Raw genomic sequence first — 57,671 nt, 5'->3', positions numbered from 1 at the left:
CGATGCACTGGCGGCGCAAGTTGGTGGCATTGGTATTGCCCCTGGTGCCAACATTGGTGACGGTGTGGCGCTGTTTGAAGCTACCCACGGCACGGCGCCGAAATACGCCGGTCAAGACAAGGTGAACCCAGGTTCACTCATTCTTTCTGCAGAAATGATGCTGCGCCATATGGGCTGGTTTGAAGCCGCTGATCTGGTGATCAAAGCAATGGAAAAAGCGATTGCGAACAAAACAGTGACCTATGACTTTGAGCGCCTGATGGAAGGTGCAAGCCTGCGTAAGTGCTCTGAGTTTGCAGACGACATGATTGCGCAAATGTAATCGCATTATCGCACGATGATAAAACCCGGCATGGTCGCCGGGTTTTTTGTTTGTGGTCTCGGGAATAACCCACTCAGGCTATCAGTCTATATCTTCCCACGACAACGGAGTGCCTTTGGTTAACGCGCGTGTTGCGCGCTTTCCGAGCACGGTATCATAGTGTTTCGGTGCCAACCCAAAGCCCGGACGAATACTGCGCACATTATTGGGCGTCAGTGGCTCACCGGGTGCGATATCCTCACAGACATACAAAGAACGCCTAAATTGACGGTTGCTCGACTCGGCCTCTCGTGTGGTTAGGGCGCTTTGTCCTAATGCTCGCCACGCCGCGTGGGTTTGCTCACAAAGCGCACTGAGTGCAGGTGGCGTAAGCGAGAAAGCAGCATCCGGACCTCCCGAATCTTCAGAGAGCATCACATGTTTTTCAATCACGCACGCGCCGAGTGCGACGGCTGCGATCGCGGCGGTGTTGGTCAGCGAATGATCGGATAAGCCCGCCAAGGTTTGATAGCGGGTGGCTAAGGTTGGAATGGTTCGCAGATGGCTTTGTTCAATCGGCGCAGGGTAGGCGCTGATACAATGAAGCAACACCAGCTCACGACAGCCGTTATCACGGGCGGTCGCCACCGCCTCGGCGATCTCTGTCTCGTCAGCCATGCCGGTTGAGATGATCATCGGTTTACCAGTTTGCGCGGCATAGCGAATCAAGGGCAAATCAATCGCCTCGAACGAGGCAATTTTATAGGCAGGAGCGTTAAGATCTTCGAGCAAATCAATCGCTGAGCAATCAAAAGGCGAGGAGAATAAGGTGATGCCTTCTTTTCTGGCGTGATCAAATAACGGCTTGTGCCATTCAAACGGGGTTTGTGCCCAGCGATATAGCTGGTGGAGACTATAACCATCCCACAGTCCGCCTTTGATCTGAAACTCATCGTGGTCGCAATCAAGGGTAATGGTATCGGCGGTATAGCTTTGCATTTTGACGGCATCGGCACCGCAAGCTTTTGCCATGGAAATGGTTTGTTTGGCAAGCTCAAGGCTACCATTATGGTTCGCCGACATTTCGGCAATGATATAAGGAGGATGCTGGGGACCGATCAAACGGCCTGCAATCTTAATGTCGTTGTTCATAAACCGCGTCGATATTCAGTTTGGTTTGAAGGGCACTGGCGCCTTGCTGCCACTCATCAGCGGACAAAGACAGGCACACAATCTCGACTGTTTTTCCCTCAGGCAGGGAAAAGGTGCGTTGCCGACTTTGCGGCGTTTCATGAAAGCCAAAGCGTTGATGTAGCCGAACCACCCCCTGATTATGACTGAGCACTTCACAGTTCAATTGGGTCACACCCAAGGTCTCAAATGCTAAACTTAATGCGCCAAACTCCATGAGTGCGCCGCTGCCACGCGGTGCATTCGGAGCCGCATAAAAAGCCCAGGTCGCACTTGTCCTATTCTCGCTATCGAGGTCAAGGTTGACCACGCCAAGTGGCTTGTCCGGTTGGCCGTCTACGCGTTTGTAAACGATATAGAAATAACGGTGTGTGTTGGCGAGCATATGGCTGAACCATGCTTGGTGCTCATCATGGCTTATTTCATGTTGGGTGTACATAAACTGGCGGACAGCGGGACGATTGCGCCAATGCCATAAAGTGTCACTGTCCGCGTGAGTCACCGCTCTAAAAATCAGTTGCATAAGTCATGCTCCAAGGCCGCGACGACACGCTCTGCGCCTTTTCCATCAGTGATCGCTGGTAGGGTAGGAAGCTGATGCCAGTTTGCCGCAAGATGCTGCAGTGCAGACGCGTAATCTTGCCAGCGGGTGTGCTCACCGCGTCCTAAGTATTGATAGCCCGGCTGTCCGGCGAGATACTCGGCCATGGCGTGTTGGTTTTCCGCCACACATACCAAGGTACTAGGCACTCCCAAGCAGCTGCGCTCAATGGCAGTAACGCCGGCGGCTCCAAATGCGTAGCGTGCCCGTGCCATGTGGGCATCAAAGTCCGACAGTGCTTCCACCACACGAACCCCATCGGAGACAGGCGCTTTACACAATGCGTCGCGGTCTGGGTTTCGCCGGCCGGTGACAAGTAACAGTGAGAAAGGCAGCCTCTCGATCTTCTGCTCTTGTTCTAGGTGTTTCACCGCGTCCACGAGCTTGACGCTTTCACCGGTCGGATCCGTGCCGGAGAAAAAGGCGATCACTTTATCTTCCCGCGGCGGCGGATACTGATGTAAGGCGGCAAATGCTGGACGCAATAGTGCATAGTCTGGTCCCAATAAGCATCGGGTCTGTGGATTTAAAAGCTGTGACGCGTAGCGCGTAGTCAGGTCAGGCCAAGGGTTTTGATCGAGCAAAAACGCGCAATCGTGGGGCCGATTGGCTAAATCATCAACCACCATCACCGGACAGCCCAATTGGGTGTGAATCGATTGTTCCCAGCGGGCATCGAGGGCGTAATGATCCACCACCATCAAATCCACCAGCTGGTTAGCCACGTACGCGGTTGTCTCTTCGGCATCTTGCTGCTGGCTCACACCAAGCCAATCGGTGTTGCTGAGCGAGTTTTTGGGGGCAGGCAACACCGCCACCGTTAAGCCTTGTTCATGGCTGACCGCTATCAAATTGCCGGGCAAGTCGCGACACACCAAGGTTACTTGATGGCCCGACGTTTGTAGCATGTTAGCCAACACGTGCATGCGGCTGACGTGCCCGGTGCCTATCGCTTGGGAGGCATCGACTCGAATGGCAATATGGCTCATAGCAAGGCCTGTTTCTCCAACAGTTGATACATTAGCTCAGCGCGTAGCCAGTCATCCGGCTCATCAATGTCTTGCACGCGGTAATGAGGGATCAACACAGCTTTCGAGTGGGGCGCAAAAACCGGCTCGCGCGCTAAAAACGCACTTGGCGTGCCCCAGTAAAACATTCCCGCATCGTGGTACGCCGGTTGTAAGTCTTGGGAGCGTGTAGTGAAATGCTCTGGCCATAACATACTGACACTGCCATCGGCATCGACATGAATACTGCGCTGAATCGGAAAGGCGTAGCGGGTGGCGGCAAAACTGTATTTGACGGTGTCGCCGTCCAGTAACGCTAAGCCTTGGCGCAAGTCATCCGCGGTGACAAAGGGGGTGGTAGCATACAGGCAGCATACCGCGTGCAAAGGCGTTTGCTGTGGCGACGGGTTGAGCCACTGGATAGCATGCTCAAGCACATCCAAGGTCGTAGCGTGATCGCCGGCAATCTCGGCGGGACGCACAAAAGGCACCTCAGCCCCTGCATCGCGCGCCACACTGGCAATGTCCTCGCAATCGGTGGAAACCAAGACGCGATCGAATAGCCCACTTTGACGTGCTGTCGCAATGGCATAAGTGATAATGGGCGCCCCGTTAAACCGTTTGAGGTTCTTGCCCGGAATGCGTTTGCTTCCACCGCGGGCGGGAATAATACATACATTCATCGGTCACGCATCCTCAATGGCTTTTTGTAGCGCAGCAATCACCGTATCTTGCTGTTGCTCGGTTAAATCGGGGTAAAGCGGTAAAGTGAGTGCCCCCGCGTAATACTGCTCGGCAAGCGGGAAGTCTCCGGGCTGGAAGCCCTGTGCCTGATAGTAAGGTTGCGTATGCACAGGAATATAGTGCACGTTCACGCCAATGCCTTGCACACGCATAGCCTCAAAAACGGTGCGGCGTGTGTCGGCGTGATCAAGCTCAATCAAATACAAATGCCATGCCGACTCAGGATCTAAAATGGGTCGCTTAACGGGCAAATCCGCCAGCGCTTGGTGGTAGCGTTCAGCGAGTGCAAACCGWCTGGTGATAAAGGAACGAAGCTGGGTTAGTTGTGAACGGCCAAGCGCGGCATGAATATCCGAGAGGCGATAGTTCATCCCCAATGCATGCTGTTCATAACCCCAAGGTGGCAGGGCAGCGTGGCTGTCTTCTGCATCACGGGTGATCCCGTGGCTACGCAACTGACGCAGCGCTTTCGCCAATGTGGCATGTTGGGTGGTGGCAACCCCGGCTTCTCCCGCGGTAACCACTTTGACCGGATGAAAACTAAACACGCTAATATCGCTGTACTGGCATCCACCCACTGCCGCGCCTTGATAGTGTGCGCCCATCGCATGTGACGCATCCTCAATAATGGCCACCTGATAACGCTTAGCGAGCGCGGCAATCTCGGCCATTGGCGCACTGGCACCGGCCATATGCACCACCACCAGCACTTTGGGTAAGGTGTGAGTAGCGGCCGCTTGCGCCAGTTTTTTCGCGAGCTGCTGGGGGCATAGGTTACGAGTGTCTGGGTCGATATCGACAAAATCCACTTCGGCACCACAGTATCGACCACAATTGGCTGACGCGACAAAGGTAATGGGCGAGGTCCATAAACGATCGCCTGGGCCTAACCCTAACGCCAGACAAGCGAGATGCAGGGCAGATGTGGCGCTATTAACAGCGACCGCATGCGCAGCCCCGGTGAGTTCGGCGACGGCGGCTTCAAAAGCCGGAACTTGCGGGCCTTGGGTCAGATAATCACTTTTTAGCACCTCAAGCACAGCGGCATAGTCTTGCTCACTAAGATGCTGCTTTCCGTATGGGATCAACGCCATACTCCTTTACTGCTCGGTGTCGAGTTGCAAAATGGCCTCGACGGTTAACACATCTGGGTTAGTGCCTGATTGATACTCAAAGCCCTCTGGCACGGGCTGTCCTTTTTCCCCCAACGCATTTTCTCGATAGTCATCATCGGCATCGTAGAACTTAATGGTGGGGCAAATCACGTAATGATCGGCAAATTCGAGCGTCAGATGCGCATCGTCAGCCGGACACATCACTTCATGCATTTTCTCGCCGGGACGAATGCCTATTACCTTGACCGGCGTGTTCGGGGCATAGGCGCTGGCGAGATCCGTCAGGCGAACCGATGGGATCTTAGGAACAAATATTTCCCCGCCATACATGCGCGAAAAGTTTTTCAGCACAAAATCCACCCCTTGCTGCAAGGTAATCCAAAAGCGGGTCATTTCAGGATGGGTAATGGGCAAATGATCCGCACCTTCCGCTGCCTTTTTCTTAAACAAAGGCACCACAGAGCCGCGCGAGCCGACTACATTGCCATAGCGCACCACCGAAAAACGTGTCTTTTGGCCCCCGGTCATATTGTTAGCGGCGACAAACAATTTATCTGAACACAGTTTGGTGGCGCCATAGAGATTATTGGGGCTGGCGGCTTTATCGGTCGAGAGCGCAATCACCTTTTCCACCCCGTTGGCAATCGCAGCGCGAATCACATTCTCTGCGCCGTGAATGTTGGTCTTGATACATTCCATCGGGTTGTATTCGGCGGCAGGTACCTGCTTAAGTGCAGCAGCATGAATCACATAGTCAATGCCTTGCATCGCTTGCATTAAACGATCGCCATCACGCACATCGCCGATAAAATAGCGCATGCAAGGGGCGTTAAAGGTTTGCTGCATTTCATATTGCTTGAGCTCATCGCGAGAGAGCACCACGAGGCGACGTGGTTGATAGCGTTCAAGCAGGGTGCGGACGTACTTTTTACCAAAAGAACCAGTACCGCCGGTGATCAGAATGGATTTGCCGTTAAACATAGGACGCCTTGTCACTAACTGTCGGGAATACAGGCAGTTTAACTGATCTGAGCAGGATTTGGCGATCTGCTACGGTGTTCTGGTGCGGGATTGGCAAAATTCAATGGCTCCAAAGCGCCGCATGTGGGCGGCGCTTTGGAGCGACCATGTTTAGGTTAACGCGCGTGGCCGTTAGCCTTGATGGCGAGAGGCGAGGACTTCGGTCACTTGATGTAGGCTAAGCTCTTGGTCTTGCAGCAATACCAACAGGTGATAGAGCAAATCGGCGCTTTCGTTTAATAGCTCGGCTTTATCGCCTGCCGTGGCAGCGAGGGCGACTTCGACGCCTTCTTCCCCCACTTTTTGCGCGATACGCTTGGTGCCTTTGGCAAATAAGCTTGCGGTGTAAGAGTCATCAGGCGCGGCGTCTTTGCGGCTGGCAAGCACTTGCTCTAGGCTCGACAAAAAGCCGGGCCCCGTGTGTGGTGGTTTATTATCACTGTCAAAGCAGGTGGTCGTGCCGAGGTGACAGGTGGGCCCGTGTGGCGTCGCCGTGACCAACAAGGTGTCTTGATCGCAATCGAGTGCAATGTGCTCTAGGCTTAATACATGGCCGGAGCTTTCGCCTTTTACCCAAAGACGCGATTTACTGCGCGACCAAAAGGTGACGCGACCGGTTTCGAGCGTCGCGTTCAGTGCATCGGCATTCATGTAGCCCAGCATCAATACTTGGCCGCTATCGCTGTGTTGGATAATCGCAGGCACCAAGCCGGCGTTTTTCTCCCAATCGATACGTTCTACCCATGCTGCCGTCATACTCTTACCTCGATCCCTTGTTGTTTTAATGTTTGTTTTAATTCGCTTATCGCGATGATTTGCTTGTGAAACACCGAGGCGGCCAGTGCGCCATCGACATTCGCTTGTAAAAAGGCGTCGGCGAAATGCGAAATTTCACCGGCACCGCCGGAGGCAATCAGGGGTACCTGACAGCGCTCTCTTACCATTTTGAGTTGGGTTAAGTCATAGCCTTGGCGCACGCCATCGCGGTTCATCATATTGAGTACGATTTCGCCTGCGCCTCGCTGTTGGACCTCCTCAACCCAGGCAGCGGTTTGCCAAGGCGTAGCCTGAGTGCGGCTTTCATCGCCGGTAAATTGATAGACTTGATATTGCCCGGTCGCTTCATCGAAGAAGGAATCAATTCCGACCACCACGCACTGCACGCCAAACTTATTGGCCAGTCGCGTGATCAAGCTCGGGTCGGCCAAGGCGGGTGAATTAATGGATATCTTATCCGCGCCGAATTCCAAGATTTGCTGGGCATCGGCTTCGGATTTAATCCCACCGGCGACGCAAAAGGGGATATCAATTACTTCCGCGACGCGACTGACCCAACTTTTATCGACCACCCGGCTGTCACTGGAGGCGGTGATGTCATAAAACACCAGCTCGTCAGCGCCTTCTTCGGCGTAGCGTTTGGCGAGCGGGACGATATCGCCGATGATTTCGTGATTGCGAAATTGCACGCCTTTGACCACTTGTCCGTCGCGTACGTCCAAACAAGGAATTATCCGTTTTGCCAGCATGCGATCGCCTCCTCTGCGCTAAAGTTGCCTTCCAGCAGGGCGCGGCCGACGATCACACCTGCGACGCCAGTGTTGCGTAAGGCGCGAATATCCTCGAGACGGCCAATGCCGCCTGATGATTGAAACGCAATGCTCGGATAGCGCTGACACAAGTCGCGGTAGAGCGCCACATTGCTGCCTTGTAAGGTGCCATCGCGGGAGATATCGGTGCACAACACATGCTTTAGCCCGACGGACAAATAATCGTCGAGTAGCGCTTCAATGGTGACACCGGAGTCTTGTTGCCAGCCGGACACCGCCACGCGTCGCGTTCCGTCGCTGTCGATATGAATGTCGAGTGCCAATACAATGCGGTCAGGGCCGTAGGTTTGCATCCAGCCTTTGACCAAATCGGGCGATTTGACCGCGGTGGAGCCGATCACTACGCGCTGCGCACCGGTGTTTAGCAGCTCAATCACGTCCATTTCGGTGCGCACGCCACCGCCAATTTGGATGTTGGCAGGCGTGGATTGCAAAATCTCGGTGATTAAGTCGACCTGACGCGCGGTCGGATCTTTGGCACCAGTTAAATCCACGAGGTGCAACCAGTCCGCGCCTGCTTGATGGTAACGCGCAAACTGCTCACGCGGGTCAAAACCGTAGTCGGTTTTTTGCTGATAATCTCCTTGATAAAGGCGCACCACTTGGCCGTCTATCAAGTCGAGTGCTGGTATAATCATCCTTGCTTACATCTCCAAAAAATTCTGAATCAAACGCGCGCCCACTTTGCCCGAGCGCTCAGGGTGAAACTGAACCCCGTAGTAGTTGCCTTGATTGATAGCCGCACTGAAAGCATGGCCATAATGACATTGTGCCAAGGTGTAATCGCCGACCGGCATCGCGTAACTGTGGACAAAGTAAAAGTGGCTACCCGCGACAATGCCATCGAACAGAGGATGGTCATTAACGGTAGCAACCCGGTTCCAACCCATATGAGGCAGAGGCTGCCCAGCGGTATCCATCAGTTTGGTGGGCGCGGGGATGTGGCCGAGGCACTCGACCGGGCTGTCGCCTTCATCCGAGTAAGTGCCTAGCATTTGCATGCCAAGACAAATCCCCAGCAGCGGTTGCTCCACTTGCTTAACTAAATCCACCAAGCCGCGCTCGGTCAAGTTTTTCATCGCTTCGCTGGCCGTGCCGACACCGGGCAAAAAGAGCTTATCCGCCCCTAGCACTACGTCCGGATCGCGGCTTAATGTGGCTTGATACCCCAAACGCTCAACAGCAAAGCGTACCGAGGACACATTGGCGCAGCCGGTATCGATAATGACAGTCTGTTTGCGCATTACAGCACTCCTTTACTGCTTGGCAGGGCGTCGCCCTCGACCTTAATGGCTTGACGCAAGGTGCGGCCAAAGGCTTTGAACAAACTTTCCACCAAGTGGTGGGTGTTTTCGCCCGACACCGTCAGGTGTAGGGTACAGGCCAAGGTGTCGGTCAATGAGCGGAAAAAGTGTCCCACCATCTCGGTCGACATATCGCCCACTTGTGGCTGTGGGAAGTTGGCTTCAAATTTCAAATAGGGGCGTCCGGACAAATCCAATGCACATTGCGCCAAGCATTCATCCATCGGCAGGCTAAAGCCAAAGCGGCCAATACCGCGTTTATCTCCTAGCGCTCGTTTGAGAGCCTCGCCCAACGCGAGGGCGGTATCTTCAATGGTGTGGTGGTCGTCGATGTGCAAATCGCCTTTGACGCGAACGTTGAGCTGAAAGCCGCCGTGGGTGGCGATTTGATCCAACATGTGGTCAAAAAAGCCCAGTCCCGTTTCAATGCGACTGCCGCCACTCTTATCCAGGTTAACATCCACCTGAATATCGGTTTCTTTGGTGGTGCGAGTAACGCTGGCCAGTCGCGGCTGCTGGGTGAGGCGCTCGACAATCTGTGGCCAGCCCATCACGTCACGTTGATATTTGATGCCTTGTAGCGCCATATTGTTCGCTAAGGTGATATCGGTGTCGCGATCGCCAATCACAGCCGATTGGGCGAAATCAATCCGTCCTTGCTGTAGATAGTCTTTCACCAAGCCTAATTTGGGCTTGCGGCAGCTACAGTCATCGCTGTCAAAGTGCGGGCAAATCAGTACGTCTTCAAAATGGATCCCTTGCGAGCGAAACAGCGCCATCATCATGTTGTGTGGCGCATCAAAGTCCGCTTGCGGGAAGCTCTCGGTCCCTAGACCATCTTGATTGCTCACCATCACCAAGGTGTAACCCGCCGCTTGCAGGCTCAGCAACGCGGGGATCACGCCCGGTTCAAGGGCCAATTTATCCAGACGATCCACTTGATAGTCTTCAGGCGGCTCCACAATTAAGGTGCCATCACGGTCAATAAATAAAATCTTGTCTTTCACAGTGGTTGTCCTTATTCACTGAGTTGCTGGCGGATAAAGGCCAACACTTTTTCACATTCGTCACGGTTACCAATGCTGATGCGCAAGCTGTTGGCAACGGCGGTCTGGCGCACAATCATGCCTGCACGTCCTAAACGTGCGAACACCGCGTCGGCGTCATCCAGCGTGATGAGTAGATAATTACCAAAGCCCGGGTGTACCTCAACGCCTGGCAGCATACTGAGGCCGGCTTGCAAATAGGCACGGTTGGCGGTCAAATCCAAAACCTGATATTTCATCCGCGCCAAACCGGCTTCTGAGAGCGCTTGCTCGGCAATGTCTGCCACGGGGACTGGCACGGGATAAGGTGGGATCACCTTGAGCATCAAGTTAATGATAGCGGGATTAGCGAGGGTAAAGCCGCAACGCAGTCCAGCCAGAGCGAACGCTTTAGATAGGGTGCGCAGAATAGCCAGATTCTCAAAGCGTGCGAGCAAGTCGGTGCAGGTCGCTTCTGGGCTAAATTCAATATAGGCTTCATCCAACACCACAATCGCGCGATCTTGAGTGCGGGTGAGTAGCGCTTCTATGTCGTCGCGGTTAATGAGATTGCCGGTCGGATTATTGGGGCTACACACGAAGATAAGCTTGATGCTGACATCTGCCTCCAAGGCGGTATCAATCCCTGCCATGTCCAGCTGCCAGTCGGTGGTGAGCGGCACTTGGGTGGTGGCGATCCCTTGGTTTTCCGCACTGACCGCATACATGCCATAGGTAGGCGGGCAAATCAGCACGCTATCTTGGTTTGGCTCGCAAAAGGCACGCAGTAACAAATCAATCCCTTCATCGGCGCCACGAGTGGTGATGACTTGGTTCGTTGCTACGCCGGCATAGTCTGCATAGGCATTAATCAATGATGCCGGCTGGCAGCTGGAGTAGCGATTGAGCCCTTGGCCGCTTACGGTGTAAGCATTGTCAAAGGGTGACTCGTTGGCATTGAGCCAGACATCCCCGCTACCGCCGATACGGCGGGCTGACTGATAGGGAGTAAGCGCTTGTACTTGCTCACGGGCGAGTTTTTCGATGCTCATGCTAACGAGTCCTCTGAGGCTTGAGTTTGTTGTAGTTTAGTGAGACGAATTTCGACCGCTTGGCGGTGTGCATCCAAGCCTTCTGCTTCGGCAATACGCATCACTGTCGGGCCCAATGTTTGCAAACCGGTGTCGCTAAGCTCTTGTACCGTCATTCGCTTGGTAAAGTCGGCCAGCCCAAGGCTGCTGTAGGTGCGCGTATAACCATAGGTGGGGAGCACGTGATTGGTGCCAGAGGCGTAATCGCCCACAGACTCGGGCGAGTATGCGCCCAAGAAAATCGAGCCAGCATTATCCAACAGGGGCAACAAATCCCTTGGCTGTTGAGTTTGCACAATCAAGTGCTCCGGCCCATAACGGTTAGAAATCGACACGCATTGGGTGAGGGTGTCGGCAATGATAATCACACTGCTGCCCAGCGCTTGCTTGGCAATCTCTGCACGGCTTAACGTCGTTAATTGTTGCTGCACCGCATCCGCTACTTTCTCTGCCATCTCGGGCGCAGGGGTCACCAGCACCACTTGCGAATCGGGGCCGTGCTCCGCTTGGCTGAGTAAATCGGCGGCAACAAAGTCTGGATCCGCGCCGGCATCGGCAATCACTAACACTTCCGAGGGGCCGGCAGGCATATCCATTGCCGCGCCATTGGCGGCAAGGCTCACTTGACGTTTGGCTTCGGTGACATAGGCATTACCCGGGCCAAAGATCTTATCCACCTTGGTCACACTTTGGGTACCAAAGGCCATCGCCGCCACCGCCTGTGCGCCGCCCAAGGTATAAATCTCATCAATCTCACACAGTTTGGCACAGTATAAGATTTCATCGGCCACCGGCGGTGGGGTACACAGCACCACTTTACGGCAGCCTGCAATTTGCGCGGGTACGCCCAGCATCAATACGGTCGAGGGCAAGGGCGCGCTACCGCCAGGAATATACAGCCCCACGCGGTTAATCGGGCGGGTGATGGATTCGCACACCACCCCCGGCATGGTTTCTACTTTCAATGGCTGCGCTTTTTGCGCACGGTGAAAGGTACTGATGTTATCGTAGGCTTGGCGCAGGGATAGCTTGATATCTTCATCCAAGCGCGCTTCAGCGTCGGCCAAAGTCGCTTTGTCGAGTTTGATGCTATCAAGTTCGACACCATCAAACTTTTGGGTCAATGCTTTTAAGCTTTCATCTCCCCGCTCACGCACATCAGCGATGATCTCCGCGACGCTCGCTTGGGTTTGGGCGCCGGTTGTGATTGCAGGGCGGCGCATTAAGCCTTCTTTTTGTGACTCTCCGAGTGATTTCCAGACCACAGTACGCATCGTGATTTACTCCATCATCTTTTCAATCGGCAGGACCAAAATTGAGCTTGCGCCCAACTGCTTTAATTTTTCCATGGTTTCCCAGAACAGATTCTCGGTGCTCACAAGGTGCACCGCCACACGGTTTTTCTCGTGAGCTAACGGCAAGATGGTGGGATCTTCCGCGCCGGGGAGTAATTCGACCACTTGCTCTAGGGTGTCGTTTGGCGCGTGGAGCATGATGTATTTGGACTCTTTGGCTTGGATGACCCCTTGCATGCGAGTGAGCAAGCGTTCAATCAATGCGGTTTTCTCTTCACTGAAGCTGCCTTCACGCTGGATTAATACCGCTTTGGAGCGGAAAATGACTTCCGCTTCTTTCAAGCCGTTCGCTTCTAAGGTGGCGCCCGTTGATACCAAATCACAAATCGCATCAGCGAGCCCTGCACGCGGCGCGACTTCGACGGAGCCATTGAGCATACAGGTGCTAAAGTTCACACCTTGTTTATCCATATAGGCTTTAAGGATGTTGGGGTAGGTGGTGGCAATCCGTTGGTTGGCCAGATCTTGTGGACCGTTATAGCTTTGGTCTTTATCGATGGCTATGGAGAGACGACAGCCGCCAAAGTCGAGTCGGCGCAGCAGTTGATACTGGCTGGGCTCTCCCAGTTTGATGCGCTCAAGGCGTACCTCCTCTAACTCGTTTTCGCCAATCACCCCTAAATCAACCACGCCGTCCATGATAAGGCCCGGGATATCATCGTCACGGACCAGCAGCAGATCGAGAGGCATGTTTTCGGCGTGGACCACTAAACGTTCACCGGTGTAATTGATTTTTACCCCGCAGCGTTTAAGCAGCTCTTGGCATTCTTTGGCGAGGCGCCCCTTTTTTTGGATGGCGATACGTAGGCGTTGTGTTTGCATGTGTGCTTCCTTGTCTAAAAATGAAAAGCTAAAAAAGAAAAAACCCTCGGAAGACGGTGCTCCCGAGGGTCTGAATCTGTTAGCTGGCTAATGACCGACGGAAGCGCTTTTTACTCGTCTTCCAGTCGAAACCATTCCTCCCGAAAGACTAGTCAGGATGATGGTGGTGATGCATTGTCATTAGCGTTGAAGTCATTTTTTTATGTCCATTTACGTTGGTCAATCTCGTCTCTTTTCGACAATATCAAAGTGAGCTTAGATTGCAACTCCCAATGTGGAGATTTTTTCACCGCCTACAGCGGCAAGCAGTGACACCAAATTAAACGGTCGCGTCTAAACGTAGAAATCCAGCGAGCCATCATCTTTTTTGCGTGGCGCGTTGTCTTTTTCAGCTTGTGGTGACGCATCATGATCCGATGGGTCATCCAAACGGCGTTGTTTGCGCTCTTCAATGCTGGCCTGTTTCTTAATCGCCCAAACTTTGGTGGGTGGTGAAGAGGGCTTTCGGTACACAGGACTTAGGTTGCCAAGCCAATTCATAGTGCGTCCTCCTAGCGTCTTAACTAAAGTATCGACCAGAGAACGCAAAACTTGATTGTTTTTTGAGCAATTTAGGGTGAGTTAGCCACAACACTTTTTAAATTTGCGTCCGCTGCCACACGGGCAGGGGTCATTGCGTCCCGCTTTGACATGGCCGGGGAAGACACCATCGATATATCGCCACTGAAGCTGTCCATCGATCGTTTCTTTGACAAAACGAGAGCGCTCGTACAGACACTGAGGCTCACCGTCGGCAATAAAGTGCGCTTTGAATGTCACAAAGCCAAGTTCACCTTGCTGCAGCACCTCGCTATCGAGTACTTCGAGAGATTGCCATTGGTGCTGGGTCATGGCAGCAATCTCTTCACGAAACGACCCAGCGCCACATTCACTGTGATAGGTCGCAACAATAAAATCCACCAAGCCTTTGGGGTGTGCGCTGTAACGTGCACGCATCAATTGCTCCGGATGGATAGCATTGGCGGGGTTTTGGTGAATAGGGGCGCAACAGTCTTGATAGGTTTTATGACTGCAACAAGGGCATAAGTCAGTTTGCATAGCTTTCTCTTAACAATAGGCTGAATGGCTTAGCGATGGGTAAAGTCGCGGGTTTGTAAGTCACATCCTTGGGCACTACACATCAAGACAGAACCGTGATCATACCAGTCGCCTAACACAATCCGTTGGTACGCGGTGCCGTGGTGATGCCACTGATGGATATGAGGGCGATGGGTGTGGCCGTGAATCATGTTAACCACTCCCGCGTTATCCAACTGACGCTGCACTTCTTGCGGCGTGACATCCATGATGGTGGACGACTTTTGCTGGTTGGCATTGGCACTGCCTGCGCGCATTTTGGCCGCAATCTTACGGCGCCATGTTAGCGGCAAGCACAAAAAGAGTCGCTGCAACCAAGGCTGGTGGACTTTGCGGCGAAACGCTTGATAGTCAACATCCTCTAAACACAAGGTATCCCCGTGTAAGATCAGGGTAGGGGTGCCATATAAATCGATGCACTCGAGCTCGTTTAACAGGGTTACGCCGGTTTCCATAGCAAAGCGTTGACCAATCAAAAAATCGCGATTGCCATGAATAAAATATACCGGAACGCCGCGCTCCGTCACCGCAGAAAACGCCGCTTTAATTTGTTGGTGAAACGGGCTGTTATCATCATCACCAATCCATGCTTCGAATAAGTCCCCGAGTACATAGAGCGCGTCGGCATGTATCACTTCCTGCTGCATAAAACGTTCAAAGCAGTCGGTAATATCGGGCCGCGTTGGGCTTAAATGGAGGTCGGCAATAAAGAGGGTATGTGGCATGCGTTGGCTTTATGATGGTAATAAAAGAAAGGGTAGCCTGAGCTACCCTTGTTGACGAGTGCGGCTTAGTCTTCGATAGTCACGCTATCGATCAAGACTTCTTCAACCGGCACGTCTTGGTGGACATAACCCCAGTTACCGGTGGCAACGCCTTTAATCTTGTTCACGACGTCCATGCCATCAACCACTTCTGCGAATACACAGTAGCCCCAGCCATCTGGCGTTTTAGCTTTGTGATCGAGGAACAGGTTGTCATTAACGTTGATGAAAAACTGCGAGCTTGCTGAGTGCGGCTCCATAGTGCGCGCCATCGCAACCATACCTGTGCGGTTGCTTAAGCCGTTATCCGCTTCGTTTTTAATCGGTGCGCGGGTTGGCTTTTCTTCCATGCCAGAGGCCATGCCACCGCCTTGGACCATAAAGCCGTCAATCACGCGGTGGAACAGGGTTCCGTTGTAAAAGCCGTCACGGCAGTATTGTAAAAAGTTCTCGACCGTAGCCGGTGCTTCGTCCGCAAACATGCGTAATTTGATGTCACCGAACGTGGTATGAAGAGTCACCATGATGTAATCCTGTCATTGGCTTGGCTATAAGGAGCCAAGATTTTAGCCTAACAACGTCTCTGATCAAGCTCGATCCGTGATACAAGCCGAATTAATCCATATTCTCTGGTTCAAAATGATGCAGCAAGGTCTTCAAAAGGCCGGACAATTGGTCTTGTTGTGCTTGACTCAACGGGCTCAATATTTTGTGTAAGTTATCGGTGTGCGCCACCACTGCATCATCAATCAATTGCAGTCCAGCGTCGGTCAATGAAACATAAACACCACGGCGGTCATTGGGATCTGGACTGCGTGCAACCAACCCTTTCTGCTCAAGGCGATCAATTCGATTGGTCATTGCACCTGAGGTGAGCATCAGCGATTGCAGCAGCTGGTTGGGGGTAAGCGTGTGCGGTTTGCCTGAACGGCGCAGCGTTGCGAGGACGTCAAACTCCCCCGGGTTTAAGTTGAATTGATTGAACACCTGCTGAAGGCGCGGATTGATATGCCCTACCACGCGCGCCAACCGCCCGGTAATGGCCATCGGAGAGGGGTCGATATCAGGGCGCTCTTGATGCCACTGAGACAAAATCATATCGACTTTATCGGGCGAACCGAACTCAGCTGAAGACGAGGTGGCTGGCGGCTGGGCGACTTGGCGTTGCTTAGTTGATCGTGTCATGCAAATACCGTGGTTTATTTATCGGTAAAGATTCTTTATAGAAAGCTAAGCGATCTTATCCATCAGCTCAACCACTCATGACAGTTTTTAGTAACGAGATGTGAGTGAGATCGTAGACAACAATTGGGGAAAGACAGCCTGTTGCGTGTCTGTCGTGCTTGCGTCAAGCAGGTATAAAAGGTGTAATAGTCCATTCATTCTAATTTTGTCACTATCGTAACGAGTAACCAAAACCACTATGTCGACGCCAACTAACACGTTAAAGATATACAACTCATTGACGCGAGAGAAAGAGATCTTTCAACCCATCACGCCGGGAAAAATCGGCATGTATGTCTGTGGGGTGACCATTTACGATCTTTGTCATATCGGTCATGGGCGTACTTTCGTGGCGTTTGACATGATCTCACGTTATTTGCGCCATCGTGGTTATGACTTAACGTTTGTCCGCAATATTACCGACATCGACGATAAAATTATCAAACGTGCGGCGGAAAACGGCGAAAGCTGTGAGTCACTGACTGAGCGTTTGATCAGTGAAATGCATCAAGACTTTGATGCGCTCAACATGGCACGTCCTGATATTGAACCGCGCGCCACCGACTACATTGATGAAATTATCTCGCTAGTCGAAAAGTTGATTGAGCGAGGCTTTGCTTACGTTGCAGACAATGGCGATGTGATGTTCGAAGTCGCGAAATTTGACGATTACGGCAAGCTATCCAAGCAAGATCTTGAACAACTGCAGGCCGGTGCCCGTGTGGATGTCGAAGCGGCGAAGCGTAGCCCTCTCGATTTTGTGTTATGGAAAATGTCTAAACCGGGCGAACCAACTTGGGAGTCGCCATGGGGAGCCGGTCGTCCGGGCTGGCACATCGAATGTTCGGCGATGAACTCCGCGATTTTAGGTGATCACTTTGATATTCACGGCGGCGGCTCTGACTTGCAGTTCCCACACCACGAGAATGAAATTGCACAGTCTTGCTGCGCACACAACACCCAGTATGTGAATACGTGGATGCATAGCGGCATGGTGATGGTTGACCGTGAAAAGATGTCCAAATCCTTGGGGAACTTCTTTACTATCCGTGACGTGTTGGCGCACTACGATGCTGAAACCGTGCGCTACTTCTTGCTGTCTGGTCACTATCGTAGCCAGCTCAATTACAGCGATGAAAACCTTAATCAAGCCCGTTCAGCACTCGAGCGTCTGTACACTGCATTGCGAGGACTCGACGAGGCAACACCAGCCGGTGGCGATGAGTACGTGGCACGCTTTGAAGCGGCGATGGATGATGATTTCAATACGCCAGAAGCCTACTCGGTACTATTCGATATGGCGCGTGAGATCAACCGCTTACGCGGCGATGATATGGTAGCGGCATCCGCACTGGGTGCGCAAATGCGTAAATTGGCGTCGGTTCTTGGTTTGCTTGAGCAAGATGCCGATAGCTTCTTACAAGGCGATGCGGGCGCGGACGATGAAGTGGCAAAAATTGAAGCCCTCATTCAAACACGCAATGACGCTCGTAAAGCCAAAGACTTTGCGGCTGCCGATGCGGCACGCGATGCGCTCACCGCGATGGGCATTGTGCTAGAAGACGGTCCTCAAGGCACCACTTGGCGTCGTAAGTAAGCCAAAGCATAGCGCCCTCGAACGACTCACCCAAAAAACGGAGCCCCAAAGCTCCGTTTTTTCTTATCCGAATCGTATGCTTTTACCCGCGATCATACCCGCGATGGCGACCGTGTTATCAAATCAAAGCGGCTGTCACAGTCCGGGGGTGACTACGCGCTTATCCGCGTCAGGCAACTCACTGCCGCAATGCTTACAAAATGACGCGTCGGACTCATGGCCGCTTTTTGAACAATTCGGGCATTTCACCAAGTTGCGATGCAGTGACATCTGCTGACCAATCTCGGCGGTGATAATCCCGGTAGGCACGGCAATGATCGAATAGCCCATCAACATGGTGAAAGACGCCAAGGCTTTGCCCACATCGGTTTGTGGCACTATGTCACCATAGCCGACTGTGGTGAGGGTGACGATTGCCCAGTAGATGGCATAGGGAATACTGGTAAAGCCGTTCTCCGGCCCTTCTATCACATACATGAGTGCGCCGAACACGGTGACTAGAATTGCCACTGAGAAAAAGAAAATCATCACCTTGCGCGACGATAGCAGCATCGAGCGGAGCAAGATGTTGGAGTCCTCCAAAAAGCGCATCAACCTCAGAACCCGAAAGATGCGTAACACCCGCAGCAGGCGTACGACCATTAAATAGGTGGTGCCGGGAACAAAAATCGCGATATAGGTCGGCAAAATTGCGAGTAAATCGACGACACCATAAAAGCTGCGTGCGTAAGCAGAGGGACGTGGAGAGCAGTAAAGGCGCAGTATGTACTCAATGGTAAAGATGCCGGTAAAGCCCCACTCAATCCAATACAACCAGCTGGACCACTTAGCGTGAAAGCTGGCAATCGACTCCAGCATCAGTACCACCATAGAGGCGAGGATTAGCACGATCAGCGCGATATCGAACGCTTTTCCATGCGGTGTGTCGGTGCCGAAAATGGTGGTATATAAATAGCGTTGTACTCGGTTTTGCGCGTCGGCCATAAGAGGTCCTTGCTATGAATGACCGTGATATTGGGCCGAAAAAAAACCGGCACTGCAACCTTTGCTGCGTGCCGGTTATACGTAACTGTGGCTCGGATTACATTTAGCTCAGTCCGGGGAACAACGCCCGCATTCCTGAGGCAATAAACTCAATGCCTAACGAGCCTAGAATAAGGCCCATGATCCGAGTAATGACGTTGATACCCGTTTGGCCGAGAAAGCGCACTACCGCAGGACCCACACGGAACAGTCCCCAAATGCCGGCGGCAAAGATCACTAAGGTGGCAATCAGTGTCAGCGTGCTCCACGTATCTGGGTATTGAGAGCCGTAAACAATGGTGGAGCTGATCGCGCCCGGGCCAGCCAGCAAAGGCATCGCCAGCGGCACTACACCGACTTGTTCCCGACTGATCGACTCAGACTGCTCTTGCTTGTTTTGCTTACCTTCGCCGAGCTTCCCGTTCATCATGGTAAAAGCAATACTCAGCAATAGCATGCCTCCCGCCACGCGGAACGAGTCCAGCGAAATACTGAACAAATCCAACAACATTTGTCCGGCCAGCAAGGAAACAATCAAGATGACGGCGACGGCGATCGCGGCAGTATACGCGGTGCGATTGCGTTCTTGTTCATCGAGATGGGCGGTCAAGGTGACAAAAACGGGCATGATACCAATGGGGTTAACAGCGGCAAAAAGCCCGACAAAAAACTGTACGAAGATCATGGGGTCGAAGGCTGCCATGGCGACTCTCGTGATGCGGTGAGGAAGTCCAGTTTCTCTCGGGTTAATGGTTGCGTCAGTATAGCGAGCTCAGCCCAAAAACCAACCGCTTGAGCTTGCATTTTATGCATTTACTGATTGCGTTTCTTTAAACGGATTTTTTGATGTGCTACAGGTGGGCGATCACTGTCACGCAACTTTCTCTCAGCAAACTATACTGAGGGTCGAGTGACGTGGACATAAATAACAACTTTAGCGGCTATTTGTTGAAAATTTCATACAACACCCGCCTTTGTCACTGAGGTGTAATGTAAATTAGATGTTGCATTGGTGAAAAAATTAGACACATACTCAGTGTGCTACAAAAATATTAAACCCAGTAACAATGGGGATTAAACGCAGAAATTATTGATATTGATTTGATAACAAATGATCGAGATCAAGTTGTTGATGCTGTGAAAATTTATACTCAGTTTTGAAAGTTATTTACTAAATGCCACGCACCAAACCGCGTCGCTAACTGTCAGAAACATCGGTTAGTCCGCAACAACGCTGCGGCAAGCAATTACTAAATGATTTTCAAATATGAACCAGGAGATGACTATGCCTGTCACTAATATTGCTGAACTCAACGCCATGGTTGAGCGTGTCAAAAAGGCACAAAAAGAATTTGCCACCTACTCACAGGAGCAAGTTGACAAAATCTTCCGTGCAGCCTCGCTTGCCGCGAACAATGCGCGTATCCCTCTGGCCAAACAAGCTGTTGAAGAGTCAGGCATGGGTATCTTGGAAGACAAGGTAATCAAAAACCACTTCGCGTCTGAGTTTATCTACAACAAATACAAAGATGAGAAAACCTGCGGCATTCTAGAAGAGAATGACGAGTTTGGCACCATCACTATCGCTGAGCCTGTAGGCCTTATCTGTGGTATCGTTCCAACCACCAACCCGACCTCTACTGCGATTTTCAAATCACTGATTTCTTTGAAAACGCGTAACGGTATTATCTTCTCGCCACACCCACGTGCGAAAAACTCAACCAATGATGCGGCTAAGCTTGTGCTGGAAGCAGCGGTTGCAGCAGGCGCACCGAAAGACATCATCGGCTGGATTGACCAACCTTCAGTTGAGCTTTCTAACGCACTGATGAAGCATGATGACATCAACCTGATCCTTGCGACCGGTGGTCCAGGCATGGTTAAAGCGGCTTACTCATCAGGTAAACCTGCGATTGGTGTAGGTGCGGGTAACGTGCCGGTCGTGATTGACGAAACAGCGGATATTAAACGTGCGGTTGCATCTGTATTGATGTCAAAAACCTTCGATAACGGTGTGGTCTGTGCGTCTGAGCAAGCGGTTATCGTGATGGACGAAGTGTACGACGAAGTGAAAGAACGTTTTGCTTCTCACAAAGCTTATGTCCTGAGCAAAGCCGAAGCAGACAAAGTGCGTAAAGTTATCCTGATTAACGGTAACCTTAACGCAGATATCGTTGGCCAGCCCGCCACTAAGATTGCCGATATGGCCGGTGTGAGCGTACCGTCTGATACCAAGGTACTGATCGGCGAAGGTCTCGAAATCAGCATCGAAGAAGAATTCGCTCACGAGAAACTCTCGCCAACCTTGGGTATGTTCCGTGCGAAAAGCTTCGAGCACGCCGTGGATATGGCATGCAAAATGGTAGAAATGGGCGGTATCGGTCATACCTCTGGCCTTTACACCAACCAAGACGTTAACCAAGATCGCATCAAGTATTTTGGCGACCGCCTGAAAACAGCGCGTATTCTGGTGAACATCCCAACCACTCACGGTGGTATCGGTGACCTGTACAACTTCAACGTTGCACCGTCACTCACACTGGGTTGTGGCTCTTGGGGCGGTAACTCGATTTCTGAAAACGTTGGGCCTAAACACCTGATGAACAAGAAAACTGTTGCGAAGCGAGCTGAGAATATGCTGTGGCACAAACTACCAAAATCTATCTACTTCCGTCGCGGCAGCTTGCCAATCGCGCTGAGTGATTTGGAAGGCAAGAAACGTGCGATGATCGTGACTGACCGCTTCTTGTTCAACAACGGTTACTCTGACGATATCGAAAAAATGCTCAAAGCACAGGGCATGGATGTGACCACCTTCTTTGAAGTGGAAGCCGATCCTACCTTGAGCGTGGTACGCAAAGGTGCCGACGCGATGAAGAGCTTCCAGCCAGACGTGATCATTGCCCTAGGTGGTGGTTCACCAATGGATGCAGCGAAAATCATGTGGGTTATGTACGAGCACCCTGAAACTGCGTTCGAAGAGCTAGCAATGCGCTTTATGGATATCCGTAAACGTATTTACAAGTTCCCGAAAATGGGTAAAAAAGCGGAACTGGTTTGTGTAACGACCACATCAGGTACAGGCTCAGAAGTAACGCCGTTTGCGGTTGTTACTGACGACGAAACCGGTGCCAAATACCCACTGGCTGATTACGAGCTGACACCACAGATGGCGATTGTTGATGCCAACTTGGTAATGAACATGCCGAAGTCTCTGACTGCCTTCGGTGGTTATGATGCGATTACGCACGCTTTGGAAGCTTATGTGTCAGTACTGGCAAGCGAATACTCTGACGGTCAAGCGCTACAAGCACTGAAACTGCTGAATGAGTATCTACCAGCGAGCTATGCGCACGGTGCGAATGACCCAATTGCACGTGAAAAAGTGCACAATGGTGCGACCATTGCCGGTATCGCGTTTGCTAACGCCTTCTTGGGTGTGTGTCACTCAATGGCGCACAAAATCGGTGCTGAGTTCCACTTACCACACGGCCTTGCTAACGCACTGCTGATTTCAAACGTGGTTCGTTTCAACGCCAACGACAACCCAACCAAACAAACTGCATTCTCACAGTACGACCGCCCACAAGCACGTCGTCGTTATGCAGAAGTCGCGGATCACTTAGGTCTGTCTCAAGCCGGTGACCGCACAGCGCAGAAGATTGAGCGTCTCCTTGCTTGGTTGGAAGAAATGAAGTTGAAACTGGATATCCCTGCTTCTATCCAAGCGGCCGGTGTCCCAGAAGCTGACTTCATTGCCAAACTTGATGAGCTTGCGGAAGAAGCGTTCGATGACCAATGTACTGGTGCGAACCCACGCTACCCACTGATCAAAGAGCTGAAAGAAGTACTGTTGGCCTCTTACTACGGTAAGCCATATGTTGAAGGTGAAACCTTCGAAGGTACGACGGTTATCAAGAAAAAAGATGACCAACCAGCGGCAGCGCCAACCAAAGCGGGTGCAGACAAAAAAGGTGCGAAAGCAAAAGCCTAATCGCGACGCTTTCACCGGATAAAAACCAAGACCCGCCTCGGCGGGTCTTTTTTTGTGCGTCTGATGGCTTAACCTAGCGGGGTGAACATACGTCTCAGCATTAAGTCTGAATCGGGATCTTGAATACGGAAAGAGACGAAATGCTTCGCTGTCGGAATACGGGAAAAGTGTAACGTCGTTCCTAGGCCCTAGGCCCTAGGCCCTAGGCCCTAGGCCCTAGGATTCTAGGACCAAGATCCCTCTCATCCACTTGCCTCTAACAATCGGCCGTTAAAAGAATCGTTGGAGACGATATATTCCGCATTGCGAATCAGCTCGTCATCCATTCCTCCGCTTGCGCGATTCATCGTACGTCCGCGAGGAACAATACCGCCAACGCGAATTTTGAGCCCAGATAATTCTTTAGCCCACCGCTGAGTGAGACCACCAATCATGGCACTGGCGACCGTATCTGGGGTTAAATGATGGCCAGCGACATTAATAATCACACCGGGGCGCCCACGCTGTTGCATGCAAACGGCGGCGCGTTGCACGACGACATAATAATGCGAAGTGGAATCGGCGACCGTTTGTGGCATATCACCCAAGTTTCCATTATCCAAAAGGCTAGGCAGTATGTCGCCTTGCCAATGATTGATAAGCACATCAATACCACCAAACAGTGTGACGATTTGAGCAAAGGCATCATTGATGGATTGAGGCTGATAATCGACTAAACAGATCGGCTGGATCCGGCCAGGATAATCTCGGCACTGATCGGCGCTTAGACGGAGCGTCGGCCACTCGGTATCAAGCAGTACGACATCGGCGCCTAATGAGCAAAAATGTTCAGCCATGGCACGCCCGGATGGCGAGCCGCCTGCTGTGATGACGACCACCGCGTTATCTATCTTCATGGTCATTTCCTCAATCACATCAATCTTTTACGAAAAATCACTGTCTCTACAATATGTTACGAATTTCATTCACGAGAAAGTGACAGCTTACCCCCAGCTTGTTCAAGCGTGGGAAGTTAATACTGGTACAGAAATACGCGTGCTGCGCAAAAAATGTTCAAAACAAGTGGGTAAATTGGGGATCGATTGCTCGGAATATATAGAGGATCACACTTTGGAAAAGGATCGCTATTTATCGTCGGGATCGACTTGCGATCTTGGTGGTTATGCGCTCACACGCATTTTGTCTTGGCAGTGCGCGGTGGTGAGATTTTCGTACAAGGTCGTTGGGTTGAGTGAGAGTCGTGCAGACTCGCTATCTGCCAACTTGCGACGCTGATGTCCGGATAAATTGTGATAGACCGCCTCGTCAAATCCGTGGGTGCCTTGGGGCGGGTAGTGCATGGCAGCAGGTGCGAGCTGAAAGCGCAGATGTGCACTGGCAATCCCGCCACGGTGGAAGGCATCGGCTTGCGCACCAGCACGAACGTAATCTTCTTCATTACTGGCCGCCAACGGCTGAGGTGAGGCAAGCTGAAATTGACGACGTAGAACCTCATCATTAATGGTCTTTTCGTCAAGCGGTGAGAGTGGCGTTGACTCATTGGCATCACCGGACATCAGGGCGAGCATCAACGCAAAATCAGAGCGACGTCCTTGCGTCACTGCATGATTCAGATTGTCTCCAAACTGCACATCACTAATGATGCGTGCTTTGTCGATGGTGTGCACTGTCACTGTCGGCGCCTTACCTTACATGTCAAACCAATGAGTCGGTTACTTTGGTTATCGGCAAGGCGCAGAGAACTTTAGGTTTTTTTTGCCTACTGAGCGTTTTAACTGACTTTCGCTAACCGCGGCTTCAGTGGCTGAGTTTGCTGGCCAGCAAAGTGACGCATGGAAAACTCAACGCGCGCTTCGGGTAACGGTGGATAGCGACAAGGCGGTAAAGACTCGATCAATCGCAGTCTGGGCAACAAGCCACAGCCATTGGCGATTTGAATCGCAAGCCCGGGACGAGCATTTAACTCCAACACCATTGGGCCTTTGTCTTTATCAAGCACCATATCTGTGCCCATGTAACCGAGCCCAGTCATCTCCCACGCACTGGCGGCAAGGGTGAGCAATTGCTGCCAATGTGGGACCCTAAGCGTATACAAGTCTTGGTGCGTATCAGGGTGGTGAGTGATGGGGCTGTTAAATTGCACCGCTTTTAATGCATGACCAGTTGCAAGATCCAGCCCAACCCCAACCGCGCCTTGGTGCAGGTTAGCCTTACCGTCTGATGCTGAGGTTGAGAGACGCATCATCGCCATCACAGGATAGCCTTGAAACACAATCACACGAATATCAGGCACGCCTTCATAACTAAAGCCGCTAAAGCTGTCATCGAACGCGATTAAGTTCTCAACCACCGCCACATCGGCTTTACCGCCGAGGGAAAACAAGCCCGCCAAGGTGTTGGTAATATGGCGTTCAACATCGTCATGACTGACTTCTTTGCCGGAGGCTTTAAAATAGCGCCCTTGGTGATTTTGAGTGATCACCATGATCCCTTTACCGCCAGAGCCCTGGGCCGGCTTAATCACAAAGCCCGGCCAGTTTGCGACCATAGCGTGAATGCGCTTAACATCCGCTTGGCTATCAATCACACCAATCAAGTCCGGCACCGTCGCGCCGGCTTGTTGTGCAATCAGTTTGGTTTTGAGCTTATCATCCACCAGTGGATACAAGCGTCTATCGTTGTAGCGGCCAATATAACGAATATTGCGTTGGTTCATGCCCATCACGCCCGCGTCATTGAGGCGAAAGGGCGACGCCAGTTTAGCGAGGAGTGTTCGCATCATCACCTCCCGAGGTGGGCGCAAGGCCGAGACTTTTTTCATTAGCAGCAAGTGGGCGGAAGCGCTTCAGCTCAGAGAGCCGATAGCCCGTGTAGTTACCCAGCATTAAGATCAGGGCCAGAATCACTAACTGCACACCAATGAAGTTAAAGGTCAGATGGCGAACCAACTCATTGGTCATCGCGAGATAGACCAGCACTGCGGTGAGAAGCGAGCCACCTCCTTGAACAACCACCTCTTTGGCGCCTTCTTCTTCCCATAGAATGGACATCCGTTCTATGGTCCATGACAAGATGATCATTGGGAAGAAGGTAATGGTCAGTCCTTCGATTAAGCCGATGTGGAACGCAATCACACTGAACACGGCGATAATCAAAATCACGGTAATAATCACCGCGGAGATTCTCGCCACCAGCAATAGATTGAGCCGGGAGAGATAACTTCGGATCACCAAGCCCGTGCCAACAATCAGCACAAAGCCAACAATGCCGGTGATTAATTGGGTTTGCACAAACGCGACTGCAATCAATACAGGCATAAAGGTGCCAGAGGTTTTTAAGCCAACAATGACCCGTAAGAACACCACGATAAGCGCACCAATTGGGATCAGCATGATGGTTTTGAACATCGCTTGCTCTTCAATCGGCAAGCTATGGATCGAAAAGTTGAGCAGATCGTCGGCGTTCACTTTGGCGGTGGTCGCCTGTTGCGGGCTGATATCCTGAGAAATGATCGAGAAGTTGACGTGGCTGTGCTCGCCGCCTGTCACTTCAAGCAAAGGACCGCCCCGTTGGTTCCATAGGAGAACGTCGTCTCGATGGCCATTTTGTCCGGTGGTGAGATCGAATAAATGCCACTGTGTGTCTTGCCACACTTGGATCATCGGCGAGATGCTTTGGCGACGGCGGCCGTCTTCTAACTTCAATCCACCCACAATGCGGGCATGGATCCCTTCTAGCGCCAATGTCTTTTGAACCGCATCTGGCTTATCAAAGGCGTTAAGCAACAATGCCGCGTTTTGGCTGTCGGTGCTGTTAAATTGTTTGATTAGCTCTCTGGTCAGGGTGATGTTATCCGCCGAACGAGAGCGAGCACGGTCGAGCAAGGCCAGCCCGGCGTTTTTAGCCGCATTGTCCATCACCGGGGCTGCAACAGTGTCGTGCTCCGGTGGCGTCATGGTATAGCGGGCACTGTCATCCACCAGCATTTGGTTTTTGAAATAAAGGGTTTGTTCGCCGGTGGCGGTGCGCGTTGACCATTGCGCTTGGCGACCATAGTCGGTATCAAGCAAAGAAAACCCATAGCCTGATGACGAGGTGCTTTCGTCAATCAGAGTCAGGCCGGGTTGGCTATCGGGCGCGGCAAGATTCACCTTCACCGGCCCACCGGTGGCATCAAAATTGATGCGCGCTTCAATCTGCCACACTTGGCGAGTTTCATCAGCGAGCCATGGCACGCCGTAAACCATATGACGGTATGCGCTTAACGCGATACCTGCCAAGATCAGAAAACCGATTAAAAAGTAAAATGGAACACGTGAAACCATAAGGTGACCTATTTTTGGTTAGCGTCGTTACTGCTAGCGTCCGGTTGCGTTTCAGGCTCGTACTTGGGGTGAATATGTTCTTGGCTGACATCGACCACTGCGAGATCTTTGAAGAACTCTCGGCCCAGTAGGACGGGATATTCCATGTTGGTGCGATCAGCGAGCGTAAATTGGGTTTTTTCGTGGATACTGCCGACACGGATCCAAGCTTCCACAACTGGACGGCGATCGGTTTTATCGGTGGAAGATTGGCGAATACGCACCCAGCGCTTCACCGGCATTTCCATAAACACGGGTTCGTCGTTATTTTCGCTGTGATTGACGTTAAACTTCACCCAAGTATCACCATCGCGCTCAAATTCTTGAATATCCACAGCATTCAATGAAGATGTTTCCGCGCCGGTGTCAACGCGAGCTTGGAATGTGCTTTCTACCGCGTCAAACCATACCCATTCACGGGCACCCAATAAGACTTTATCGTCGTTGACCGGGACACGAACCACTTTCTCTTTCACCTTTACTTCCGGTTTGGCATCCGCCATGTTGGCGTACACTTTCGCTTGGGTACGCTGCATCACTTTCAGTTGGCTTTCGATCGCACTGATTTTGTCAGACAGACGAGAAAGCGCATCATCATGATTCGATAATGACGTGGATAGATTTTGCTGTTGCTGATTGGTTTGTGCGGCAACATGGTCAATTTTGTCCAATGTTTCTTGGTGTTGGTGCTGTGAGGTGAGGGTACAACCTGACATCGTTAACAAGAGCGCACTAATCAGTGAGCAGCGAAATAACATCATAATCTCCAACCGGTGCAAAAATGGCTCAGCTGCGCTTTGGTCAAGGTGCTGAACGGTGAGCGCAAATTCTAATCGATGCGGCGAAGATGGGTAGGGGTATTCTGTCAAAAGTTAGTCAGGATTGACTGAGTGATGGTTTTATCGACGTTTTCTGTCACTTTTTGCCCGTTATCTTTTTGATCTGGATAGAAAATATGGCGTGAACGGGAAAGAAAGTCGAGGCGGTTAAATAATGTTCTGCTTGCTGAACGTCAAGCCAAGGTGCGCCCCTTGTTAAAGCAAGAGGCGCGCAATCATTAATCAGGGTTACGTGCGACCAAAATGGCACGTTTAGGGGCGGGATAGCCTTCCACCGTAAGATGCGGATTGGCAGGGTCAAGGTAATCAGGCAGCGAATTATGGGTCATCCACTCGGTGCTACGTTGCTCGTCAGTGGTAGTCACACACTCATCGACAATTCGAACGTCTACGAAGCCGGCCTTTTCGAGCCAGACTTTCAGTGCGCGCGCAGAAGGGAAGAAATACACATTACGCATTTGTGCATAACGATCAGTCGGGACCAACACTGCGTTTTCATCACCATCGATTACTAAGGTTTCCAACACCAACTCGCCATCTTTACGCAATTGATCTTTGAGTTGGATCAGATGATCGAGCGGGGAGCGGCGGTGATATAACACACCCATACTAAACACAGTGTCGAATGCACGCAGCGCTGGTAGTTTTTCGATCCCTAAAGGCAAAAGGTGAGCGCGCTGGTCGTTGCCCATCAAGCGGCGGATAGCGTCGAACTGCATCAAGAAAAGCTCTGATGGATCAATACCGACGGTCAGCGCAGCGCCTTCCCCCAACATACGCCACATGTGATAGCCATTACCACAGCCAACATCTAAGATGTAACGGCCTTTCAGTGGCGAAATATGAGGAAGCACACGATCCCATTTCCAGTCGGAGCGCCATTCGGTATCAATATCAATGCCATGCACCTGATACGGACCTTTGCGCCACGGATGGAAGCTGCGCAATAAGTTTTCGAGTTTTTTGCGTTCACCGGTTGGTAGGCTTTGATCATCGCCAATACGCACCGCGTCTTTCAGCTCAACCGTTTCTGGCGCGGTAGTTGGGATCTTATTAAGCACCTTAATCCACTTCGGCATATCGCCATGCGGCTGGGTTTGCCACTCCGCTAATTGGGCCGGGAGAACCTCCAGCCAGTGGCTTAGGCGATTTTTGGCAATAAGCTGATAGAAGTCAGAAAAATCAAACATGAAACTACTCGTACCGGTTGGCTTACTTGATGGCTAGCATAGAGCCGAAGTTAAAACACTGGAACCACATGGCAACACTACTAAAACCGATATCACTCAATCGGGCTTTGTGGGTGCCAATACTGTCTGGACGCATGACGTTTTCAAGGGCGCTACGCTTTTGGCTAATTTCCAGCTCGCTGTATCCATTGGCACGTTTAAAGTCGTGGTGTAGGTCAATCAAAAGCTCGTTGGCGGTGTCATCATCAAAGCAGTACTTTTCCGATAAAATCAGAATGCCACCGGGATTAAGTCCTTGATAAATTTTGTTTAACAAGGCTTGGCGGTCGTCAGGACTTAAAAATTGCAGGGTAAAGTTAAGCACAACCATCGACGCATTTTGGATCTCGATATCTCGAATATCCGCTTCTTTGACCTCTACGTCAGCGGCACCACGGTATGCATTTACATGGAGACGACAGCGTTCGACCATCGCCGATGAGTTATCTACCGCGATAATCTGGCAGCTTGCGTGTTCGATATGGCGACGCATCGATAACGTGGCCGCGCCCAATGAACAGCCCAAATCGTAGATATTGGTATTTGGCTTGGCAAAACGCTGCGCCAACATCCCAATCGCCGAAATGATATTGCTGTAGCCCGGTACGGATCGTTGAATCATGTCCGGAAAGACTTCGGCGACGTTCGCGTCGAAGGTAAAATCACCCAATTTTTCAATGGGCGCCGCGAAAATTTTATCCTGATTAGCCATGAGAGCCCCTACAAATCAGCCAATGCCCAGCAGTAAAAGCGGCGTATTGTAGTGAATTTTTCCCCGTCTGTCTTTATTCTGCCTTGCCATTGTCCCTAGGTGATTACAGCAGCGAGAACTGCTGTGACTGTGCCGCGCGTTGCACACTGGCGAGAGGGGGTGATAATTCAAGGCGTTGGTAGAGCGCTGCGGCAAGCGCAGGAGCCTGATCATTATCTGAAGTATGGATCATTAAGTAAGGTGTTTTCCCTTCATTCATCCAGTGCTGCAATTTAGCGATCCACGGCGTAAAGAAAGCGGCATTTTCATCGAGCGTGGGGTGACCAATAAAGCGCACCATGGGCGCTTCATGGGTGGCGATAGCATGAACCGGTACGCGTGGCTTTTTCTGTTGGGCGTCAATAATCGCCGGCGAGTCCGGTTTGGCGGCGAACACAGGGCGGCTGTCCATGATCACCCGATTCGCCTTATGTTCCAGTAGCAGGCGATTCAATTGACGCTCGGCGTCGCCTTTGGCAAAAAATGCTGGGTGACGGACTTCCACGCCAACCGAAAAGTCCGTGGGTAATTGCTTTAAAAAAGCAGCCAATGCTGGCAAGCCCTCGGGACCAAAACGGGCAGGGAGTTGGATGGTCCATTGACCTACCTTTTCATGGAGCGGCGCCATCRGGGTGATGAAATCTTGCGTCAATGTCTGTGCATGGCGCAACTGGCACTGATGGGTAATGGTTTGCGGAAATTTAAAGGTAAACCGAAACGCATCCGGCGTAGCCGCGGCCCAATTGGCGACTGACGTGCTCGAGGGTGAGGCATAAAAAGTCGTATTGCCTTCAACCGTATTAAACACCTCCGCATAGCGCGCTAAACGATCGGCCGTCTTAGTGCCCGGAGGATAAAAGTGATGTTGCCAGCTGGGGTGGGACCATTGTGTCAGCCCAAGGCGCAGGGGCGGTACGGAAACGTGATTTAACGTCAGGGACATGGCTTGGCTTTTATCGGTCAATCGAGATGGTGATAGCCTAATCGGAAGTGTGCTAAAAAACCATTCATCGGCCAAACAGAATAAAAAAGCGCGATCGCTTTACCAAGGGAGGGGCTTTTCCTTTATAATGGCAGGTCTTTGACAGTAACGGCACCAATGGGGGCGTACCGTCAGGTACGACAGACGCTGTTACCCGAATTCCCCTCAGTATTTGGCAGGCTTGTGCCCAAGGGGGCAAGCGGAATAATCAGAATCAGAATCAGATCAGGAATACTCTATGCGCACCCAATATTGTGGTCACCTGAATAAAGCCCATGTCGGGCAAGAAGTAAGTCTTTGTGGTTGGGTTAACCGTCGTCGTGATTTGGGCGGATTGATTTTTATCGATATGCGAGACCGTGAAGGGCTCGTGCAGGTCGTGATCGATCCTGATATGGGTGATGTTTACGAGCAAGCGAACAAGCTACGTAACGAATTCTGTATCCAAATTCGCGGTGAAGTGCGTGCGCGTCCAGACAGCCAAATCAACCGTGATATGGCGACCGGTGAAGTTGAAGTGGTGGCAACTGGGTTAGACATCATCAACCGCAGTGCACCGTTACCGATCGACTTCAACCAATTCATCTCTGAAGAACAGCGTTTGAAGTACCGCTATCTTGACCTGCGTCGTCCAGAAATGAGCGACCGCATCAAATTGCGTGCGAAAGCGACCAGCTTCGTCCGTCGTTTCTTGGATAGCAATGACTTTTTGGATATCGAAACGCCGGTGTTGACCAAAGCAACGCCAGAAGGCGCGCGTGACTACTTGGTTCCTAGCCGTGTGCACAAAGGCAGCTTCTATGCCTTGCCACAATCGCCTCAGCTGTTTAAGCAGTTGTTGATGATGTCTGGTTTTGACCGTTACTACCAAATCGTGAAGTGCTTCCGTGATGAAGACTTGCGTGCTGACCGTCAACCAGAATTCACCCAGATCGATATCGAAACCTCGTTCATGAGCGCCGAGCAAGTGCGCGAAGTCACCGAGAAAATGATTCGTGAAATGTGGCAGTCGCTGCTTGACGTCGACTTGGGTGCCTTCCCAATCATGAAATATGAAGAAGCGATGCGTCGCTTTGGCTCTGACAAACCGGATCTGCGTAACCCGCTTGAAATCGTGGATATAGCGGATCTGGTCAAAGATGTTGAATTTAAAGTCTTCTCAGGCCCAGCAAACGATGAAAAAGGCCGCGTTGCCGTCATTCGTGTACCAAGCGGTGCCAGCCTGTCTCGCAAGCAAATTGACGAATACACCAAGTTTGTCGGTATCTATGGCGCCAAAGGACTTGCATGGCTGAAAGTCAATGACCGTGACGCGGGCTTGGACGGTGTTCAGTCACCGGTAGCGAAATTCCTTAATGCGGACGTGGTTGAAGGGATCCTTTCACGTACTGAAGCACAAACCGGTGATATCATCCTGTTTGGCTCAGATAAAAAGTCAGTAGTCACCGAAGCGTTGGGCGCATTGCGCGTGAAGCTTGGTCTGGATCTCGAACTGACAGACACCCAAGCATGGGCACCGCTGTGGGTGGTTGACTTCCCAATGTTTGAGGAAGACGACGAAGGTAACCTTCATGCAATGCACCACCCATTCACCGCGCCAACTGACGTGACCCCAGAAGCGCTGAAAGCGAATCCGGCAGCAGCGAACTCGAATGCTTACGACATGGTTATCAATGGCTATGAAGTGGGTGGCGGCTCGGTACGTATCCACAACCCAGAGATGCAAGCGGCAGTATTCGAAACCCTTGGTATTGGCGAACAAGAGCAGCGCGAGAAGTTTGGCTTCTTGCTGGATGCACTCAAGTTTGGTACCCCACCACACGCAGGTCTGGCGTTTGGTATGGACCGCTTGGTGATGCTGCTGTCTGGCACTGAAAACATTCGTGACGTGATTGCTTTCCCGAAAACCACGGCAGCGGCCTGTTTGATGACAGATGCACCAAGCATTGCTAACGAAGCAGCGCTTGAAGAACTGGCGCTTAGCATTACTGCGGCGGCGGACCAAAGCGAGTAACGTCATCCAGAGACGATAAGTCCGATCACGGGCAACAGCGTTTGCCCGTCAACTCCCATGACTAGTGCGATACCTATCTCGCGGTATGGCCTTAGTATGCGGGAATTTTCATCAACGCGCCTCCGACTGCAAAGCCAAGGCGCGTTTTTTCTTATTACTCCTTTCACGTGAGGGGAGCGCAAAAAACGGAGAGTCGATATGGCAGGTCACAGTAAGTGGTCGAACATTAAACACCGTAAAGCCGCTCAAGACGCGAAGCGCGGTAAGATTTTCACCAAACTAATCCGAGAAATTGTGGTGGCAACCAAAGAAGGTGGCCCCGAAGCAGAAACCAATCCTCGCCTGCGTGCCGCGGTCGATAAAGCGCTGTCTAACAATATGACCCGTGACACCATCAATCGTGCGATTTCGCGCGGTGCGGGTGGTGATGGCGACGACAACATGGAAACGGTGATCTACGAAGGCTACGGTCCGGCAGGGACGGCGGTGATGGTAGAATGCATGACCGACAACCGTAACCGTACCGTGTCTGGTGTGCGTCACGCATTCTCAAAATCAGGCGGTAATCTGGGGACAGATGGTTCGGTGAGCTTCTTATTCGAGAAAAAAGGCGTAATCACCTATGCTGCAGGGCTTGACGAAGATGCGGTGATGGAAGCCGCGTTGGAAGGGGGAGCCGATGATGTGGTGACTTACGACGATGGCTCGATGGATGTCTATACCACGCCAAATGATTTCGGCAATGTGAAAGATGCCTTGGACAAAGCGGGGTTTGAGGCAGAGCGTGCTGAAGTCACACAAGTGCCGTCGACCAAAGCGGAGCTCGATGCGGACACCGCCCCTAAGCTACTGCGTCTTATCGATATGTTAGAAGACCTTGACGATGTGCAAGAAGTCTACCATAACGGTGATATCTCCGACGAAGTGGCAGCGAGCTTAAGTTAAATGGCAATCATACTGGGCATTGACCCAGGTTCGCGGATCACCGGCTACGGCGTGATCCGCCAACAAGGCCGGCATTTGGAGTACCTTGGCAGCGGCTGTATTCGTACCGACAGTGAGGATTTACCCGGCCGGCTCAAGCAAATTTATGCGGGGGTGAGTGAAGTGATCACCCAATTTCAGCCGGATAACTTTGCGATTGAACAAGTGTTTATGGCGCGCAACGCCGACTCCGCGCTGAAGCTGGGTCAAGCTCGCGGCAGTGCTATTGTCGCGGCCGTGAATGCAAACTTACCAGTGTCAGAATATGCGGCCCGTTTGATCAAACAAGCCGTGGTGGGGAAAGGCAGTGCGGATAAAAAGCAGGTGCAGCATATGGTCACCCATATGTTGAAGCTCAATGCCACCCCACAAGCCGATGCCGCCGATGCGCTTGCCGTGGCGATTTGTCATGCGCATACCTATCACACCATGATAGCGATGGCAGGCAAAGCCAGCTCCGCGCGTCGCGGGCGGTATCGTTGACTCCCTGACGTTCTCATCGCATTCGGTGGGAGCGTCTTTTCTCCTCAAATCGAGCATTTGTCTCATCTCTCCGTCCTAAGACTGGATATAGATCCAGTTATTATTTATCCTTGTCGACAAAGTAAAAAACTGAGAGCACATTGTGATAGGCCGATTACACGGAACCCTGCTAGAAAAGCAGCCCCCTGAGATTTTGATTGATGTCAATGGCGTTGGCTATGAAGTGAGTATGCCGATGAACTGTTTGTATCAATTGCCAGAAGTCGGTGAGGTGGCCACCATTTATACGCATTTCGTAGTGCGCGAGGATGCGCAGCTTTTGTTTGGCTTTAGTGGTAAACGTGAGCGAGCCTTGTTTCGAGAAGTGATTAAGGCCAATGGCGTCGGACCCAAACTAGGCTTGGCGATTTTGTCTGGCATGACGGCTCACCAGTTTGTCGATAGTGTTGAACATAATGATGTGTCCACCTTGGTTAAAATCCCCGGCGTAGGTAAGAAGACGGCAGAGCGTCTGGTGATTGAAATGCGCGATCGGTTGAAAAACTGGGAGGCATTTGATCTCTTTACGCCTTATACCGACGCCGCCGATGGAAGCGGTGCACCGACGCGTCAGGCGCCGACCACTGTCTCATCTGCTGCTGATGAAGCAGTGAGCGCGCTGGTGGCGTTGGGCTATAAAGCCGCGCAGGCCGAGAAAGTGGTGAAACAAATCGCAACCGACGAAATGAGCAGTGAAGACGTTATCCGACACGCACTGCGTTCAATGGTGTAATCCATGATAGAAGCTGATCGTTTAATCTCCGCGCAAGCCAATCATGATCGGGAAGAAGACGTGATTGACCGCGCGATTCGTCCCAAATTATTGGACGATTACCAAGGGCAAGATCATGTCCGTGATCAAATGGAAATCTTTATCCATGCCGCACGTAAGCGACAAGAGGCGTTGGATCACCTGTTGATTTTCGGTCCGCCGGGGCTGGGGAAAACCACCTTGGCAAACATTGTCGCCAATGAAATGGACGTTAATATTCGTACCACCTCAGGCCCTGTGTTAGAAAAAGCCGGCGATCTGGCGGCGCTTTTGACCAACCTTGAACCGCATGATGTCTTATTCATTGATGAAATTCACCGCCTAAGCCCTGTGGTTGAAGAGGTGCTTTATCCGGCGATGGAAGACTATCAATTAGACATTATGATTGGTGAAGGACCAGCGGCACGTTCCATCAAGATTGATTTACCACCCTTTACCTTGGTTGGTGCGACAACACGGGCAGGTTCGTTGACTTCGCCACTGCGCGATCGTTTCGGGATCACTCAACGGCTTGAATATTACAATGTGCATGACTTAACGGGAATCGTAAAACGCAGTGCTCATTGTCTCGCGCTGTCGATGGAAGACGAAGGCGCAGTAGAAGTAGCACGCCGCTCTCGCGGGACACCACGTATTGCGAACCGCCTGTTGCGCCGTGTACGAGACTATGCGGAAGTGAAAGGCAGCGGCCACATTTGCGCGGATATTGCGCAACGAGCACTAGATATGCTGGATGTGGATAGCCAAGGGTTCGATTACATGGACCGTAAGCTACTCAATGCCATCATTGAAAAGTTTGATGGTGGACCGGTTGGGTTAGATAACTTAGCGGCCGCGATTGGCGAAGAAAAAGACACCATTGAAGATGTGATTGAGCCGTATTTGATCCAACAAGGCTATTTGCAGCGCACGCCGCGAGGACGCATCGCCACCCAACGCGCTTACCTGCACTTTGGCTTTGATCTACCGCAGCCCTAAAACAGGTCAAGCAAAATAATTGATAAATCGCCCCATTGGCCGCCAACCAATGGGGTTTTTTGATCTAGATTAAGGTTATGTAGCACGTGACCCCGTATTGTGGCGACAACTGCCCGTGTCAGTCGCATCGCGTGAGTGAGAGCTAGCTTCAAAGGCTGCGTCATCATCATCGCTTTTCTTTGTGGTTAATCACATTTTTATAAATTATCGTCATTAGCATGCTGGTTTTGCAGCTTGCTCGACAAACCGATAACGACAAAGTTAACGACAACACATTGTGCGTCTAACATTAGAAATGGCTTAATTAGATTTATTTTAACTATAAAGCAACGTTAGCGTTTCAAGCGTGTAACAAGCGAGCGGTTATTGAGAAAGTGTGTGTGGCTTTCCCCGCGTCAGCAGTGGTGACAACTGCGCGCAGGGTGAGAAAGAAAAACGAACGATACCTTGTATCGGCACCGAGAAACGGTGTGAAGGAGTGACCATGATTACCGATATCGTCGATTTATCGCGGCTGCAGTTTGCGCTGACCGCGATGTATCACTTCCTGTTTGTTCCCTTAACACTCGGCATGGCATTTTTGCTGGCCATCATGGAATCCCTGTACGTGATGACCGACAAGCAAATCTATAAAGACATGACCAAGTTTTGGGGCAAATTGTTTGGTATTAACTTTGCGCTCGGTGTGGCAACAGGCCTCACCATGGAGTTTCAATTTGGTACTAACTGGGCGTACTACTCCCACTATGTAGGAGATATTTTTGGGGCCCCACTTGCCATTGAAGGACTGATGGCCTTCTTCCTTGAATCCACTTTTGTGGGTCTATTTTTCTTTGGTTGGGACCGACTCAGTAAGCGTCAGCACCTGATGGTGACTTGGCTGGTGGCCTTAGGCTCAAACTTTTCTGCGCTTTGGATCTTGGTGGCTAACGGTTGGATGCAAAACCCAGTCGGCGCTGAGTTCAATTTTGAAACCATGCGTATGGAAATGGTTAGCTTTGCCGAGGTGGTCTTTAACCCCGTCGCCCAAGTGAAGTTTGTTCACACAGTCGCGGCTGGCTACACCACCGGGGCGATGTTCGTATTGGGCATCAGTGCTTACTATCTGCTAAAAGGGCGTGACTTGGCGTTTGCTCGCCGCTCGTTTGCGATTGCCGCTTCGTTCGGTATGGCGGCTATCTTGTCAGTGATTGTGCTGGGTGATGAATCTGGCTATGAGCTTGGCGATGTACAAAAAGTGAAGTTGGCCGCGATTGAAGCGGAGTGGCATACCGAAGAAGCGCCGGCGGCGTTCACAGTACTCGGCCTGCCGAATCAAGAAACCATGCATACCGACTATGCGATTAAAATTCCTTATGTGATGGGCATTATCGCCACCCGTTCGCTGGATAAAGAAGTGACAGGTCTGCGCGATTTGGTGACTGAACACGAGCTGCGTATTCGTAATGGTATGGAAGCTTATGCATTACTTGAAAAATTACGTGGCGGTGAGAAAACACCAGAGAACATCGCAGCCTTCAATGAAGTGAAAGGCGATCTTGGCTATGGGCTACTGCTAAAACCCTATACCGATAAAGTTGTAGATGCGACAGAAACCCAGATCCAGCAAGCCGCGCAAGACTCAATTCCACACGTTGCGCCTTTGTTCTGGAGCTTCCGCATCATGGTGGCCTGTGGGTTTGCGATGTTGTTTATCTTCGGCATGAGCTTCTGGCAAACCACCCGTCAGCGTATTGGTGAGAAGCCATGGCTGCTAAAACTGGCGATGATCGGTATCCCGCTTCCTTGGATTGCTTGCGAAGCTGGTTGGTTTGTTGCCGAATACGGCCGTCAGCCTTGGGCGGTGGGTGAGATCTTACCTGTGCACATGGCAGCTTCAAACCTGGCTGCAGGCGATATCATTTTCTCGATGATCGCTATCTGTACCTTATACAGCTTGTTCTTGGTGGCAGAGCTTTATCTGATGTTCAAATTTGCGCGTCTAGGGCCAAGTAGCCTAAAAACAGGACGCTATCACTTTGAGCAGCAAGGCAACCGAGAAGCGGACTTTAGCCGTCAGATTGAAGCATAAGGAGAGACAGCATGTTTGATTATGAAATTTTACGGCTGATCTGGTGGGTCCTCATCGGGGTGCTACTGATTGGTTTCGCCGTAACAGACGGCTTTGATATGGGCGTCGGCGCGCTGCTTACGGTGATCGGTAAAACCGACAGTGAACGTCGTGTGATGATTAACTCAGTGGCGCCGCACTGGGACGGAAACCAAGTGTGGTTGATTACCGCAGGGGGCGCGCTGTTTGCTGCTTGGCCTTTAGTCTATGCAACTTCGTTTTCGGGCTTTTATGTCGCGATGATCATCACCTTGGCGGCATTGTTCTTCCGTCCAGTTGGGTTTGACTATCGTTCTAAGATTGAAGATACCCGCTGGCGAACGCTGTGGGATTGGGGCCTCTTTGCGGGCGGATTCGTGCCACCGATTATCTTCGGGGTGGCATTTGGTAACTTGCTGCAAGGCGTGCCTTTCCAGCTCAGCGATCTGTTGATCCCAACGTACACGGGCAGCTTCTTTGCGCTGCTTAACCCGTTTGCCTTGGTGTGTGGCCTAGTGAGCTTAGGCATGATTGTGTTGCAAGGTGCGACATGGCTGCAAATGAAAACCACAGAAGCACTGCATGAACGCGCACGTGTTGTCGCGCAAATCAGTGCATTGGCAACCACGGTTTTGTTTGTACTCGCCGGTTTTTGGATCCAACACATCGATGGCTACGTGATTGTGGGCGAGATTGCCAAACAAGCCCAATCTAACCCATTGGTTAAAGAGGTTGCGGTACAAAGTGGTGCGTGGATGCAAAACTAWCAAGCTATGCCAATCTTGTGGCTTGCGCCGTTAGCCGGTGCGCTGATGCCGCTGTTGGCACTGATCGCATCGCGCGTTGAGCGCGGTGGTTGGGCGTTCCTGTTTTCAAGCCTGACCATTGCCGGTGTGATCCTGACGGCAGGCATTGCAATGTTCCCCTTCGTGATGCCATCAAGCACCTTCCCAGGCCATAGCTTGACCTTGTGGGATGCCACCTCAAGCGAACTGACCCTGTCTATTATGACGGTGGTGGCGTGTATCTTTGTTCCCTTGATTTTGTGTTACACCCTGTGGTGTTACATCAAAATGTTTGGTCGCTTAGATACCAAGTTTATCGAAGACAACAAACACTCACTGTACTGATTAAGGAGCCTGCATATGTGGTATTTCACTTGGATTCTCGGCGTCCTGCTGGCTTGCGCGTTCGGTATTATCAATGCCCTGTGGCTTGAACATACCGAGGCGATGGATAAAGACAATGAGTGATCACACTCACGCACCGAAGGGGCGGGATTTCCCCGGCCCTTGGCGCCTGCTGTCACTTGCCTCAGCCTTGTTCTGGGGCGGTCAAGTGATGTGGCACCCTCAAGCGCTTGCCACGCAGATGGGGGGCTTTAATGTGCTCATCGGATTGGGGCTGCTGTATGCAACCTGCATTGGCGTGATCCATGCGGTGGGATTTAGTGCCCAAGGGCGCTGGAGCCAATGGCTAACGTGGCCGCCTTTGGGGTGGCTGGTGAGCGTAATGCTGCTTTGGGTATGGCTGATGCGTTAAATAGCATTCTACATACGCTTAAGCAAACGTGGCATCGGCGTCAAGGTGCGTAAAGTGACATCCAAATGACAAAAGCACCCAAGTGGTGCTTTTTTCTGCATTTAAGCGCCGAAAAAGCGCGAAACTTTGGGGCATATCACTTCTCTTGGTAAGAATTGTTCAGAATCCGAGACTCGTATCGTGCGAGCATTTCTATGCGTAAACAACTTAGGTATAGTATTTGCCTATCTCTAAGCGACAATGGGTAAAGAAATGACGGGATCTGTGCCGTTTCGCTGGCCGATTCGCATTTATTACGAAGACACCGACGCGGGTGGGGTCGTTTACCACGCCAACTACCTCAAGTATTTTGAGCGCGCGCGCACTGAACTGCTGCGCGAAGTGGGTGTCAATCAACACACACTCTTTGACGACAATATCGCTTTTGTTGTTCGCCATATGGATATCGACTTTCAACGTGGGGCACGATTAGACGATGCCCTCGAGGTTGTCACCACAGTGTCATGCATCGGGCGAGCGACCTTGACGTTTTGTCAAACTTTGGTGAATTCTGAGCAACAAACATTGTGTGCGGCGACGGTTAAGATAGCCTGTGTCGACCCAACAGTGATGAAACCCAAATCGATTCCAACACAGATAAAATCGGAGATATTACGTGACCGCTGAACTTTCCATTCTCGACCTGTTTTTGCAAGCAAGCCTGCTTGTTAAGGGAGTGATGTTGATATTGCTGGGTATGTCAGTGGTGTCGTGGGCGATGATTATCAAACGCTCTAAAGTCATGCAGCAGGCTTTTGGTAAAGCAGAACGCTTTGAAGACCGATTTTGGTCGGGAATTGACCTTTCTCAGCTTTTCCAAGAAGTGCAAGCACGAAAAGACGCCCTGACGGGGAGTGAGAAAATCTTTTATTCAGGCTTTAAAGAATTTGCCCGTTTGCACCGCAGCAATGGCAAAGTGCCGGAGGCAGTCATGGAAGGCACTGCGCGTGCCATGCGCGTCTCGCTTTCTAAAGAAGTCGAAGAGCTCGAAACGCACCTGCCTTTCCTTGCGACCGTGGGCTCGATCAGCCCTTACATCGGCCTGTTCGGGACTGTGTGGGGCATCATGCACGCATTTATTGCCTTGGGCGCGGTTAAACAAGCCACACTTGCGATGGTTGCCCCAGGTATTGCCGAAGCCTTGGTAGCAACCGCCATGGGTCTGTTTGCCGCGATCCCTGCGGTGATGGCCTATAACCGACTGACTGCGAAAGTCTCCAAGCTTGAACACAATTACATGAACTTTATGGAAGAGTTTTCAAGCATCTTGCACCGTCAAGCGTTTGCGGCAACCCAGGAGTAATCCATGGCGTACCAACCGAAACGACGYAAAATGACAGCAGAAATCAATGTGGTGCCATACATTGATGTGATGCTGGTGCTGTTGATTATCTTCATGGTGACGGCCCCCTTTGTAACGCAAGGGGTGGATGTTGAGCTGCCCAAAACGGCGGAAGCGAAAACCGCCGCAGAGCTAGCCAAAGAAGAAGACAGCGGTGCGTTTATCATTGTTGAAGTGGATAAGGACGGCCAACTAGGCTTGAGTGTGAATAATGGCGACATGGTTCGTGGCTTAAGTTTGCAAGACACCTTGGTACGCGTAAAAGCCGAGCTGCAGCTTAATCCTAATTCTCCGGTCTTAGTGGGAGGTGATGGCCGCGTGCCTTACTCGGAAATTATCTTAACGCTCGATGCGCTCAATCAGGCCGGTGTGTCATCGGTAGGTCTGATGACTGAACCTTATGAGTCATAGGGAAAAGCAATGAGCGAAACAAAGAAAGCCACCCCTAAAAAAGACTCGTTAGCGCCTGCGCTGGCGATATCTGCCGCGCTCCACCTTGTGCTCGTGATTGTTCTTCTCGTTGGCGCGGACTTTGGAAAAACAGCTACGCCAACCCCGAAAGCGGGGAGTACGATTGATGCGACTGTGATTGACCCCGCGGTGGTGAATGCTCAAGCACAGAAGATCCGCCAACAGCGAGCCCAAGCCAAACAAGAAGAAGCGGAACGACTTAAGCGACTAGAGCAGCAAGCGCAGCGTCTTGAACAACAGCGTGAACAAGAAGAGCAGCGCTTACGCGAGGTGAAACGGCAAAAGCTTGAGGCTGAGCGCCAAGCACGTGAAGACAAAAAACGTCTTGCCGAGCAAAAAGCCCAAGCAGAAGAGCAAGCGCGCATCGCGCGTGAAAAAGCCCAACAAGCAGAGCGTGAACGTCAACGTAAGCTGGAAGAAAAACGTCAGGCTGAATTAGCCGCGAAGCAGGCAGAAAAAGCACGTCAGCAAAAACTGGCGGAACAACGCAAGGCGGAAGAGGCAGCGAAAAAAGCAGAAGCAGAGCGCCAACGCAAGCTAGCAGAGCGTAAAAAAGCGGAAGAGGAAGCCCGCAAAGCGGAGCAAGCGCGCCAAGAAGCAGAGCGAAAAGCCGAAGAGGCAAAACGCCGACAGCAAGAGCAAGAGGCGGCCTTGAACGATTTGTTCTCTGGCCTTGAATCTGAGGCCAGTCAGCGGCAAAGCGCACGCGGACAATTTATCCAAGATGAAGTGGCGCGTTATGGCGCCATTTTTACCCAAATGATCCAGCAACGCCTGCTTGTTGACGACGGATTTACGGGACAAGAGTGTGTGGTAAATATGCGCCTTTCGCCAACCGGTCTGCTTTTGGACGTGAAAGAAAAAGCGGGCAATACACGCTTATGTCGCGCAACTAAAACCGCGGTGGTATCTGTATCTCAGTTTCCCATGCCAGATGATGGCGACATTATTGCCAAACTGCGTGAGATTGAGTTAACGGTTAGACCCAACTAATTGACAGGAAAAAGACATGATGGAAGTGAGCCTAGCTGGTGGCACAAACACGATGACAAATAGATCTAGTCAAGCCATATGGCAGCGCGCCCGAACGCGCGGTATGGCGTTGATGGTCATGCTATTTGCCTGCCTGCTTTTAGCCACGCAACCTGCACACGCAGCACTCAAGTTAGTGATTACTGAAGGGGTAAACTCAGCCCGTCCCATTGGGGTGATCCCCTTTCAGTGGAAAGGGCAAGGTGAATTACCGGAAGACGTGTCGGGCGTAGTCGGGTCGGATTTACGCCGTAGTGGTAAGTTCAACCCGTTATCGGTTAGCGAAATGCCGCAAACCCCTTATCGCGACAGTGATGTCGACTATAACGCTTGGACTGCGTTGGGTGTGGATTCAATACTAACTGGCACCATCACGCCAACCGCTGACGGCCGCTATCAAATTGATTATCAGTTGATTGATATCGTCCGTGGTCAGCTCACTGGTGGAGAAAGTAAAGGATTGGGCGCGGACGGCCAGCTGGTCAAAACCGACGATCATTTATTGGTAAATAACCGCGCAACCGTGAAAGCCAGCGATTTACGCCGTTACGCGCATCGCATTTCAAATATTGTCTATGAAAAGCTGACCGGCGAAAAAGGCGCTTTCCTCACGCGTATCGCGTATGTCGTGATTGACGAGGATGCTGATTATCCGTATCAGCTGCGTTTATCGGATTACGATGGATTTAACGAGCGCTTGGTGTTGCGTTCAAAGCAGCCTCTGATGTCACCAGCATGGTCTCCGGATGGTCGCCAATTAGCCTACGTGAGCTTTGAAAACGGCCAAGCGGAAATCTTTATCATGGATATCTACACCGGTGAGCGTGAAAAGATTTCTTCGTATCCGCGCCACAATGGGTCACCGCGTTTTTCTCCAGATGGCAGCCAATTGGCACTGGTGCTCTCGAAAACTGGTAGCCTGCAGGTGTATACCTTCGATCTTAAAACCAAGAAGCTCACTCAAATTACGCATGGTCGCGCGAATAGCACTGAGCCATTTTGGGATCCAGATGGTAACTCGCTCATCTACACCTCTGACCGGGGTGGCAAACCTCAGATTTATCGCGTAAATTTAGCCGACGGGACCAGCAGACGTATCACTTGGCAGGGCAACCAAAATATGGGTGGGCAACTCACGCCAGACGGTCGCTTCTTGATTATGGTGAACCAGTCAGCGTCGGGATATAACATTGCCAAGCAAGACTTAAACAGCGGGGCGGTGCAAATTCTGACCAAAACCTTGTTGGATGAGTCGCCAAGTATTGCGCCAAATGGCAGCATGGTGATTTACAGCTCGGTATATGGACGTAAAAACGTGTTGTCGCTTGTCTCTGTAGACGGTCGCTTTAAAGCGCGGCTTCCGGCAACCAACGGGCGCGTGCGTGCACCAGCCTGGTCACCTTACTTATAAGTTTTTAATTTTAAACAACGTGCGCTAACTTTCTAGAAAAGGAAAATAGAATGCAAATCAATAAAGTACTAAAAGGTCTGGCGGTGGCACTGCCGATGTTTACCTTGGCCGCTTGTAGCTCAAGCGACAGCGCAACGGGCAGCGGTGCGGGCCAATCAACCAATCAAAACGGCACCACCGTCGTCTCTCCGGTTGACGGTCAAGGCTCAATGACAGAGCAAGAAATCCGCAACCAAGAGCTACGTCAGTCGCAAACCGTTTACTTCAACTTTGACGATTCGTCAGTTCTGCCACAATACGAAGACATGCTGGATGCGCACGCGACTTACCTGCGTAACAACCCAGCAATGGAAGTTGTGGTTGAAGGTCACGCAGATGAGCGTGGTACCCCTGAGTACAACATCGCGCTGGGCGAGCGCCGTGCAGAAGCGGTATCTAAGTACCTGCAAGCACTGGGCGTTCCTGCAAGCCAGATCTCAATCGTAAGCTACGGTGAAGAGAAGCCATTAGTTCTTGGCCAAAGCGAAGACGCGTACGCGAAAAACCGTCGCGCAGTATTGGTTTACTAATCCTCCCTTTGGGTGATGGATAAAAGGTATGACAATGAACAGTAACTCTGTGCGAACTCTCGCGCTGGCGTTACTGGTGAGTGTGGCAGCCCCAGTGGCTGCCGCACCTGCTCCGGTGACAGAAGTAGGGTCAGGTGGCACCGCCATTGAGCGCCTAGAGCGCATGCTGCAAGCGCGTAATCAAATGCAGCTCGATATGCAGCGTCAACTTGATCAAATGGCGCAAGAATTAAGCAATTTACGCGGTAACGTTGAACGAAATAGCTACGACATTCAACAAGTGGTTRAGCGTCAACGGGACCTCTATCGAGAAATCGATGATCTGCGCACGGCGGAATCCTCAGCGCCTAAAGAAACAAAATCCACTGATGAAAACCCGTCAGTGAACTACACCAGCGATCAAACTGAAAACGCGGCGTATGAAGCAGCCGTGAATCTGATCTTAAAAGAGAAAGACTACYAAGGGGCGACCAAAGCGTTTAATGCGTTTTTGCAAAAATACCCAGAGTCTGTCTACACCGCCAATGCCCATTACTGGCTGGGCCAACTTTTCTTCTCCAAGAGTGACTTTGAGCAGGCGAGCAAGGAATTTACTGCCGTAAGCCAGTTTAAAGATTCCAATAAACGCGCCGATGCCTTACTCAAACTGGGTTTAATTGCTCAGAAGAAGGGCAACACAGCGCAAGCCAACCAGTATTTCCAACAAGTCATTGATACTTATCCGGATTCTACCAGCGCTAAACAAGCGAAAAATGCGATGTAGCCTAGGCCCCGACACACGTTGGGGCTTTTTATTCCCCATACCCTCTACGTAGAGCGTGGCGTTGTCGTATCACACGACTGCCAATCCCGAATCACTCACGTTATACTACCCGGACTGGAAGTAAGCATGAGTAATCCCATGAGCCAAGTGATTGAAACGTCGCAAAGGGTTTATCCCTTTCCGCCGAAACCTGTGGCATTGAGTGACGCTGAGAAAAAACAACATGTTGCACGCATTAAACAACTGCTAAAAGAAAAAGATGCTGTGCTGGTCGCTCACTATTACACGGACCCAGAGATCCAAGCGCTCGCCGAAGAAACAGGCGGATGCGTGGCGGACTCATTAGAAATGGCCCGTTTTGGTAATCAACATCCAGCCAAAACCCTAATTGTGGCTGGCGTTCGCTTTATGGGCGAAACAGCCAAAATTCTGACTCCCGAAAAAACGGTATTAATGCCCACACTTGACGCGGAGTGCTCACTGGACTTGGGTTGTCCGGCGGATGAGTTTACCGCGTTTTGTGATGCGCACCCTGATCATACTGTCGTCGTTTATGCCAACACGTCTGCCGCTGTAAAGGCGCGTGCCGATTGGGTAGTGACCTCGAGTATTGCGTTAGAAATTGTCGAGCACCTAGACAGTCAAGACAAGCCGATCATCTGGGGCCCCGATCGCCATCTCGGTGCTTATATTGAAAAAGAAACCGGTGCTGACATGCTGCTATGGCAGGGTGAATGTGTGGTGCACGATGAATTCTCGGCCCAAGCGCTTGAGAAAATGAAGCATCTTTATCCAGACGCGGCGATTTTGGTTCACCCGGAATCACCGGCGAGCGTGGTGAAAATGGCCGATGCGGTGGGCTCGACCAGTCAGCTGATTAAAGCGGCGCAAACCTTGCCGAATAAAAAGCTGATTGTGGCCACCGACAAAGGCATTTTCTATAAAATGCAGCAAATGGTGCCGGAAAAAGAGCTCGTTGAAGCACCCACAGCCGGCGCGGGCGCGACCTGTCGAAGCTGTGCCCATTGCCCTTGGATGGCTATGAATGGTTTGAAAGCGATAGAAAACGCGCTAGAAAACGGTGGCAAACAGCATGAAATTCATGTGGATGCAGCATTACGTGACAAGGCGTTGATCCCTCTTAATCGGATGCTTAACTTTGCCGCGGAAATGAAGAGGTAACCACCGTAGGTCGGACAAGCGCCGGTGCGATATCAATCGTTATCCCGATGTGTGCCGCGCGCCCGTTGCACGGCGCCTCCGACATGAAAGCTAAATTTGGCAGTGATCGTGATAGGCGCCCACCGACATAAGTCTGCGGGCGCTTCCCACGCCCTAACAACCCCTGGTGAACGTTCATCCCTTGCTGTGATAAATGGCCGGAAATAATTTGACATATATTTGACTGTCTGATGACAGATCGATAATCTTTATGTTTGCTTTTTTGTACGAAAAGAATAATAAACTGGCCAGATACAATGATCTATTTACAGAACCATAAGCCTATTGGCAGCGGACAGACCCGAGACTGCTACCGGCATCCCAACGACTCAACAAAGTGCATTAAAATCATGAAAGCCAACCAGCCGAGTGGTGTGAATGCGAGGGAGTGGGACTATTATCAGTATCTAGTCAAGAAGCATGTAGACACCAGCCATTTACCGCAATGTTATGGATTTATCGACACAGACTTAGGGGCAGGATTAGTCTTTGATTTTGTTGGCAATAGCGAACATGAAACCTTTTTAAGCTTGCTTGAGAAGGGCAAGCTATCTCGAGAAAAGGCGTCACAGATCTTTAATGAGCTACAGCAGTATCTGAAGGAGACGAATATCTGCTTTATTGATACAAATCTTAATAATGTCATTGTCCAGTCGAATCACTTTTTTATCATTGACGGCACTGTTCCTCCTAGAGAAAAACGCGCTTGGCTATATCAAAAGGTACCACTAATCAGTCGTTGGCGAACGCAAAAGTCGCTAAAGCCCGCGAAAAGAAAGCTTGAAAAACTACTCAACGGTGAGCCAGTAGAAAATGTGGAATGTGGTGATACCGAAATCGCGTGAGGGCTTTTGTCATCGTCGCCAATAGAATCATCGGCGCATAAGCCTTACACCCGATTATGCCGAAGTTGGTGTCATTGTCGTCAATGACACCTCCGTCTAGTTATTCTTGCGCTTCTGCTAACGTTGCGCCGTGGTGCGTAAGGCCACATAACATGATTGGCATCGCATTATATATTTCTTCAAACTGTGCTAACTCTTCTGCGCCTTGTGCTTCCATGGTGGACAGCGCCGTTTCTGGATCATAGAGCAAGCTGATTGACAGCACGACTCCACCGAGAAGGGCATTGCTTTCGGTATTTTCCGGCATCAAGGTTTCCCAATCATCCCGCGTTAAACTCCAGCCTTGGAGCAAGCCTTCGGCAAAATCACGTGTTGCTTGGTTGACGATCTCTGCATCATCAAGAGCACAACCTTCTGGCCAGTACCATTGTTTGTCTAACAGTTGTTGGCGCTGTTCATTCCAAATATCGACAATCAGATTCGCGTAGTCTTCAAATTGCTCGTGATTTTCAAATGGTGCTTGTTCTTCACCGCCCCAAAGCACAGGCAGCCACTCACTGGGGCTAATCACATGGGGGGCGGCAGCCATGGCGGTAACAACGCCACGGGTTTGCATCTCATTCAATAGCTTGTCGCTATCGGCATGTTGGGCAAGAAATTCAGATAAAGTCATTACAAGTCTCAGCCAGCTGTTATCGTTGATGGTCGGAGTTTAACAGTTTTCGTTCTCGCTTGCGTTGTTACATCATGGATTCCTATGTCTTTCGATTCCAAATTCTCCAGCGATTGAGAGAATTAAAGTGGATGTGGTGATAAAGCAGTCATTCGCACCGATAAAGATGCTTAACCGGTTGACCCCAAGGCGGCAACTCACTATAGTACACCCCCGTTAGCGCAGATGACTTTAGCTTCTTAGCGCTAAAACAATATGGTGAGGTGTCCGAGTGGCTGAAGGAGCACGCCTGGAAAGCGTGTATACGGCAACGTATCGAGGGTTCGAATCCCTCTCTCACCGCCATATTAAAAAAACCGCCCTTGTGGCGGTTTTTTGCTATCTATCGCTCACCGAACGATGATCTCAAACCATTTTCACCCTCACAGCAATTGTCCAAGTTGCTTTTATCCCTTATCTAAAAACGCTAACCTAGTCGCAGTTAAATTTGAGATATAAGCAATAAAGCATGGAATGGATGAAGTGGGCCGCGTATTGGCGTAACTGTTTAGCGGATGCTGACAGTACCAAGGGTTTTTTTAACCGCAAGGAGTTAGCACAAAAACGTAATATCTCTTCCTACTCATTAGTAGARGGCTGCCTGAGCTCAGAAGAAAATGACGCCGAATTATTCAGCAATGAACCGGTGGATACCACTGCGGTTAAAGCGCATATATGGACGTTTGCGTTTGTTAAAAGGAATATCATCGAGCACGGGAAACAGAAAAGCAGCGCCTTACCGCATTATATCGCGCCGATTATTTGCCCCGTGTGGATAACGCGATCAGGCCGACTCTATCCCGCGTCTGCGCCTTTCGTCTCCCGTGACACCCTTGCGCCTCAGCATCAAGATGTGATAACCGTGTCAACTGTTGAACAGGTCGATCACTTTTTATCTAACGCGTCGATACAGTGCTTAACAGAGTCTGATGTTGAGGAGCTGGAGCGTGATAACCCAGAACAGCACGCGATAGTATGGGATCAGGCGTATAACACGGCGCGGGATCTTTACGCCTCCGTCTGCAAAGCCTACTTAGATGAAAGGGGCTTTAGAGACTTGTATGAAGTGTCACCTGACGGTGCTTATCTAGAAAAAATCGAAACATCAGGTAGCGCATTTCATATCATCAATGCGTATGACTTGATTCGTGAAAACAAGCCGACATTGCCGCTACTCAATACCTACGCCACCTACACATGCAATAACAGACGGCCATGTAAAGATTATGCCACGTCGATAAGTACGAGAATTGCGCATTCCGGTGATGCATTTCCTCTTGCCGATGCCCAACGCGATGCCCTGACCAGCACGCTAGGTATTGAACCAGCCTATATGCTAGCCATCAATGGTCCTCCAGGAACAGGCAAAACCACGTTTGTGCTCTCGACAGTGGCATCCTTGTGGGCTAAAGCAGCGTTAGAAGACGGTGAGCCGCCTATTATTGTTGCCGCATCGACCAATAACCAAGCGGTCACCAATATTATTGAAGCGTTTGGTAAAGACTTCGGTGAAGGTGATGGTCCGATGGCGGGGCGGTGGCTGCCGGGTATCGTAAGCTACGGTGGTTATCTGCCAGCAAAGTCAAAACAACAAGAAGCGGATCAGTTCTATCAAACGGATGCCTTTTATAATGGCCTAGAAAACAAAGATACCCTGTATAGCGCCACACATTATTTGATTGATAGAGCACGTCAGGCTTTTCCGAGTCTTGCCTTGAGTGATGAACCAAAAGAAGCGCTAAAAGAGATAAAACAGCAATTGCATGGCAAGCTGCAAACCGCGATGAACCAACTACAAAACGTACAACAAGGTTGGCTCGACTACGACAAGCAGCGGCAGATGTATCATCAGCAATTAGGTAGTGATCCAGCCGCAGTGATAGCTGCACATGAAACTGAGTTAGCAAAGCTTCAAGCGGCTAGCCAAACCCTAAAGGGAAGCCTGAATCAGTGGCGTTTTTTCTTATCACAAGAGTCACTAATCGAATCTACGCTCGCGTTTTTACCCTCCGTAAAAAGAAAGCGCCATGCTAGCTATGCGCACTTTGTTGATACCCAGCTTTGTGATACCGCGCAGGCGCTGTACCGAGAGTATGGTATCGATCGATTTGAAGCCGCTCTCAATCAGGCATTTGCAAAGCAAGAAAAACAGCGAGAAGCGAAAAAGCAACAGCTTGATGCGTTGTATGACTGTCAGCAGCAGTACCTGACGTACCAGCAAAAGTGGATGGGTATCTGTAATACGTTGTTTGACACATACAGTGCTCCGCCGCCGAGTGGCAAAGATCAAATTGTCGATATTGATATCATGGACAAGTGGTTAGATACCCATGTCCGTTTTTTTGTTTTTCGAGTCACCGTCCACTATTGGGAGGTGAGATGGTTGTTAGCCTGCTATGCCTTAGGAAAAAATCTTGATAGCCAGGCGAAAAAAAGTGGCGAAAAAGCCAGCTTGGCGCGTTGGCGTCGACGCATGATGCTGACGCCCTGTATTGTCTCAACCTTTCATGCACTACCCTCTCACATGACAATAAAACGCCATAGTGCGGGAGAGTTTATTACTGATTATCTATTCAACAGTATTGACTGGTTGATTGTTGATGAGGCCGGGCAAGTTTCCCCAGAAGTAGCAGGGGCCAGTATGGCTTTTGCCAAAAGAGCGTTAGTGATTGGGGATACTCAACAAATTCAACCAGTACGCTCACTCTCTTCCGTGGTTGATCAGGGGAACCTGTTCAGTGCTGGTTTACACGCGCTGGCGGATGAATACGAAGAAACCGAAGAAATAGCACGCTTGGTTACGCAAGGCAGTGTGATGCACGTGGCGCAACAGGCCAGTCATATCCATTATCACTCAGACGCAGAGCCAGGGATGTTACTTAGGGAGCATCGGCGCTGTTATGACGATATTATCGAATACTGTAATCGGCTTTGTTACAACGGCTTACTCTTACCCAAGCGCGGCCCGGCTGAACATTCAGAAGAAACGAATAGTGAACGGTTTCCGGCATTGGGTTATGCCCACGTTGACGGTGCCGCCGTCCGAGAGGCAGGGAGCACGTCGAACCGTGTCGAGGCGATAGCCATTGCTCATTGGCTGCGAGACAACCGTGAGCAAATAGAAAGCCAATTTGGGGCACCACTAGAACAAGCAGTTGGCGTGGTAACTCCCTTTAGAGCGCAAGTAGACGCCATTAAAGAAGCCTGTAATGACAATGGCATTCTCTGTGAGGGGGACGAGAAAATGACAGTGGGCACCGTGCATTCATTGCAAGGTGCGGAGAGAAAACTCGTGATCTTTTCTCATGTATACAGCCGTCACTTGGACGGTCAGTTTATCGATACAGATGCTACTATGCTCAATGTGGCGGTCTCCCGTGCGAAAGACAGCTTTATTATCTTTGCTGATATGCAAATGCTCACTCATGCACGCATGGGCTCACCACGCCATGTGTTGGGCGAGATGTTGCTATGGCGTGATAACAATGCGCTGACCGTTGCACCAGTAGAAAGGCCTGATTTATTGCGCTTCAGCGATAAACCCAAAACCTTATGGAATGCGCAAGAACATGATCACTTCCTTACGACGTTACTCGCGCATGCCGAATCGCGGGTTGATATTATATCGCCTTGGCTGCAAGCAAGAACACTACAAGAAACGGGGTTAGATAACGCGATGCAGCAGGCAGTTGAACGTGGCGTGAAAGTGACGATTTACACGGACAGGCACTTCAACACCACACATAACAACCGGCATGACCCACAAAAGAGGCAACAACTCGACCAGTGTATAGAACGGCTACAGGCTCTCAATATTGAGGTTTATATTGTCGATGGGGTGCACAGCAAAATGGTGATGGCGGACGACAGCCACATGGCTGTTGGCTCCTACAACTGGCTCAGTGCTGCGAGGCAAGGGCGGTATTGCAACCAAGAGACATCACTGTATTACTCGGGACAGTTGCAAACAGAGTGTCAATACAACCTAAACATGCTGATACCTGAAGCGGCAGATAATCCCATGCCTGAATGTTGAAATATTGAACATTTTTTAATAATCAAACAGCTAGCATTAGGAAAATAGAACAAAGTGATCTAATTTTGTGTAATCCGTGTGCTCGAGAAGGCAAACGTCATTGAGTATGCGTGTATAGTGCTTAGAGAACCATGCTTGAGTTGAGAATAGTTTAAGCCGATAGCTAGCAAWTACTAACAGTCGAGAGAAAGACTATAGGGGTAATATAGTGAGCGATAAACAGCAACGAGTACAGCATCAGCATATGACACCCGCTTACCTTCAGCCGCGCTATGATGAAGTTGATTTAAGGGAGCTTTTTACCGTATTGTGGCAAGGTAAGTGGTTGATTATTTGTTCAAGTCTTTTATTTCTACTAGTAGCCATAGCTTATACCTTGTCTCAATCCAACGTGTATCGTGCTCAAGCAGTTATTGCGCCAGTCAATAACCCTTTCCAGTTGCCAATAGACCAGCAATCTTCGCTATCGATCGATGAACTTGAAACAGAGCTATTTTCCCAAACAATGGCGGACAATATGGCTGAGTTAGCTAAGCGGCCAATTAATGTGATTACAAAAATTCAACGTAAACAAGGTACGATTCAAATTAGCGCTGAAGGGAAAGAGCCATCCGAGTTACTTAGTCGAATAAAGGCTGTCACCGAAACTATTGACTCATCATATAAGTCTCTTATACGACAGCGAACGGAACAATCACTCAATATTCTTAACAATGAGCTGAATAGACTGGATTCAGAGGTTGTGAGGGCATCCTTAGGCGACTATGTTGCAAAACAAACCTATAAATTGGCAATGCTTAACCACCCCTCAACAAAGTTGATTCAAGTGGTGAAGCCAGTATCAGAGCCTATTTCACCCATAAAACCTAACCGGAAATTAATAGCCTCAATGGGCTTTTTTATCGGCTTCATGCTTAGTATAGCTACTATATTAGTGCGTTTTGCGTTTAAGCGAAAAAACATAGAGTAGTGTTACCATGAGTACCGTTCATACAACGCTATAGAGTGACGACTTTGTATCAGAGCAAGTTACTAGCGAGAAGCCTATTGTGATCGTGTGCTCTTGTTTATCCGGATGCTATCTAAGGAAATCTAATGAAAATTGCCGTTACAGGAACAGGTTACGTCGGGTTGTCGAATGCTATGCTACTGGCGCAACACAACCAAGTGGTTGCCCTTGATATCGTAGAAGAGAAGGTCAACCTGTTGAATAACAAGCAGTCGCCGATTGTAGACGCGGAGATCGAGCGTTTTCTGAAAGAAAAACCGCTCGATTTTGTCGCGACGCTAGATAAAAAGCAGGCTTATCAAGACGCTGACTTTGTTGTGATCGCAACCCCTACTGATTACGATCCCGACACCAACTACTTTAACACCAGCTCAGTTGAGGCGGTTATTCAAGATGTGATGGCGAATAATCCGAACGCGGTGATGGTGATCAAATCGACTGTTCCGGTCGGCTACACAGCAAGTGTTAAAGTAAAATTTGGTTGCGATAATATCCTCTTCTCTCCGGAATTCTTACGTGAAGGCAAAGCGCTCTACGACAATCTTTATCCTTCACGCATCATTGTCGGTGAAGACTCAGATCGAGCGCGCACCTTTGCCAGCCTGCTACAGAAAGGGGCAATCAAAACAGATATCCCGGTACTATTCACGCACTCCACCGAGGCGGAAGCGGTCAAGCTCTTTTCAAATACCTACCTAGCGATGCGCGTTGCGTACTTTAACGAGTTAGATAGTTATGCTGAGTCTCATGGTTTAGATGCAAAGCAAATCATTGAAGGTGTTGGGCTGGATCCACGGATTGGCGATCACTACAACAACCCCTCGTTTGGCTACGGCGGTTACTGCCTGCCGAAAGACACCCGACAATTGCTGGCTAACTACCAAGATGTGCCTAACAACATTATTCAAGCCATTGTCGATGCGAACACTACTCGCAAAGACTTTATTGCCAATGCGATTATTGCCAAAAACCCGGCGGTAGTCGGTGTATACCGTTTAGTGATGAAAACAGGGTCAGATAACTTCCGCGCCTCGGCGATCCAAGGGATCATGAAGCGCATTAAAGCGAAAGGGATTGAAGTTATCGTTTATGAACCCGTACTTGAAGAACAAAGCTTCTTTAACTCCGAAGTGATCACCGATCTGGACAGCTTTAAACAGCGCGCGGATGTGATTGTTGCCAACCGGATGGTCGATGAAATTCGAGACGTAGAAAGCAAAGTCTACACTCGTGATTTGTTTGGCGCGGATTGAGGGAAAAACGCAAAGCAGTTACTCGTTCCCACGCTTCTGCGTGGGAATGCATACGGAATTTGAACCATGGACTGAAATCGTTCCAAAGTCATCAAGCTGCACTTCCTACGCCTGGTTTATATTTCGGTGGTGACATTGGCTGGGCTGACGCTTTTCGCCCCCTCCCTCGCAAAATCCTCTTAACACCATACAACTCAACCATCGACCTTACGTATCCTCACCATAGATTCATAATCCGTGGATGATGCTATGTTATTTATCACCAGCCGTATTCCAGAACAGGGACCGAGAAGAGAGGCCGGCCGTTGGTTGAGTTTTGATGATCAAAACACCGATATATCGAAATGGGTGTATTTTTGCCAGCGCGCGGGACAGGGTGAATATCAAGAGCTGACAGCGACGCCGTTTATGGCGAGATTAAAAGCCTTACCCACCCAAACCCAGATCCTCTTTTTACTTCATGGCTATAACAATCACATGGAGCGCCATGTTTTTCCGATGGCCCACACGCTTCAGGTTCAGTTTGACAGAATTGCGCCCAACGCCATTATGGTCGTACCGATCATTTGGCCCTGTGATGACGATGGTCGGCTCGGCATGATTGATGATTACTGGGATGATCAACTGGCGGCCACGGCATCTGGTCTGGCTTTTAGTCGCTTACTGGCGATGTTTGATGCATGGCGTCGCGCCCCAGAACAACAAGCGAGCCCCTGCAAGCGACGTATGAATATACTGGCGCATTCTATGGGAAACCGAACCTTAATCAGTACGTTCCATCATTGGCATCAACACGCGGGGCTGGATACCATGCCGCAATGGTTCCGACATATTTTTATGGTGGCGGCGGATGTTGATAATCAAGCCCTAGAGCCTCACCAGCCGGGCAGAGCGGTGCTGGATGCGGCTAAACAAGTCCACATTTACTATGCTGCAGACGATTTGGCCATGGCGGCCTCCAAAGTCGTCAATATGCGTCATCGCACGCTCACTAGGCGCCTAGGGATGACAGGGCCAGAAAACCTTGATGTGTTGCCTACTCACAAAGTGACGCTGCTTGATTGCGATACCTTTAATAGCCAATTTGATCCAGACTGGGGCCATACCTACTTTTTAACCGATAACCATGGCCAACCGAGTCCATTGATAGAAAAAATGGCGAGCAAGATGATAGGTGATTGAATACTGAAAGAAACGCTCTAAAAAGGACAGCCTATGCCTAATACTTCTATCGATAACGACATCCTCACCGTCACCCACCATGGTGGCTATCACACGGTGACGGGCTCATGCCATCAGCTAGATATTAAACTGAGTGGTTTGCGTTTGTTGATTGATTGCGGCCAATACCAAGGTGACGAAGCGCGAGAGGCGAGGGTGAACCTCAACGGCAAGGGCATCGATGCGCTTATTCTTACCCATGCGCATATTGACCACTGCGGCTTGCTGCCTTGGTTACTGGCTGCGGGTTTTTCTGGGTCTATTTACTGCACAGAAGCGACGGCGGCACTGGTGCCACTGTTGATTGATGATACATTAAAACTGCAATTAAACATACGCTTTGGCGATCGTCAGCGGATACTAGAACACATTAACCAGTTGATGGTGCACCTTTCTTACAATACTTGGCACCGGCTAAAACCAAAGCAAAAAGGGCAGTCAGCGACGTATTTGCGCCTTCAACCCGCCGGGCACATTTTGGGCTCGGCGTATGTGGAGTTAAAACTGCCTGATGAGCGGCGCGTGGTGTTCTCAGGAGATTTAGGCCCAAGCAATACGCCGCTATTACCCGATCCTAAACCGCCTGCGCGCGCAGACATTCTCTATCTCGAATCCACTTATGGAGATAAAACACATCAATCCGTCGCGACTCGTGCCCAGCGGCTCGAAGCGATTATTCAGCATTCATTGCAAGATGGAGGCGCGATACTGATTCCTGCGTTCAGTGTCGGCCGTACCCAAGAGCTGCTTTTTGATATTGAACAGCTGATTTATCAAAAGCAGCTAGATAATGCGCTTCCTATCATTCTCGACTCACCCATGGCCCAACAAGTGACGCGCCAATACCGCCACTTCAAAAAGCTATGGAGCAAAGAAGCCAACGCTAAACTGAATCAACACCGCCATCCGTTAGCGTTTGACCAATGCATTACCATTGATGCGCATAGCCAACACCAAGCGCTTGTGAATCGCCTAAAACAGACCGGAGAACCCGCCATTGTGGTGGCTGCTTCCGGCATGTGCCAAGGCGGGCGGATCATGAACTATTTGAAGGCGTTACTCCCTGACCCACGCACGGACGTTATCCTGGCCGGCTACCAAGCCCAACACACCCTAGGGCGTGAGCTTCAACAAGGAAAAAAGCAAGTTTGGATAGATAACGCGGCCATAAGCGTGCAAGCCCAAATCCATACCCTATCGGGCTACTCAGCCCATGCTGACCAAACCGACTTAGTCAACTTTGTGCACGGCATTCAGCCTCCCCCTGAACAAATTCGCCTGATCCATGGTGAGCCAGATAGTCAGCGCGTGCTGCTAGAGTGCTTTCAAAATGTTACGAAGTGAGTGGGTTAGTACACTTATGATCAAACATCAAACAGCATGGTCGCTTTTTTTCCATTTTTTGCGTGTATTTTGAGCGCCGTCTTGTTTTAGTTGCCTCACTCTTTTACAGCCCTTCGAACTAAGTAAACTCATAACCATAGGTTTAGAACTCGTCACTACATCCATTTTAAGACAGTATGTACACGCATAGGGGGAGCGAAACCTCATGGCGGTAGCGTAGCTATTACAATATTCTTTCTCGTAAAATATAGAATTCATTACTGATAGTTTCAGTTAAATAATGTTAGTAGTTAGAAAAAACCTTTAAGCATCCCTCCTCCTCTAATAGAAGTTATAAGCGACTGACTATACTTTTATCATTAAGAATATAATCTAAGTAGTTATAATGGTTTACTTTGTAGTTGATACTATATCC

56 protein-coding genes, 1 tRNA gene and 1 other annotated feature (1 of these 58 running past the window's edge) are annotated in these 57,671 nt (G+C 50.6%); of the genes, 27 read left to right on the top strand and 30 right to left on the bottom strand.

The genetic code is table 11. From position 1 onward, the window contains the following. Positions 1 to 322, top strand: partial view of an NADP-dependent isocitrate dehydrogenase gene (gene icd / locus BZJ19_RS00285; protein ID WP_077674205.1) — the 3' end only. It extends 929 nt beyond the left edge of the window; 322 of the gene's 1,251 nt are visible here — the last part of the coding sequence; its start codon lies off the left edge, out of view; the stop codon is at positions 320 to 322. Between the two features lie 81 nt (positions 323 to 403). Here icd and pseI read toward each other — a convergent pair whose 3' ends face one another. The 19 genes from pseI to BZJ19_RS00190 form a co-directional block, all read right to left on the bottom strand. Beyond that, a complete protein-coding gene (pseI, locus tag BZJ19_RS00280; protein WP_077674204.1) occupies positions 404 to 1,453 on the bottom strand; it encodes a pseudaminic acid synthase in 1,050 nt (349 codons plus the stop codon). Then, positions 1,437 to 2,015 carry a UDP-4-amino-4,6-dideoxy-N-acetyl-beta-L-altrosamine N-acetyltransferase gene (gene pseH / locus BZJ19_RS00275; RefSeq protein WP_077674203.1) on the bottom strand — a complete coding sequence of 193 codons (579 nt, stop codon included), beginning with the start codon at positions 2,013 to 2,015 and terminating at the stop codon, positions 1,437 to 1,439. The genes pseI and pseH overlap by 17 nt, the downstream gene beginning before the upstream one ends. Next, positions 2,006 to 3,082 (bottom strand): UDP-2,4-diacetamido-2,4,6-trideoxy-beta-L-altropyranose hydrolase, encoded by a 1,077-nt coding sequence (pseG, locus tag BZJ19_RS00270; protein WP_077674202.1) that lies wholly within the window; start codon positions 3,080 to 3,082, stop codon positions 2,006 to 2,008. The genes pseH and pseG overlap by 10 nt, the downstream gene beginning before the upstream one ends. Then, a complete protein-coding gene (gene pseF / locus BZJ19_RS00265) occupies positions 3,079 to 3,783 on the bottom strand; it encodes a pseudaminic acid cytidylyltransferase (protein WP_077674201.1) in 705 nt (234 codons plus the stop codon). Before pseF ends, pseG begins: the two co-directional genes overlap by 4 nt. Before the next feature lie 3 nt (positions 3,784 to 3,786). Next, on the bottom strand, positions 3,787 to 4,932 hold the full coding sequence (pseC, locus tag BZJ19_RS00260; protein WP_077674345.1) for a UDP-4-amino-4,6-dideoxy-N-acetyl-beta-L-altrosamine transaminase: 1,146 nt from the start codon (positions 4,930 to 4,932) through the stop codon (positions 3,787 to 3,789). A 12-nt stretch (positions 4,933 to 4,944) separates the two neighbouring features. After that, positions 4,945 to 5,940 carry a UDP-N-acetylglucosamine 4,6-dehydratase (inverting) gene (pseB, locus tag BZJ19_RS00255; RefSeq protein WP_025738853.1) on the bottom strand — a complete coding sequence of 332 codons (996 nt, stop codon included), beginning with the start codon at positions 5,938 to 5,940 and terminating at the stop codon, positions 4,945 to 4,947. A 171-nt stretch (positions 5,941 to 6,111) separates the two neighbouring features. Continuing rightward, a complete protein-coding gene (hisIE, locus tag BZJ19_RS00250) occupies positions 6,112 to 6,735 on the bottom strand; it encodes a bifunctional phosphoribosyl-AMP cyclohydrolase/phosphoribosyl-ATP diphosphatase HisIE (RefSeq protein WP_021022340.1) in 624 nt (207 codons plus the stop codon). Continuing rightward, positions 6,732 to 7,505: an imidazole glycerol phosphate synthase subunit HisF gene (hisF, locus tag BZJ19_RS00245; protein WP_077674200.1), complete on the bottom strand. Its 774-nt coding sequence runs from the start codon at positions 7,503 to 7,505 to the stop codon at positions 6,732 to 6,734. Before hisF ends, hisIE begins: the two co-directional genes overlap by 4 nt. Continuing rightward, positions 7,487 to 8,224, bottom strand: coding sequence for a 1-(5-phosphoribosyl)-5-[(5-phosphoribosylamino)methylideneamino]imidazole-4-carboxamide isomerase (gene hisA / locus BZJ19_RS00240; protein ID WP_025673431.1), 738 nt, complete (start codon positions 8,222 to 8,224; stop codon positions 7,487 to 7,489). The genes hisF and hisA overlap by 19 nt, the downstream gene beginning before the upstream one ends. Before the next feature lie 6 nt (positions 8,225 to 8,230). After that, positions 8,231 to 8,830, bottom strand: a complete 600-nt coding sequence (gene hisH / locus BZJ19_RS00235; protein WP_046075337.1) for an imidazole glycerol phosphate synthase subunit HisH — start codon at positions 8,828 to 8,830, stop codon at positions 8,231 to 8,233. Continuing rightward, positions 8,830 to 9,897: a bifunctional histidinol-phosphatase/imidazoleglycerol-phosphate dehydratase HisB gene (gene hisB, locus BZJ19_RS00230; RefSeq protein ID WP_077674199.1), complete on the bottom strand. Its 1,068-nt coding sequence runs from the start codon at positions 9,895 to 9,897 to the stop codon at positions 8,830 to 8,832. The genes hisH and hisB overlap by 1 nt, the downstream gene beginning before the upstream one ends. An 11-nt stretch (positions 9,898 to 9,908) precedes the next feature. Beyond that, positions 9,909 to 10,961 carry a histidinol-phosphate transaminase gene (hisC, locus tag BZJ19_RS00225; protein ID WP_102136082.1) on the bottom strand — a complete coding sequence of 351 codons (1,053 nt, stop codon included), beginning with the start codon at positions 10,959 to 10,961 and terminating at the stop codon, positions 9,909 to 9,911. A 2-nt stretch (positions 10,962 to 10,963) separates the two neighbouring features. After that, positions 10,964 to 12,280: a histidinol dehydrogenase gene (hisD, locus tag BZJ19_RS00220; RefSeq protein ID WP_077674197.1), complete on the bottom strand. Its 1,317-nt coding sequence runs from the start codon at positions 12,278 to 12,280 to the stop codon at positions 10,964 to 10,966. 6 nt (positions 12,281 to 12,286) lie between these two features. Continuing rightward, the gene (hisG, locus tag BZJ19_RS00215) at positions 12,287 to 13,183 is read right to left on the bottom strand and encodes an ATP phosphoribosyltransferase (RefSeq protein WP_077674196.1); all 897 of its coding nucleotides are present in this window, start codon (positions 13,181 to 13,183) and stop codon (positions 12,287 to 12,289) included. Between the two features lie 34 nt (positions 13,184 to 13,217). Continuing rightward, positions 13,218 to 13,356, bottom strand: a sequence feature (His leader region). Between the two features lie 160 nt (positions 13,357 to 13,516). Then, positions 13,517 to 13,723, bottom strand: a complete 207-nt coding sequence (locus BZJ19_RS00210) for a hypothetical protein (RefSeq protein WP_077674195.1) — start codon at positions 13,721 to 13,723, stop codon at positions 13,517 to 13,519. Between the two features lie 81 nt (positions 13,724 to 13,804). Then, positions 13,805 to 14,281: a YchJ family metal-binding protein gene (locus tag BZJ19_RS00205; protein WP_077674194.1), complete on the bottom strand. Its 477-nt coding sequence runs from the start codon at positions 14,279 to 14,281 to the stop codon at positions 13,805 to 13,807. Between the two features lie 29 nt (positions 14,282 to 14,310). After that, positions 14,311 to 15,045, bottom strand: coding sequence for a UDP-2,3-diacylglucosamine diphosphatase (gene lpxH / locus BZJ19_RS00200; RefSeq protein ID WP_077674193.1), 735 nt, complete (start codon positions 15,043 to 15,045; stop codon positions 14,311 to 14,313). Between the two features lie 65 nt (positions 15,046 to 15,110). Continuing rightward, a complete protein-coding gene (locus BZJ19_RS00195; RefSeq protein WP_069587326.1) occupies positions 15,111 to 15,608 on the bottom strand; it encodes a peptidylprolyl isomerase in 498 nt (165 codons plus the stop codon). Positions 15,609 to 15,699: 91 nt separating this feature from the next. Beyond that, on the bottom strand, positions 15,700 to 16,269 hold the full coding sequence (locus tag BZJ19_RS00190; protein WP_077662192.1) for a MarR family winged helix-turn-helix transcriptional regulator: 570 nt from the start codon (positions 16,267 to 16,269) through the stop codon (positions 15,700 to 15,702). Positions 16,270 to 16,507: 238 nt separating this feature from the next. Between BZJ19_RS00190 and cysS the strand changes: the two genes are divergently transcribed. Continuing rightward, positions 16,508 to 17,905 (top strand): cysteine--tRNA ligase, encoded by a 1,398-nt coding sequence (gene cysS, locus BZJ19_RS00185; protein ID WP_077674192.1) that lies wholly within the window; start codon positions 16,508 to 16,510, stop codon positions 17,903 to 17,905. Between the two features lie 135 nt (positions 17,906 to 18,040). Here the strand turns inward: cysS and BZJ19_RS00180 are convergent, their stop codons facing one another. Continuing rightward, on the bottom strand, positions 18,041 to 18,889 hold the full coding sequence (locus tag BZJ19_RS00180) for an ion transporter (protein WP_077674191.1): 849 nt from the start codon (positions 18,887 to 18,889) through the stop codon (positions 18,041 to 18,043). Between the two features lie 103 nt (positions 18,890 to 18,992). Then, positions 18,993 to 19,631 (bottom strand): YchE family NAAT transporter, encoded by a 639-nt coding sequence (locus BZJ19_RS00175; RefSeq protein ID WP_077455429.1) that lies wholly within the window; start codon positions 19,629 to 19,631, stop codon positions 18,993 to 18,995. Positions 19,632 to 20,213: 582 nt separating this feature from the next. On the opposite strand from BZJ19_RS00175, the gene adhE reads away from it, so the two are divergent. Next, positions 20,214 to 22,922 (top strand): bifunctional acetaldehyde-CoA/alcohol dehydrogenase, encoded by a 2,709-nt coding sequence (gene adhE, locus BZJ19_RS00170; RefSeq protein ID WP_077674190.1) that lies wholly within the window; start codon positions 20,214 to 20,216, stop codon positions 22,920 to 22,922. A gap of 242 nt (positions 22,923 to 23,164) precedes the next feature. Here the strand turns inward: adhE and BZJ19_RS00165 are convergent, their stop codons facing one another. From BZJ19_RS00165 to BZJ19_RS00130, 8 genes are all read right to left on the bottom strand, one after another. After that, positions 23,165 to 23,818, bottom strand: coding sequence for an SDR family NAD(P)-dependent oxidoreductase (locus BZJ19_RS00165; RefSeq protein ID WP_157891142.1), 654 nt, complete (start codon positions 23,816 to 23,818; stop codon positions 23,165 to 23,167). A 264-nt stretch (positions 23,819 to 24,082) separates the two neighbouring features. Beyond that, complete coding sequence (locus tag BZJ19_RS00160) at positions 24,083 to 24,595, bottom strand: VC2046/SO_2500 family protein (RefSeq protein ID WP_077674188.1); 513 nt, start codon at positions 24,593 to 24,595, stop codon at positions 24,083 to 24,085. Between the two features lie 98 nt (positions 24,596 to 24,693). Beyond that, a complete protein-coding gene (locus BZJ19_RS00155) occupies positions 24,694 to 25,701 on the bottom strand; it encodes an alpha-L-glutamate ligase-like protein (RefSeq protein WP_077674187.1) in 1,008 nt (335 codons plus the stop codon). Then, the gene (locus BZJ19_RS00150) at positions 25,682 to 27,247 is read right to left on the bottom strand and encodes an inactive transglutaminase family protein (RefSeq protein WP_077674186.1); all 1,566 of its coding nucleotides are present in this window, start codon (positions 27,245 to 27,247) and stop codon (positions 25,682 to 25,684) included. The genes BZJ19_RS00155 and BZJ19_RS00150 overlap by 20 nt, the downstream gene beginning before the upstream one ends. Before the next feature lie 8 nt (positions 27,248 to 27,255). After that, on the bottom strand, positions 27,256 to 28,047 hold the full coding sequence (locus tag BZJ19_RS00145) for an ATP-dependent zinc protease family protein (RefSeq protein ID WP_235608113.1): 792 nt from the start codon (positions 28,045 to 28,047) through the stop codon (positions 27,256 to 27,258). 296 nt (positions 28,048 to 28,343) lie between these two features. After that, entirely contained in the window at positions 28,344 to 29,315 is a 972-nt protein-coding gene (cmoB, locus tag BZJ19_RS00140; RefSeq protein ID WP_077674184.1) for a tRNA 5-methoxyuridine(34)/uridine 5-oxyacetic acid(34) synthase CmoB, read from the bottom strand. A 22-nt stretch (positions 29,316 to 29,337) separates the two neighbouring features. After that, entirely contained in the window at positions 29,338 to 30,066 is a 729-nt protein-coding gene (cmoA, locus tag BZJ19_RS00135) for a carboxy-S-adenosyl-L-methionine synthase CmoA (protein ID WP_077480356.1), read from the bottom strand. Between the two features lie 103 nt (positions 30,067 to 30,169). After that, entirely contained in the window at positions 30,170 to 31,048 is an 879-nt protein-coding gene (locus BZJ19_RS00130) for a DUF72 domain-containing protein (RefSeq protein WP_077674344.1), read from the bottom strand. A gap of 277 nt (positions 31,049 to 31,325) precedes the next feature. Here BZJ19_RS00130 and aspS point away from each other — a divergent pair, with 277 nt between their 5' ends. The 18 genes from aspS (at position 31,326) to BZJ19_RS00040 (ending at position 47,681) form a co-directional block, all read left to right on the top strand. After that, entirely contained in the window at positions 31,326 to 33,101 is a 1,776-nt protein-coding gene (aspS, locus tag BZJ19_RS00125; protein WP_077674183.1) for an aspartate--tRNA ligase, read from the top strand. Positions 33,102 to 33,299: 198 nt separating this feature from the next. Beyond that, a complete protein-coding gene (locus tag BZJ19_RS00120) occupies positions 33,300 to 34,046 on the top strand; it encodes a YebC/PmpR family DNA-binding transcriptional regulator (protein WP_077674182.1) in 747 nt (248 codons plus the stop codon). Continuing rightward, positions 34,047 to 34,568, top strand: coding sequence for a crossover junction endodeoxyribonuclease RuvC (gene ruvC, locus BZJ19_RS00115; protein WP_069591060.1), 522 nt, complete (start codon positions 34,047 to 34,049; stop codon positions 34,566 to 34,568). It begins immediately after the preceding gene. Positions 34,569 to 34,710: 142 nt separating this feature from the next. Next, positions 34,711 to 35,340, top strand: a complete 630-nt coding sequence (ruvA, locus tag BZJ19_RS00110) for a Holliday junction branch migration protein RuvA (RefSeq protein WP_069591062.1) — start codon at positions 34,711 to 34,713, stop codon at positions 35,338 to 35,340. A gap of 3 nt (positions 35,341 to 35,343) precedes the next feature. Next, on the top strand, positions 35,344 to 36,357 hold the full coding sequence (gene ruvB / locus BZJ19_RS00105; RefSeq protein ID WP_069591064.1) for a Holliday junction branch migration DNA helicase RuvB: 1,014 nt from the start codon (positions 35,344 to 35,346) through the stop codon (positions 36,355 to 36,357). Positions 36,358 to 36,844: 487 nt separating this feature from the next. Further along, positions 36,845 to 38,428 (top strand): cytochrome ubiquinol oxidase subunit I, encoded by a 1,584-nt coding sequence (cydA, locus tag BZJ19_RS00100; protein WP_198532181.1) that lies wholly within the window; start codon positions 36,845 to 36,847, stop codon positions 38,426 to 38,428. 11 nt (positions 38,429 to 38,439) lie between these two features. Further along, the gene (gene cydB, locus BZJ19_RS00095) at positions 38,440 to 39,576 is read left to right on the top strand and encodes a cytochrome d ubiquinol oxidase subunit II (protein ID WP_077674181.1); all 1,137 of its coding nucleotides are present in this window, start codon (positions 38,440 to 38,442) and stop codon (positions 39,574 to 39,576) included. A 15-nt stretch (positions 39,577 to 39,591) separates the two neighbouring features. Next, complete coding sequence (gene cydX / locus BZJ19_RS00090) at positions 39,592 to 39,699, top strand: cytochrome bd-I oxidase subunit CydX (RefSeq protein ID WP_069591070.1); 108 nt, start codon at positions 39,592 to 39,594, stop codon at positions 39,697 to 39,699. Further along, positions 39,692 to 39,988, top strand: a complete 297-nt coding sequence (locus BZJ19_RS00085; RefSeq protein WP_157891141.1) for a cyd operon YbgE family protein — start codon at positions 39,692 to 39,694, stop codon at positions 39,986 to 39,988. Before cydX ends, BZJ19_RS00085 begins: the two co-directional genes overlap by 8 nt. Positions 39,989 to 40,240: 252 nt before the next feature. Continuing rightward, entirely contained in the window at positions 40,241 to 40,654 is a 414-nt protein-coding gene (ybgC, locus tag BZJ19_RS00080) for a tol-pal system-associated acyl-CoA thioesterase (RefSeq protein WP_077674343.1), read from the top strand. Continuing rightward, the gene (tolQ, locus tag BZJ19_RS00075; RefSeq protein ID WP_069591074.1) at positions 40,644 to 41,330 is read left to right on the top strand and encodes a protein TolQ; all 687 of its coding nucleotides are present in this window, start codon (positions 40,644 to 40,646) and stop codon (positions 41,328 to 41,330) included. The genes ybgC and tolQ overlap by 11 nt, the downstream gene beginning before the upstream one ends. A gap of 3 nt (positions 41,331 to 41,333) precedes the next feature. After that, positions 41,334 to 41,780 carry a protein TolR gene (tolR, locus tag BZJ19_RS00070; protein WP_069591075.1) on the top strand — a complete coding sequence of 149 codons (447 nt, stop codon included), beginning with the start codon at positions 41,334 to 41,336 and terminating at the stop codon, positions 41,778 to 41,780. A 9-nt stretch (positions 41,781 to 41,789) separates the two neighbouring features. Further along, positions 41,790 to 42,833, top strand: a complete 1,044-nt coding sequence (gene tolA / locus BZJ19_RS00065; RefSeq protein ID WP_077674179.1) for a cell envelope integrity protein TolA — start codon at positions 41,790 to 41,792, stop codon at positions 42,831 to 42,833. Between the two features lie 103 nt (positions 42,834 to 42,936). After that, entirely contained in the window at positions 42,937 to 44,283 is a 1,347-nt protein-coding gene (tolB, locus tag BZJ19_RS00060) for a Tol-Pal system beta propeller repeat protein TolB (RefSeq protein ID WP_077674342.1), read from the top strand. A 50-nt stretch (positions 44,284 to 44,333) separates the two neighbouring features. Further along, positions 44,334 to 44,852, top strand: coding sequence for a peptidoglycan-associated lipoprotein Pal (pal, locus tag BZJ19_RS00055; protein ID WP_077455413.1), 519 nt, complete (start codon positions 44,334 to 44,336; stop codon positions 44,850 to 44,852). 34 nt (positions 44,853 to 44,886) lie between these two features. Beyond that, positions 44,887 to 45,615 carry a tol-pal system protein YbgF gene (ybgF, locus tag BZJ19_RS00050; protein WP_077674341.1) on the top strand — a complete coding sequence of 243 codons (729 nt, stop codon included), beginning with the start codon at positions 44,887 to 44,889 and terminating at the stop codon, positions 45,613 to 45,615. A 138-nt stretch (positions 45,616 to 45,753) separates the two neighbouring features. Then, a complete protein-coding gene (gene nadA / locus BZJ19_RS00045) occupies positions 45,754 to 46,797 on the top strand; it encodes a quinolinate synthase NadA (RefSeq protein WP_077674178.1) in 1,044 nt (347 codons plus the stop codon). Positions 46,798 to 47,093: 296 nt separating this feature from the next. After that, on the top strand, positions 47,094 to 47,681 hold the full coding sequence (locus BZJ19_RS00040; protein ID WP_077674177.1) for a YrbL family protein: 588 nt from the start codon (positions 47,094 to 47,096) through the stop codon (positions 47,679 to 47,681). 100 nt (positions 47,682 to 47,781) lie between these two features. On the opposite strand, the gene BZJ19_RS00035 is transcribed toward BZJ19_RS00040, so the two are convergent. Next, positions 47,782 to 48,354: a UPF0149 family protein gene (locus tag BZJ19_RS00035; protein ID WP_077674176.1), complete on the bottom strand. Its 573-nt coding sequence runs from the start codon at positions 48,352 to 48,354 to the stop codon at positions 47,782 to 47,784. 257 nt (positions 48,355 to 48,611) lie between these two features. Here BZJ19_RS00035 and BZJ19_RS00030 point away from each other — a divergent pair. The 6 genes from BZJ19_RS00030 to BZJ19_RS00005 all read left to right on the top strand — a co-directional run bounded on the left by BZJ19_RS00030 (position 48,612) and on the right by BZJ19_RS00005 (position 57,256). Next, positions 48,612 to 48,699 (top strand) — tRNA-Ser (locus BZJ19_RS00030). Positions 48,700 to 48,862: 163 nt separating this feature from the next. Further along, a complete protein-coding gene (locus tag BZJ19_RS00025) occupies positions 48,863 to 52,429 on the top strand; it encodes an AAA domain-containing protein (RefSeq protein ID WP_077674175.1) in 3,567 nt (1,188 codons plus the stop codon). A 208-nt stretch (positions 52,430 to 52,637) separates the two neighbouring features. Beyond that, positions 52,638 to 53,399 carry a Wzz/FepE/Etk N-terminal domain-containing protein gene (locus tag BZJ19_RS00020; protein ID WP_131826374.1) on the top strand — a complete coding sequence of 254 codons (762 nt, stop codon included), beginning with the start codon at positions 52,638 to 52,640 and terminating at the stop codon, positions 53,397 to 53,399. Positions 53,400 to 53,524: 125 nt separating this feature from the next. Continuing rightward, on the top strand, positions 53,525 to 54,691 hold the full coding sequence (locus tag BZJ19_RS00015; RefSeq protein ID WP_077674173.1) for a nucleotide sugar dehydrogenase: 1,167 nt from the start codon (positions 53,525 to 53,527) through the stop codon (positions 54,689 to 54,691). A 249-nt stretch (positions 54,692 to 54,940) separates the two neighbouring features. Next, positions 54,941 to 55,873: an alpha/beta hydrolase gene (locus BZJ19_RS00010; protein WP_077674172.1), complete on the top strand. Its 933-nt coding sequence runs from the start codon at positions 54,941 to 54,943 to the stop codon at positions 55,871 to 55,873. 33 nt (positions 55,874 to 55,906) lie between these two features. Continuing rightward, positions 55,907 to 57,256 carry an MBL fold metallo-hydrolase RNA specificity domain-containing protein gene (locus BZJ19_RS00005; protein WP_077674171.1) on the top strand — a complete coding sequence of 450 codons (1,350 nt, stop codon included), beginning with the start codon at positions 55,907 to 55,909 and terminating at the stop codon, positions 57,254 to 57,256. Positions 57,257 to 57,671: the final 415 nt, after the last annotated feature.

This window comes from Salinivibrio proteolyticus, from assembly GCF_001996165.1.
GTDB lineage: Bacteria > Pseudomonadota > Gammaproteobacteria > Enterobacterales > Vibrionaceae > Salinivibrio > Salinivibrio proteolyticus.
The sequence above is the reverse complement of the archived record's forward strand: the minus strand, read 5'-3'. Positions and strand labels throughout refer to the sequence as shown.

Bases quoted from the DNA above. Each gene is read 5' to 3' on its own strand.
- pseI (WP_077674204.1), bottom strand. From the start codon at position 1,453: ATGAACAACGACATTAAGATTGCAGGCCGTTTGATCGGTCCCCAGCAT.
- pseH (WP_077674203.1), bottom strand. From the start codon at position 2,015: ATGCAACTGATTTTTAGAGCGGTGACTCACGCGGACAGTGACACTTTA.
- pseG (WP_077674202.1), bottom strand. From the start codon at position 3,082: ATGAGCCATATTGCCATTCGAGTCGATGCCTCCCAAGCGATAGGCACC.
- pseF (WP_077674201.1), bottom strand. From the start codon at position 3,783: ATGAATGTATGTATTATTCCCGCCCGCGGTGGAAGCAAACGCATTCCG.
- pseB (WP_025738853.1), bottom strand. From the start codon at position 5,940: ATGTTTAACGGCAAATCCATTCTGATCACCGGCGGTACTGGTTCTTTT.
- hisIE (WP_021022340.1), bottom strand. From the start codon at position 6,735: ATGACGGCAGCATGGGTAGAACGTATCGATTGGGAGAAAAACGCCGGC.
- hisF (WP_077674200.1), bottom strand. From the start codon at position 7,505: ATGCTGGCAAAACGGATAATTCCTTGTTTGGACGTACGCGACGGACAA.
- hisA (WP_025673431.1), bottom strand. From the start codon at position 8,224: ATGATTATACCAGCACTCGACTTGATAGACGGCCAAGTGGTGCGCCTT.
- hisH (WP_046075337.1), bottom strand. From the start codon at position 8,830: ATGCGCAAACAGACTGTCATTATCGATACCGGCTGCGCCAATGTGTCC.
- hisD (WP_077674197.1), bottom strand. From the start codon at position 12,280: ATGCGTACTGTGGTCTGGAAATCACTCGGAGAGTCACAAAAAGAAGGC.
- hisG (WP_077674196.1), bottom strand. From the start codon at position 13,183: ATGCAAACACAACGCCTACGTATCGCCATCCAAAAAAAGGGGCGCCTC.
- BZJ19_RS00210 (WP_077674195.1), bottom strand. From the start codon at position 13,723: ATGAATTGGCTTGGCAACCTAAGTCCTGTGTACCGAAAGCCCTCTTCA.
- BZJ19_RS00205 (WP_077674194.1), bottom strand. From the start codon at position 14,281: ATGCAAACTGACTTATGCCCTTGTTGCAGTCATAAAACCTATCAAGAC.
- lpxH (WP_077674193.1), bottom strand. From the start codon at position 15,045: ATGCCACATACCCTCTTTATTGCCGACCTCCATTTAAGCCCAACGCGG.
- BZJ19_RS00195 (WP_069587326.1), bottom strand. From the start codon at position 15,608: ATGGTGACTCTTCATACCACGTTCGGTGACATCAAATTACGCATGTTT.
- BZJ19_RS00190 (WP_077662192.1), bottom strand. From the start codon at position 16,269: ATGACACGATCAACTAAGCAACGCCAAGTCGCCCAGCCGCCAGCCACC.
- cysS (WP_077674192.1), top strand. From the start codon at position 16,508: ATGTCGACGCCAACTAACACGTTAAAGATATACAACTCATTGACGCGA.
- BZJ19_RS00180 (WP_077674191.1), bottom strand. From the start codon at position 18,889: ATGGCCGACGCGCAAAACCGAGTACAACGCTATTTATATACCACCATT.
- BZJ19_RS00175 (WP_077455429.1), bottom strand. From the start codon at position 19,631: ATGGCAGCCTTCGACCCCATGATCTTCGTACAGTTTTTTGTCGGGCTT.
- adhE (WP_077674190.1), top strand. From the start codon at position 20,214: ATGCCTGTCACTAATATTGCTGAACTCAACGCCATGGTTGAGCGTGTC.
- BZJ19_RS00165 (WP_157891142.1), bottom strand. From the start codon at position 23,818: ATGAAGATAGATAACGCGGTGGTCGTCATCACAGCAGGCGGCTCGCCA.
- BZJ19_RS00155 (WP_077674187.1), bottom strand. From the start codon at position 25,701: ATGCGAACACTCCTCGCTAAACTGGCGTCGCCCTTTCGCCTCAATGAC.
- BZJ19_RS00150 (WP_077674186.1), bottom strand. From the start codon at position 27,247: ATGGTTTCACGTGTTCCATTTTACTTTTTAATCGGTTTTCTGATCTTG.
- BZJ19_RS00145 (WP_235608113.1), bottom strand. From the start codon at position 28,047: ATGATGTTATTTCGCTGCTCACTGATTAGTGCGCTCTTGTTAACGATG.
- cmoB (WP_077674184.1), bottom strand. From the start codon at position 29,315: ATGTTTGATTTTTCTGACTTCTATCAGCTTATTGCCAAAAATCGCCTA.
- cmoA (WP_077480356.1), bottom strand. From the start codon at position 30,066: ATGGCTAATCAGGATAAAATTTTCGCGGCGCCCATTGAAAAATTGGGT.
- aspS (WP_077674183.1), top strand. From the start codon at position 31,326: ATGCGCACCCAATATTGTGGTCACCTGAATAAAGCCCATGTCGGGCAA.
- BZJ19_RS00120 (WP_077674182.1), top strand. From the start codon at position 33,300: ATGGCAGGTCACAGTAAGTGGTCGAACATTAAACACCGTAAAGCCGCT.
- ruvC (WP_069591060.1), top strand. From the start codon at position 34,047: ATGGCAATCATACTGGGCATTGACCCAGGTTCGCGGATCACCGGCTAC.
- ruvB (WP_069591064.1), top strand. From the start codon at position 35,344: ATGATAGAAGCTGATCGTTTAATCTCCGCGCAAGCCAATCATGATCGG.
- cydX (WP_069591070.1), top strand. From the start codon at position 39,592: ATGTGGTATTTCACTTGGATTCTCGGCGTCCTGCTGGCTTGCGCGTTC.
- BZJ19_RS00085 (WP_157891141.1), top strand. From the start codon at position 39,692: ATGAGTGATCACACTCACGCACCGAAGGGGCGGGATTTCCCCGGCCCT.
- ybgC (WP_077674343.1), top strand. From the start codon at position 40,241: ATGACGGGATCTGTGCCGTTTCGCTGGCCGATTCGCATTTATTACGAA.
- tolA (WP_077674179.1), top strand. From the start codon at position 41,790: ATGAGCGAAACAAAGAAAGCCACCCCTAAAAAAGACTCGTTAGCGCCT.
- tolB (WP_077674342.1), top strand. From the start codon at position 42,937: ATGGCGTTGATGGTCATGCTATTTGCCTGCCTGCTTTTAGCCACGCAA.
- pal (WP_077455413.1), top strand. From the start codon at position 44,334: ATGCAAATCAATAAAGTACTAAAAGGTCTGGCGGTGGCACTGCCGATG.
- nadA (WP_077674178.1), top strand. From the start codon at position 45,754: ATGAGCCAAGTGATTGAAACGTCGCAAAGGGTTTATCCCTTTCCGCCG.
- BZJ19_RS00040 (WP_077674177.1), top strand. From the start codon at position 47,094: ATGATCTATTTACAGAACCATAAGCCTATTGGCAGCGGACAGACCCGA.
- BZJ19_RS00035 (WP_077674176.1), bottom strand. From the start codon at position 48,354: ATGACTTTATCTGAATTTCTTGCCCAACATGCCGATAGCGACAAGCTA.
- BZJ19_RS00015 (WP_077674173.1), top strand. From the start codon at position 53,525: ATGAAAATTGCCGTTACAGGAACAGGTTACGTCGGGTTGTCGAATGCT.
- BZJ19_RS00010 (WP_077674172.1), top strand. From the start codon at position 54,941: ATGTTATTTATCACCAGCCGTATTCCAGAACAGGGACCGAGAAGAGAG.
- BZJ19_RS00005 (WP_077674171.1), top strand. From the start codon at position 55,907: ATGCCTAATACTTCTATCGATAACGACATCCTCACCGTCACCCACCAT.